At 48.6% G+C, this 55,946-nt stretch carries 60 protein-coding genes, 2 tRNA genes, 1 pseudogene and 1 other annotated feature (1 of these 64 cut by a window edge); of the genes and pseudogenes, 31 read left to right on the top strand and 32 right to left on the bottom strand.

What is annotated here, in order from left to right:
• Positions 1-2 precede the first annotated feature (2 nt).
• From FQ015_RS11380 to FQ015_RS11365, 4 genes are all read right to left on the bottom strand, one after another.
• Positions 3-87, bottom strand: a tRNA-Tyr gene (locus FQ015_RS11380).
• A gap of 34 nt (positions 88-121) precedes the next feature.
• Positions 122-206: transfer RNA gene (locus tag FQ015_RS11375), tRNA-Tyr, on the bottom strand.
• 160 nt (positions 207-366) lie between these two features.
• Positions 367-1,209: a formyltetrahydrofolate deformylase gene (gene purU / locus FQ015_RS11370; RefSeq protein WP_000555849.1), complete on the bottom strand. Its 843-nt coding sequence runs from the start codon at positions 1,207-1,209 to the stop codon at positions 367-369.
• Between the two features lie 49 nt (positions 1,210-1,258).
• Positions 1,259-1,717, bottom strand: coding sequence for a YchJ family protein (locus tag FQ015_RS11365; protein WP_001602321.1), 459 nt, complete (start codon positions 1,715-1,717; stop codon positions 1,259-1,261).
• A gap of 112 nt (positions 1,718-1,829) precedes the next feature.
• On the opposite strand from FQ015_RS11365, the gene rssA reads away from it, so the two are divergent.
• The 3 genes from rssA (at position 1,830) to galU (ending at position 4,950) form a co-directional block, all read left to right on the top strand.
• A complete protein-coding gene (gene rssA / locus FQ015_RS11360) occupies positions 1,830-2,735 on the top strand; it encodes a patatin-like phospholipase RssA (RefSeq protein WP_001226476.1) in 906 nt (301 codons plus the stop codon).
• Between the two features lie 91 nt (positions 2,736-2,826).
• Positions 2,827-3,840 (top strand): two-component system response regulator RssB, encoded by a 1,014-nt coding sequence (gene rssB, locus FQ015_RS11355; protein ID WP_000193447.1) that lies wholly within the window; start codon positions 2,827-2,829, stop codon positions 3,838-3,840.
• A 201-nt stretch (positions 3,841-4,041) separates the two neighbouring features.
• Positions 4,042-4,950, top strand: a complete 909-nt coding sequence (galU, locus tag FQ015_RS11350; protein WP_000718995.1) for a UTP--glucose-1-phosphate uridylyltransferase GalU — start codon at positions 4,042-4,044, stop codon at positions 4,948-4,950.
• Between the two features lie 143 nt (positions 4,951-5,093).
• Here the strand turns inward: galU and hns are convergent, their stop codons facing one another.
• A complete protein-coding gene (hns, locus tag FQ015_RS11345; RefSeq protein ID WP_001287378.1) occupies positions 5,094-5,507 on the bottom strand; it encodes a histone-like nucleoid-structuring protein H-NS in 414 nt (137 codons plus the stop codon).
• Between the two features lie 603 nt (positions 5,508-6,110).
• On the opposite strand from hns, the gene tdk reads away from it, so the two are divergent.
• Positions 6,111-6,728 (top strand): thymidine kinase, encoded by a 618-nt coding sequence (gene tdk / locus FQ015_RS11340; RefSeq protein ID WP_000068076.1) that lies wholly within the window; start codon positions 6,111-6,113, stop codon positions 6,726-6,728.
• A 302-nt stretch (positions 6,729-7,030) separates the two neighbouring features.
• Here tdk and adhE read toward each other — a convergent pair whose 3' ends face one another.
• On the bottom strand, positions 7,031-9,706 hold the full coding sequence (gene adhE / locus FQ015_RS11335; protein WP_000301634.1) for a bifunctional acetaldehyde-CoA/alcohol dehydrogenase: 2,676 nt from the start codon (positions 9,704-9,706) through the stop codon (positions 7,031-7,033).
• A gap of 476 nt (positions 9,707-10,182) precedes the next feature.
• Here adhE and ychE point away from each other — a divergent pair, with 476 nt between their 5' ends.
• The gene (gene ychE / locus FQ015_RS11330) at positions 10,183-10,830 is read left to right on the top strand and encodes an NAAT family transporter YchE (protein ID WP_000616773.1); all 648 of its coding nucleotides are present in this window, start codon (positions 10,183-10,185) and stop codon (positions 10,828-10,830) included.
• A 156-nt stretch (positions 10,831-10,986) separates the two neighbouring features.
• Here ychE and FQ015_RS11325 read toward each other — a convergent pair whose 3' ends face one another.
• Positions 10,987-11,148 carry a hypothetical protein gene (locus tag FQ015_RS11325; protein ID WP_000021855.1) on the bottom strand — a complete coding sequence of 54 codons (162 nt, stop codon included), beginning with the start codon at positions 11,146-11,148 and terminating at the stop codon, positions 10,987-10,989.
• Positions 11,149-11,565: 417 nt separating this feature from the next.
• On the opposite strand from FQ015_RS11325, the gene oppA reads away from it, so the two are divergent.
• From oppA to oppF, 5 genes are all read left to right on the top strand, one after another.
• Positions 11,566-13,197, top strand: coding sequence for an oligopeptide ABC transporter substrate-binding protein OppA (gene oppA / locus FQ015_RS11320; protein ID WP_001317786.1), 1,632 nt, complete (start codon positions 11,566-11,568; stop codon positions 13,195-13,197).
• Between the two features lie 85 nt (positions 13,198-13,282).
• Positions 13,283-14,203 carry an oligopeptide ABC transporter permease OppB gene (oppB, locus tag FQ015_RS11315; RefSeq protein ID WP_000911114.1) on the top strand — a complete coding sequence of 307 codons (921 nt, stop codon included), beginning with the start codon at positions 13,283-13,285 and terminating at the stop codon, positions 14,201-14,203.
• A 14-nt stretch (positions 14,204-14,217) separates the two neighbouring features.
• On the top strand, positions 14,218-15,126 hold the full coding sequence (gene oppC, locus FQ015_RS11310; protein ID WP_000979659.1) for an oligopeptide ABC transporter permease OppC: 909 nt from the start codon (positions 14,218-14,220) through the stop codon (positions 15,124-15,126).
• Positions 15,127-15,137: 11 nt separating this feature from the next.
• The gene (oppD, locus tag FQ015_RS11305) at positions 15,138-16,151 is read left to right on the top strand and encodes a murein tripeptide/oligopeptide ABC transporter ATP-binding protein OppD (RefSeq protein WP_039020803.1); all 1,014 of its coding nucleotides are present in this window, start codon (positions 15,138-15,140) and stop codon (positions 16,149-16,151) included.
• Positions 16,148-17,152, top strand: coding sequence for a murein tripeptide/oligopeptide ABC transporter ATP-binding protein OppF (gene oppF, locus FQ015_RS11300; protein WP_000994905.1), 1,005 nt, complete (start codon positions 16,148-16,150; stop codon positions 17,150-17,152). Before oppD ends, oppF begins: the two co-directional genes overlap by 4 nt.
• A gap of 52 nt (positions 17,153-17,204) precedes the next feature.
• On the opposite strand, the gene FQ015_RS11295 is transcribed toward oppF, so the two are convergent.
• Positions 17,205-17,534, bottom strand: coding sequence for an HI1450 family dsDNA-mimic protein (locus tag FQ015_RS11295; RefSeq protein WP_000366959.1), 330 nt, complete (start codon positions 17,532-17,534; stop codon positions 17,205-17,207).
• Positions 17,535-17,568: 34 nt separating this feature from the next.
• Entirely contained in the window at positions 17,569-19,029 is a 1,461-nt protein-coding gene (gene cls, locus FQ015_RS11290; protein ID WP_000214516.1) for a cardiolipin synthase, read from the bottom strand.
• A 142-nt stretch (positions 19,030-19,171) separates the two neighbouring features.
• Between cls and FQ015_RS11285 the strand changes: the two genes are divergently transcribed.
• Positions 19,172-19,345 (top strand): YciY family protein, encoded by a 174-nt coding sequence (locus tag FQ015_RS11285; RefSeq protein WP_001309467.1) that lies wholly within the window; start codon positions 19,172-19,174, stop codon positions 19,343-19,345.
• A 54-nt stretch (positions 19,346-19,399) separates the two neighbouring features.
• Here the strand turns inward: FQ015_RS11285 and kch are convergent, their stop codons facing one another.
• Both kch and FQ015_RS11275 read right to left on the bottom strand, forming a co-directional pair.
• Positions 19,400-20,653, bottom strand: coding sequence for a voltage-gated potassium channel protein (gene kch / locus FQ015_RS11280; protein WP_032302922.1), 1,254 nt, complete (start codon positions 20,651-20,653; stop codon positions 19,400-19,402).
• Between the two features lie 300 nt (positions 20,654-20,953).
• Entirely contained in the window at positions 20,954-21,250 is a 297-nt protein-coding gene (locus FQ015_RS11275) for a YciI family protein (RefSeq protein ID WP_000967595.1), read from the bottom strand.
• A gap of 223 nt (positions 21,251-21,473) precedes the next feature.
• Between FQ015_RS11275 and tonB the strand changes: the two genes are divergently transcribed.
• On the top strand, positions 21,474-22,193 hold the full coding sequence (gene tonB, locus FQ015_RS11270) for a TonB system transport protein TonB (protein ID WP_160524069.1): 720 nt from the start codon (positions 21,474-21,476) through the stop codon (positions 22,191-22,193).
• A 39-nt stretch (positions 22,194-22,232) separates the two neighbouring features.
• Here tonB and yciA read toward each other — a convergent pair whose 3' ends face one another.
• The 4 genes and pseudogenes from yciA to FQ015_RS11250 form a co-directional block, all read right to left on the bottom strand.
• The gene (gene yciA / locus FQ015_RS11265; protein ID WP_000108160.1) at positions 22,233-22,631 is read right to left on the bottom strand and encodes an acyl-CoA thioester hydrolase YciA; all 399 of its coding nucleotides are present in this window, start codon (positions 22,629-22,631) and stop codon (positions 22,233-22,235) included.
• Positions 22,632-22,735: 104 nt separating this feature from the next.
• On the bottom strand, positions 22,736-23,275 hold the full coding sequence (locus FQ015_RS11260) for a septation protein A (protein ID WP_000808667.1): 540 nt from the start codon (positions 23,273-23,275) through the stop codon (positions 22,736-22,738).
• A gap of 29 nt (positions 23,276-23,304) precedes the next feature.
• Positions 23,305-24,048, bottom strand: a complete 744-nt coding sequence (locus FQ015_RS11255) for a YciC family protein (protein WP_160524063.1) — start codon at positions 24,046-24,048, stop codon at positions 23,305-23,307.
• A gap of 27 nt (positions 24,049-24,075) precedes the next feature.
• A pseudogene (locus FQ015_RS11250) lies at positions 24,076-24,165 on the bottom strand (YkgJ family cysteine cluster protein); the annotation flags it as partial.
• A 239-nt stretch (positions 24,166-24,404) separates the two neighbouring features.
• On the opposite strand from FQ015_RS11250, the gene ompW reads away from it, so the two are divergent.
• Positions 24,405-25,043: an outer membrane protein OmpW gene (ompW, locus tag FQ015_RS11245; protein WP_134804491.1), complete on the top strand. Its 639-nt coding sequence runs from the start codon at positions 24,405-24,407 to the stop codon at positions 25,041-25,043.
• A gap of 59 nt (positions 25,044-25,102) precedes the next feature.
• Here the strand turns inward: ompW and FQ015_RS11240 are convergent, their stop codons facing one another.
• The 9 genes from FQ015_RS11240 to trpL form a co-directional block, all read right to left on the bottom strand.
• Positions 25,103-25,609 (bottom strand): ferritin-like domain-containing protein, encoded by a 507-nt coding sequence (locus tag FQ015_RS11240; RefSeq protein ID WP_115738307.1) that lies wholly within the window; start codon positions 25,607-25,609, stop codon positions 25,103-25,105.
• 45 nt (positions 25,610-25,654) lie between these two features.
• Entirely contained in the window at positions 25,655-26,155 is a 501-nt protein-coding gene (locus FQ015_RS11235; RefSeq protein WP_001056440.1) for a YciE/YciF ferroxidase family protein, read from the bottom strand.
• Between the two features lie 85 nt (positions 26,156-26,240).
• Positions 26,241-26,420, bottom strand: a complete 180-nt coding sequence (locus tag FQ015_RS11230; RefSeq protein WP_000807647.1) for a general stress protein — start codon at positions 26,418-26,420, stop codon at positions 26,241-26,243.
• A gap of 380 nt (positions 26,421-26,800) precedes the next feature.
• Positions 26,801-27,607, bottom strand: coding sequence for a tryptophan synthase subunit alpha (gene trpA, locus FQ015_RS11225; protein WP_160524062.1), 807 nt, complete (start codon positions 27,605-27,607; stop codon positions 26,801-26,803).
• Positions 27,607-28,800, bottom strand: a complete 1,194-nt coding sequence (gene trpB, locus FQ015_RS11220) for a tryptophan synthase subunit beta (protein WP_000209510.1) — start codon at positions 28,798-28,800, stop codon at positions 27,607-27,609. The genes trpA and trpB overlap by 1 nt, the downstream gene beginning before the upstream one ends.
• Positions 28,801-28,811: 11 nt before the next feature.
• A complete protein-coding gene (gene trpCF, locus FQ015_RS11215) occupies positions 28,812-30,173 on the bottom strand; it encodes a bifunctional indole-3-glycerol-phosphate synthase TrpC/phosphoribosylanthranilate isomerase TrpF (RefSeq protein ID WP_202385091.1) in 1,362 nt (453 codons plus the stop codon).
• Positions 30,174-31,769 (bottom strand): bifunctional anthranilate synthase glutamate amidotransferase component TrpG/anthranilate phosphoribosyltransferase TrpD, encoded by a 1,596-nt coding sequence (trpD, locus tag FQ015_RS11210; RefSeq protein ID WP_000763524.1) that lies wholly within the window; start codon positions 31,767-31,769, stop codon positions 30,174-30,176.
• Complete coding sequence (trpE, locus tag FQ015_RS11205) at positions 31,769-33,331, bottom strand: anthranilate synthase component I (protein ID WP_160524061.1); 1,563 nt, start codon at positions 33,329-33,331, stop codon at positions 31,769-31,771. The genes trpD and trpE overlap by 1 nt, the downstream gene beginning before the upstream one ends.
• 21 nt (positions 33,332-33,352) lie before the next feature.
• Positions 33,353-33,446 (bottom strand) — a sequence feature (Trp leader region).
• Positions 33,423-33,467: a trp operon leader peptide gene (trpL, locus tag FQ015_RS11200; RefSeq protein WP_001700591.1), complete on the bottom strand. Its 45-nt coding sequence runs from the start codon at positions 33,465-33,467 to the stop codon at positions 33,423-33,425. Its footprint overlaps the feature before it by 24 nt.
• 136 nt (positions 33,468-33,603) lie before the next feature.
• Here trpL and rnm point away from each other — a divergent pair, with 136 nt between their 5' ends.
• From rnm to FQ015_RS11175, 5 genes are all read left to right on the top strand, one after another.
• Entirely contained in the window at positions 33,604-34,485 is an 882-nt protein-coding gene (gene rnm / locus FQ015_RS11195) for an RNase RNM (RefSeq protein ID WP_002431520.1), read from the top strand.
• Entirely contained in the window at positions 34,482-35,102 is a 621-nt protein-coding gene (locus tag FQ015_RS11190; protein ID WP_001353240.1) for an L-threonylcarbamoyladenylate synthase, read from the top strand. Before rnm ends, FQ015_RS11190 begins: the two co-directional genes overlap by 4 nt.
• 100 nt (positions 35,103-35,202) lie before the next feature.
• Positions 35,203-36,078 carry a 23S rRNA pseudouridine(2605) synthase RluB gene (gene rluB / locus FQ015_RS11185; RefSeq protein ID WP_001291206.1) on the top strand — a complete coding sequence of 292 codons (876 nt, stop codon included), beginning with the start codon at positions 35,203-35,205 and terminating at the stop codon, positions 36,076-36,078.
• A 169-nt stretch (positions 36,079-36,247) separates the two neighbouring features.
• Positions 36,248-37,270 (top strand): hypothetical protein, encoded by a 1,023-nt coding sequence (locus tag FQ015_RS11180; RefSeq protein ID WP_202385090.1) that lies wholly within the window; start codon positions 36,248-36,250, stop codon positions 37,268-37,270.
• A 9-nt stretch (positions 37,271-37,279) separates the two neighbouring features.
• Positions 37,280-37,588, top strand: a complete 309-nt coding sequence (locus tag FQ015_RS11175) for a hypothetical protein (RefSeq protein ID WP_001000715.1) — start codon at positions 37,280-37,282, stop codon at positions 37,586-37,588.
• Between the two features lie 56 nt (positions 37,589-37,644).
• Here FQ015_RS11175 and cobO read toward each other — a convergent pair whose 3' ends face one another.
• The gene (gene cobO / locus FQ015_RS11170) at positions 37,645-38,235 is read right to left on the bottom strand and encodes a cob(I)yrinic acid a,c-diamide adenosyltransferase (RefSeq protein ID WP_039020810.1); all 591 of its coding nucleotides are present in this window, start codon (positions 38,233-38,235) and stop codon (positions 37,645-37,647) included.
• Complete coding sequence (locus FQ015_RS11165; protein ID WP_160524060.1) at positions 38,232-38,990, bottom strand: YciK family oxidoreductase; 759 nt, start codon at positions 38,988-38,990, stop codon at positions 38,232-38,234. The genes cobO and FQ015_RS11165 overlap by 4 nt, the downstream gene beginning before the upstream one ends.
• Positions 38,991-39,209: 219 nt before the next feature.
• Between FQ015_RS11165 and sohB the strand changes: the two genes are divergently transcribed.
• A complete protein-coding gene (sohB, locus tag FQ015_RS11160; RefSeq protein ID WP_160524059.1) occupies positions 39,210-40,259 on the top strand; it encodes a protease SohB in 1,050 nt (349 codons plus the stop codon).
• A gap of 35 nt (positions 40,260-40,294) precedes the next feature.
• Here sohB and FQ015_RS11155 read toward each other — a convergent pair whose 3' ends face one another.
• The gene (locus FQ015_RS11155) at positions 40,295-40,546 is read right to left on the bottom strand and encodes a YciN family protein (protein WP_001031530.1); all 252 of its coding nucleotides are present in this window, start codon (positions 40,544-40,546) and stop codon (positions 40,295-40,297) included.
• A gap of 379 nt (positions 40,547-40,925) precedes the next feature.
• Between FQ015_RS11155 and topA the strand changes: the two genes are divergently transcribed.
• From topA to acnA, 6 genes are all read left to right on the top strand, one after another.
• Complete coding sequence (gene topA, locus FQ015_RS11150; RefSeq protein WP_039020811.1) at positions 40,926-43,523, top strand: type I DNA topoisomerase; 2,598 nt, start codon at positions 40,926-40,928, stop codon at positions 43,521-43,523.
• A 209-nt stretch (positions 43,524-43,732) separates the two neighbouring features.
• Entirely contained in the window at positions 43,733-44,707 is a 975-nt protein-coding gene (gene cysB / locus FQ015_RS11145; protein WP_000776253.1) for an HTH-type transcriptional regulator CysB, read from the top strand.
• A gap of 318 nt (positions 44,708-45,025) precedes the next feature.
• A complete protein-coding gene (locus FQ015_RS11140; RefSeq protein ID WP_001300896.1) occupies positions 45,026-45,166 on the top strand; it encodes a YmiA family putative membrane protein in 141 nt (46 codons plus the stop codon).
• A 2-nt stretch (positions 45,167-45,168) separates the two neighbouring features.
• A complete protein-coding gene (gene yciX, locus FQ015_RS11135; RefSeq protein WP_032302929.1) occupies positions 45,169-45,336 on the top strand; it encodes a protein YciX in 168 nt (55 codons plus the stop codon).
• Positions 45,337-45,449: 113 nt separating this feature from the next.
• Positions 45,450-45,545, top strand: coding sequence for a small membrane protein YmiC (gene ymiC, locus FQ015_RS11130; protein ID WP_001310756.1), 96 nt, complete (start codon positions 45,450-45,452; stop codon positions 45,543-45,545).
• A 163-nt stretch (positions 45,546-45,708) separates the two neighbouring features.
• Positions 45,709-48,384, top strand: a complete 2,676-nt coding sequence (gene acnA / locus FQ015_RS11125; RefSeq protein WP_088542058.1) for an aconitate hydratase AcnA — start codon at positions 45,709-45,711, stop codon at positions 48,382-48,384.
• Between the two features lie 63 nt (positions 48,385-48,447).
• Here acnA and ribA read toward each other — a convergent pair whose 3' ends face one another.
• Entirely contained in the window at positions 48,448-49,038 is a 591-nt protein-coding gene (gene ribA, locus FQ015_RS11120; protein ID WP_001176295.1) for a GTP cyclohydrolase II, read from the bottom strand.
• Positions 49,039-49,207: 169 nt separating this feature from the next.
• On the opposite strand from ribA, the gene pgpB reads away from it, so the two are divergent.
• From pgpB to yciH, 5 genes are all read left to right on the top strand, one after another.
• Complete coding sequence (gene pgpB, locus FQ015_RS11115) at positions 49,208-49,972, top strand: phosphatidylglycerophosphatase B (protein WP_001256551.1); 765 nt, start codon at positions 49,208-49,210, stop codon at positions 49,970-49,972.
• A 148-nt stretch (positions 49,973-50,120) separates the two neighbouring features.
• A complete protein-coding gene (lapA, locus tag FQ015_RS11110) occupies positions 50,121-50,429 on the top strand; it encodes a lipopolysaccharide assembly protein LapA (protein WP_000876284.1) in 309 nt (102 codons plus the stop codon).
• Between the two features lie 6 nt (positions 50,430-50,435).
• Positions 50,436-51,605, top strand: coding sequence for a lipopolysaccharide assembly protein LapB (gene lapB / locus FQ015_RS11105; RefSeq protein ID WP_000891338.1), 1,170 nt, complete (start codon positions 50,436-50,438; stop codon positions 51,603-51,605).
• Positions 51,606-51,796: 191 nt separating this feature from the next.
• Positions 51,797-52,534 carry an orotidine-5'-phosphate decarboxylase gene (gene pyrF, locus FQ015_RS11100; RefSeq protein ID WP_000176265.1) on the top strand — a complete coding sequence of 246 codons (738 nt, stop codon included), beginning with the start codon at positions 51,797-51,799 and terminating at the stop codon, positions 52,532-52,534.
• Positions 52,534-52,860 carry a stress response translation initiation inhibitor YciH gene (gene yciH, locus FQ015_RS11095; RefSeq protein ID WP_001353236.1) on the top strand — a complete coding sequence of 109 codons (327 nt, stop codon included), beginning with the start codon at positions 52,534-52,536 and terminating at the stop codon, positions 52,858-52,860. Before pyrF ends, yciH begins: the two co-directional genes overlap by 1 nt.
• A 125-nt stretch (positions 52,861-52,985) precedes the next feature.
• Here yciH and osmB read toward each other — a convergent pair whose 3' ends face one another.
• The 3 genes from osmB to FQ015_RS11080 form a co-directional block, all read right to left on the bottom strand.
• Positions 52,986-53,204 (bottom strand): osmotically-inducible lipoprotein OsmB, encoded by a 219-nt coding sequence (gene osmB, locus FQ015_RS11090; RefSeq protein ID WP_000498253.1) that lies wholly within the window; start codon positions 53,202-53,204, stop codon positions 52,986-52,988.
• Between the two features lie 268 nt (positions 53,205-53,472).
• Complete coding sequence (gene yciT / locus FQ015_RS11085; protein ID WP_001088604.1) at positions 53,473-54,222, bottom strand: DNA-binding transcriptional regulator YciT; 750 nt, start codon at positions 54,220-54,222, stop codon at positions 53,473-53,475.
• Between the two features lie 89 nt (positions 54,223-54,311).
• Positions 54,312-54,485: a YciZ family protein gene (locus tag FQ015_RS11080; RefSeq protein WP_001288368.1), complete on the bottom strand. Its 174-nt coding sequence runs from the start codon at positions 54,483-54,485 to the stop codon at positions 54,312-54,314.
• Positions 54,486-54,522: 37 nt separating this feature from the next.
• Here FQ015_RS11080 and ymiD point away from each other — a divergent pair, with 37 nt between their 5' ends.
• A complete protein-coding gene (gene ymiD / locus FQ015_RS24190; RefSeq protein ID WP_213054491.1) occupies positions 54,523-54,651 on the top strand; it encodes a protein YmiD in 129 nt (42 codons plus the stop codon).
• Here ymiD and pdeR read toward each other — a convergent pair.
• Positions 54,633-55,946, bottom strand: partial view of a cyclic di-GMP phosphodiesterase gene (gene pdeR / locus FQ015_RS11075; protein WP_160524058.1) — the 3' portion only. It continues 672 nt past the right edge of the window; 1,314 of the gene's 1,986 nt are visible here — the last part of the coding sequence; its start codon lies off the right edge, out of view; the stop codon is at positions 54,633-54,635. The two genes, ymiD and pdeR, sit on opposite strands and share 19 nt — an antisense overlap.

Raw genomic sequence — 55,946 nt, 5'->3', positions numbered from 1 at the left:
GATGGTGGTGGGGGAAGGATTCGAACCTTCGAAGTCGATGACGGCAGATTTACAGTCTGCTCCCTTTGGCCGCTCGGGAACCCCACCAGGGATAATTCAAATTTTGATGTAATGCTTGAGATGGTGGTGGGGGAAGGATTCGAACCTTCGAAGTCGATGACGGCAGATTTACAGTCTGCTCCCTTTGGCCGCTCGGGAACCCCACCACGGGGTAATGCTTTTTACTGGCCTGCTCCCTTGTGGGGAAGCGGGGCGCATCATATCAAATGACACGCCGCTGTAAAGGGTTACGTTGAGAAAAATGAACTGGTTGCGTAATTTTCATCCGTAACGGATTAATGGCAACCAGTTCTATTTTGCTGGCGATTAAAGAATAATCGTCCGGTTACCGTAAACAAATACACGCTGCGCCAGCACTTTGTAAAGCGCGCGGCTTAAGACGTTTTTCTCGACATCACGACCTGCACGCATCATATCTTCAGCCGTGTATGTATGATCGACATGAATAACGTCCTGCATGATGATTGGGCCTTCATCCAGATTGTCATTCACATAGTGAGCGGTTGCACCAATAATCTTCACGCCACGCTCATAGGCCTGGTGATAGGGACGTGCACCGATAAACGCTGGCAGGAATGAATGGTGAATATTGATAATTTTATTCGGGAAGCGTGCTACGAACTCTGGCGTTAATACGCGCATATACTTCGCCAGCACCACGTAGTCAGGCTGATAAGCGTCAATGGCATCCGCCATTTTTTGATCGTGCTCGTTGCGACTTAATCCTTCATGACTTACCAGCTCAAACGGAATATCAAAACGCTCAACCAGAGAACGTAAAGTATCGTGGTTACCAATAACTGCCGCGATTTCGACATCCAGGCCGCCGTAATTGGCTTTCATCAACAAATCGCCAAGGCAATGCGCCTCTTTAGTGACCAGAATCACTATCCGGCGACGACCGGCAGGATTCAGCTCACGTACGGAGCCTTCTGGCAATGCGCTGTCGAGATCCGCCAGCAGGGTGGAATCATTAAAAATGCCTTCCAGTTCCGTGCGCATAAAAAAGCGCCCGGTACGGTGATCAACAAATTCATTGTTCTGCACGATATTTAACTCGTGCTTGTAGCAAATATTGGTAATACGGGCGATCAGACCTTTTTGGTCCGGACAAATAGTACGCAGAACTTTACGTTGGAGTGAATGCATTGCTGGAAAAACCTTGTTGAGAGTGTTTGCTAAACCGTACCGTCAACCATTATTGGCCGCAGCACTTTTTAAATTTTTTACCTGAACCACAAGGGCAGGGATCGTTGCGGCCAAACTGCGGACGTGTACCGTCAATATAGTACCATTGACCGTTTTCTTTCAAAAATCGCGAACGTTCAATTATTGCACCTGTTTTGCCACCTTCGGTAAATCGAGCAACAAAACTGACAAATCCGATATTGTCGCCGTCCTGCCAACAATGTTCAAATACGGTCAATCCCAACCATTCAGTATGCGCAAACCCGGCAATCAATTCGGCACGTAACGCCGCCGCACCACAAGACGGATGCCAGGTCTTTATTAAATAATCTGCGTCTTGCATCACAAAAGCGCAGTAACGCGAACGCATGAGATGTTCTGGATCAGGTGCAACCTTTTCACCAGACACATAAGGGTGGCAACATAGGCTATACTCGACAGCACTACCACAGGGACAAAGCTGAGACACAAATAATCTCCCTGGAAACAATAACGGCGTATTAACCGCCTGAGTAGCACTATGTTAACCGAGCAGTAGCGATGTTGCTACGATTGCATTCCAGGGGAATCTTGCGGGAATAATGAGAAAGATAAAAATAGGGCTGGCGCTGGGATCTGGCGCGGCGAGAGGTTGGTCGCATATTGGCGTTATTAATGCGCTAAAAAAAGTGGGTATTGAAATTGATATCGTTGCAGGATGCTCAATTGGTTCGCTGGTGGGCGCGGCCTATGCATGCGATCGATTATCTGCGCTGGAAGATTGGGTAACCTCTTTCAGTTATTGGGATGTTTTACGCCTGATGGATCTCTCCTGGCAGCGCGGTGGGTTACTGCGCGGCGAGCGTGTCTTCAATCAATATCGCGAAATAATGCCGGAAACAGAGATCGAAAATTGTTCCCGTCGCTTCGCGGCTGTTGCCACCAATTTAAGTACTGGGCGCGAATTATGGTTTACTGAAGGCGATCTCCATCTTGCTATTCGTGCATCATGCAGTATTCCAGGACTAATGGCACCCGTTGCGCATAACGGCTACTGGCTGGTTGATGGGGCAGTAGTTAACCCAATTCCTATTTCGCTCACGCGTGCATTGGGTGCTGATATTGTGATAGCGGTCGACCTGCAGCACGATGCTCATTTGATGCAACAAGATCTGCTCTCCTTTAATGTCAGTGAAGAAAATAGCGAGAATGGTGATTCTCTGCCGTGGCATGCGCGTCTGAAAGAAAGGTTGGGCAGCATAACGACACGTCGGGCGGTGACAGCGCCAACGGCAACAGAGATTATGACCACTTCTATCCAGGTGCTGGAGAACCGCCTTAAAAGAAACCGCATGGCAGGTGATCCGCCCGATATTCTGATTCAACCTGTTTGCCCGCAAATATCTACGCTTGATTTCCATCGCGCGCACGCTGCCATTGCGGCTGGGCAGCTGGCAGTGGAAAAGAAAATGGACGAACTTTTGCCGTTGGTACGCACCAACATTTGACCAGAATTTTTATCTACACTTAAGTTAATTCTGACAGGCGCAGGTGGCAATAGCATGCCACTATTGAGTAAAGCCAGTCAGGGGAGAGAACATGACGCAGCCATTGGTCGGAAAACAGATTCTCATTGTTGAAGATGAGCAGGTATTTCGCTCGCTTCTGGATTCGTGGTTTTCCTCATTGGGAGCGACAACGGTACTGGCGGCTGATGGGGTGGATGCCCTTGAGTTGCTGGGAGGTTTCACTCCAGACCTGATGATATGTGATATCGCGATGCCACGAATGAACGGGCTTAAACTGCTGGAACATATACGCAACAGAGGTGACCAGACACCGGTTCTGGTGATATCTGCCACTGAAAATATGGCAGATATTGCCAAAGCGTTACGTCTGGGCGTTGAAGATGTTTTGCTGAAACCAGTTAAAGATCTGAATCGCTTGCGCGAGATGGTTTTTGCCTGTCTCTATCCCAGCATGTTTAATTCCCGCGTTGAGGAAGAGGAGAGGCTTTTTCGCGACTGGGATGCAATGGTTGATAACCCTGCCGCAGCGGCGAAATTATTACAGGAATTGCAACCGCCGGTTCAGCAGGTGATTTCCCATTGCCGGGTTAATTATCGTCAATTGGTTGCCGCGGACAAACCCGGCCTGGTGCTTGATATTGCCGCACTTTCGGAAAACGATCTGGCATTTTATTGCCTTGATGTCACCAGAGCTGGACATAATGGCGTACTTGCTGCCTTGTTATTACGCGCATTGTTTAACGGATTATTACAGGAACAGCTTGCACATCAAAATCAACGGTTGCCAGAGTTGGGCGCGTTATTGAAGCAGGTAAACCATTTACTCCGTCAGGCCAATCTGCCGGGGCAGTTTCCGCTATTAGTTGGCTATTATCATCGCGAACTGAAAAATCTCATTCTGGTTTCTGCGGGTCTGAATGCGACGTTAAATACTGGCGAACACCAGGTGCAAATCAGTAATGGTGTTCCGTTAGGCACTTTAGGTAACGCTTATTTGAATCAATTGAGCCAGCGATGCGATGCCTGGCAATGCCAAATATGGGGAACCGGTGGTCGGCTTCGCTTGATGTTGTCTGCAGAATGAGCAAACGATAACGCGGGCTAAATTTGCATTACCTGCTAATGTCGGCTGGTGGTACTATCGTCGCCATTCGTATAAGTAATTGTCTTAATTATGCTAACTCGCCTCCTTTTCAGAACTTAGCCCCTTCGGGGTGCTGATATACTGGGATGCGATACAGAAATATGAACACGTTCAAAACACGAACAGTCCAGGAGAATTTAAATGGCTGCCATTAATACGAAAGTCAAAAAAGCCGTTATCCCCGTTGCGGGATTAGGAACCAGGATGTTGCCGGCGACGAAAGCCATCCCGAAAGAGATGCTGCCACTTGTCGATAAGCCATTAATTCAATACGTCGTGAATGAATGTATTGCGGCTGGCATTACTGAAATTGTGCTGGTTACTCACTCATCTAAAAACTCTATTGAAAACCACTTTGATACCAGTTTTGAACTGGAAGCAATGCTGGAAAAACGTGTAAAACGTCAACTGCTTGATGAAGTGCAGTCTATTTGTCCGCCGCACGTGACTATTATGCAAGTTCGTCAGGGGCTGGCGAAAGGCCTGGGACACGCGGTATTGTGTGCTCACCCGGTAGTGGGTGATGAACCTGTGGCTGTTATTTTGCCTGACGTTATTCTGGATGAATATGAATCCGATTTGTCACAGGATAACCTGGCAGAGATGATCCGCCGCTTTGATGAAACGGGTCATAGCCAGATCATGGTTGAACCGGTTGCTGACGTGACCGCATATGGCGTTGTTGATTGCAAAGGCGTTGAATTAGCGCCGGGTGAAAGCGTACCGATGGTTGGCGTGGTTGAAAAACCAAAAGCGGATGTTGCGCCGTCTAATCTCGCTATTGTGGGTCGTTACGTTCTTAGCGCGGATATTTGGCCGTTGCTGGCAAAAACCCCTCCGGGTGCTGGTGATGAAATTCAGCTCACCGACGCAATTGATATGCTGATCGAAAAAGAAACGGTGGAAGCCTATCATATGAAAGGGAAGAGCCATGACTGCGGTAATAAATTAGGTTACATGCAGGCCTTCGTTGAATACGGTATTCGTCATAACACCCTTGGCACGGAATTTAAAGCCTGGCTTGAAGAAGAGATGGGCATTAAGAAGTAACTTCCGTATCGGTGTTATCCACGAAACGGCGTTGAGCAATCGACGCCGTTTTTTTATAGCTTATTCTTATTAAATTGTCTTAAACCGGACAATAAAAAATCCCGCCAATGGCGGGATTTTAAGCAAGTGTCATCTACAAAAGATTATTGCTTGATCAGGAAATCGTCGAGGGATTTACCTTGCTCATCCATTGCTTTTTTGATTACAGCTGGAGTACGACCCTGGCCAGTCCAGGTTTTAGTTTCGCCGTTTTCGTCAACGTAGCTGTATTTTGCCGGACGCTGAGCGCGTTTAGCTTTGGTGCCAGATTTAACGGCAGCAAGGCTATTCAGCAGTTCGTTCGGGTCAATACCGTCAGCGATCAGCATTTCGCGATATTGTTGCAGTTTACGAGTGCGCTCTTCAACTTCAGCAGCAGCCGCGCTTTCTTCTTCGCGACGTTCGTTAACAACAACTTCTAATTTTTCCAGCATTTCTTCCAGCGTTTCAAGTGTACATTCTCTTGCCTGCGCACGAAGAGTACGGATGTTGTTCAGAATTTTAAGTGCTTCGCTCATTGTAGTAATCTCAAACTTATATTGGGGTGGTTTGTTGAGGTAATAATAGAGCCTTAAATTCAGTTGTGCAATAGCCAGGAATGTAAGGAATTCAAAATTGTTCTTTATTTTGTGCCGCCAATAAATATCTTTTCATAAAATTAGCCAGAAAAGACGCGGCATATAGCCCTATTTGCGCCGATGATTTCGCAGCACGTGAGGTTAAAACTTCCTGATTCATGTCACATTTTATGGGGAGATTATCGTAGGCTGACGACCTTTCAGTCTTCTGTATTAGTCGTGTTTACGAGAATTCCCTATTAAGCGAATGATGAAAAGTAGAACAGTCGCAATAAGAGCAGGGACTTAGTATTGCACTATCTCCAGGAGGTCAACAGAGGGCTATTACTTGCGCAACAGGTTAAAGATTGTGAATAGTTACCAGCAGTCATTTACCCGCTTATAACAAGCGAGGCAGTTGTAATGATAGCTCAGAAGGATTATGCAAGGCTTCGTAAGGGAGAACGCATATACCACTTCTATGCATACTGTTGAGCTGAAAAACTGACGAATTATGATAAACTCCAGCCAACTTTATTTCATATCATTGAGGGCCTGTGGCTGATGGCACAGCTATATTTCTACTATTCCGCAATGAATGCGGGTAAGTCTACAGCATTGTTGCAATCTTCATACAATTACCAGGAACGCGGCATGCGCACTGTCGTATATACGGCAGAAATTGATGATCGCTTTGGTGCCGGGAAAGTCAGCTCGCGTATAGGTTTGTCATCGCCTGCAAAATTATTTAACCAAAATTCATCATTATTTGATGAGATTCGTGCGGAACATGAACAGCAGGCAATTCATTGCGTACTGGTTGATGAATGCCAGTTTTTAACCAGACAACAAGTATATGAATTATCGGAGGTTGTAGATCAACTCGATATACCCGTACTTTGTTATGGTTTACGTACCGATTTTCGAGGTGAATTATTTATTGGCAGCCAATACTTACTGGCATGGTCCGACAAACTGGTTGAATTAAAAACCATCTGTTTTTGTGGCCGTAAAGCAAGCATGGTGCTGCGTCTTGATCAAGCAGGCAGACCTTATAACGAAGGTGAGCAGGTGGTTATTGGTGGTAATGAACGCTACGTTTCTGTATGCCGCAAACACTATAAAGAGGCGTTAGAAGTCGGCTCATTAACGGCTATTCAGGAAAGGCATCGCCACGATTAATAAGAATTTCTTTACTGACAGGGTGAGCAGGGCGCTTTTATCCTGTCAGTTCATTTTACGCACTTCATCCGGTGTATATACCCTTCTCGACAGTTCTTTAACGCCACTATACCCCTCACAGATCGCTTTTACAGTGACGTTGACTTGTGACCTGTAAAGTACAATATCGCTGTGTGTAGGCGTTATACATCGCCGTAAATATGATGAAGGCAAATGCTGTCGGTTTATGGGAAAATTGCTTTGGGTAAAACAAAAAAACGGCCCCAGAAGGGACCGTTTATGTTGCCAGACAGCGCTACTTATTAAGCGGATTTCTTCGCTTTTTTCTCAGCTTTAGCCGGAGCGGCTTCTTTTTTCGCTGCAGTTTCACCTTCTACATAATCACGACCGTAGTAGGTATCCAGCAGAATCTGTTTCAGCTCGGAGATCAGTGGGTAACGCGGGTTAGCGCCGGTGCACTGGTCATCGAATGCATCTTCAGACAGTTTATCCACATTCGCCAGGAAGTCTGCTTCCTGAACGCCAGCTTCACGGATAGATTTCGGAATACCCAGTTCAGCTTTCAGCGTTTCCAGCCATGCCAGCAGTTTCTCGATCTTAGCAGCAGTACGGTCGCCCGGTGCGCTCAGACCCAGGTGGTCAGCAATTTCAGCATAACGACGGCGAGCCTGCGGACGGTCATACTGGCTGAATGCAGTCTGCTTGGTCGGGTTGTCATTCGCGTTGTAGCGAATAACGTTACAAATCAGCAGGGCGTTTGCCAGACCGTGCGGAATATGGAACTGGGAACCCAGTTTGTGCGCCATTGAGTGACATACACCCAGGAAGGCGTTCGCAAACGCGATACCCGCGATAGTTGCTGCACTGTGAACACGTTCACGCGCTACCGGATTTTTAGATCCTTCGTGGTAGGACGCTGGCAGATATTCTTTCAGCAGTTTCAGTGCCTGCAGTGCCTGACCATCAGAGAACTCAGATGCCAGTACAGAAACATAAGCTTCCATGGCGTGAGTTACTGCGTCCAGACCACCGAAAGCACACAGGGACTTCGGCATGTCCATAACCAGGTTGGCATCGACAATCGCCATATCCGGGGTCAGCGCATAGTCTGCCAGCGGATATTTCTGACCAGTAGCGTCGTCAGTTACAACCGCAAACGGAGTGACTTCAGAACCTGTACCAGAAGTGGTGGTGACAGCGATCATTTTCGCTTTCACGCCCATTTTCGGGAACTTGTAGATACGTTTACGGATATCCATAAAGCGCAGCGCCAGTTCTTCGAAGTGAGTTTCTGGATGCTCGTACATGACCCACATGATCTTCGCGGCATCCATCGGGGAACCACCACCCAGCGCGATAATCACGTCTGGTTTGAAGGAGTTTGCCAGTTCTGCACCTTTACGAACGATGCTCAGGGTCGGGTCAGCTTCTACTTCGAAGAAGACTTCAGTTTCAACGCCTGCTGCTTTCAGTACGGAAGTGATCTGATCAGCATAACCATTGTTGAACAGGAAGCGGTCAGTCACGATGAGCGCACGTTTGTGGCCATCAGTAATCACTTCATCCAGCGCGATTGGCAGAGAGCCACGGCGGAAGTAGATAGATTTCGGAAGTTTGTGCCACAACATGTTTTCAGCTCGCTTAGCAACGGTTTTCTTGTTGATCAGGTGTTTCGGACCAACGTTTTCAGAGATGGAGTTACCACCCCAGGAACCACAACCCAGAGTCAGGGAAGGTGCGAGTTTGAAGTTATACAGGTCACCGATACCACCCTGAGACGCCGGGGTGTTGATCAGAATACGGGCCGTTTTCATTTTCTGACCGAAGTAGGCAACGCGAGCCGGTTGGTTATCCTGGTCAGTGTACAGGCAAGAGGTATGACCGATGCCGCCCATAGCAACCAGTTTCTCTGCTTTTTCTACCGCGTCTTCGAAATCTTTAGCACGGTACATTGCCAGAGTCGGGGACAGTTTTTCATGTGCGAACGGTTCGCTTTCATCAACAACGGTCACTTCACCGATCAGAATCTTGGTATTTTCTGGTACAGAAAAGCCTGCCAGTTCAGCAATTTTATAGGCTGGCTGACCAACGATAGCTGCGTTCAGTGCGCCGTTTTTCAGGATAACGTCCTGAACTGCTTTCAGCTCTTTGCCCTGCAGTATGTAACCGCCGTGGGTAGCGAAACGCTCACGTACCGCGTCATAAACAGAGTCAACTACAACAACAGATTGTTCAGAAGCACAGATTACGCCGTTGTCGAAGGTTTTAGACATCAGTACAGATGCAACTGCACGTTTGATATCAGCAGTTTCATCGATAACGACTGGAGTGTTACCCGCGCCTACGCCGATAGCTGGTTTACCGGAGCTGTATGCGGCTTTAACCATACCCGGACCACCGGTCGCGAGGATCAGGTTGATGTCTGGGTGGTGCATCAGCGCGTTAGACAGTTCAACAGAAGGTTGATCGATCCAGCCAATCAGGTCTTTCGGCGCACCAGCAGCGATAGCAGCCTGCAGAACAATATCTGCAGCTTTGTTGGTTGCATCTTTAGCACGCGGGTGCGGGGAGAAGATAATGGCGTTACGGGTCTTCAAGCTGATCAGCGATTTGAAGATAGCCGTTGAAGTCGGGTTAGTAGTCGGAACGATACCGCAAATAATACCGATTGGTTCAGCGATAGTGATGGTACCAAAAGTGTCGTCTTCAGACAGAACACCACAGGTTTTTTCATCTTTATAGGCGTTGTAGATATATTCAGAAGCAAAGTGGTTTTTGATTACTTTATCTTCGACGATACCCATGCCGGATTCGGCAACGGCCATTTTCGCGAGTGGGATTCGAGCATCTGCAGCTGCCAGGGCGGCGGCGCGGAAGATTTTGTCTACTTGCTCTTGAGTGAAACTGGCATATTCACGCTGGGCTTTTTTTACACGCTCTACGAGTGCGTTAAGTTCAGCGACATTAGTAACAGCCATAATGCTCTCCTGATAATGTTAAACTTTTTTAGTAAATCATCTGCTCGAATACGAGAGTATAGTCAGTGCGGTGATGATTTGCTTAACCGATGAAAATCAAAAGCTTACTCGCGCTCACACTCACTGTGATTTACTAAAAGAGTTTAAACATTAGAGCTATTTATCTCTAATGCGTCACTTCCAGGTGGCGTAAGCAAGATTACTCACTTCTGGGTACTGATTACGTGATCCAAATCAAATTTTTGCGAAGCTGACACCTTTCAGCATCGCTTTTCGCCATTATAGCTAACAGTTAATAAATTGTAGTATGGTTTGTTGGTTACATTAGCATGTTTTGTACAACTAGATAACAATAACGAATGATAGCAATTTTAAGTAGTTAGGAGGTGAAAAATGCGGTTAAAAGGCGTATTGTCAGCGCGTCTTTTTAACCTTTTTATGGCTAACATTATCCGGCTTTTGCTTCGGAGCTAACCGTGATTCAGACCCTTTTTGATTTTCCCGTTTACTTCAAATTTTTCATCGGGTTATTTGCGCTGGTCAACCCGGTTGGGATTATTCCCGTCTTTATCAGCATGACCAGTTATCAGACAGCGGCAGCGCGAAACAAAACGAACCTTACAGCCAACTTGTCTGTGGCCATTATCTTGTGGATCTCGCTTTTTCTCGGCGACACGATTCTACAGCTTTTTGGTATATCAATTGATTCGTTCCGTATCGCCGGTGGCATCCTGGTGGTGACGATTGCGATGTCGATGATCAGCGGCAAGCTCGGCGAGGATAAACAGAACAAGCAAGAAAAATCAGAAACCGCGGTACGTGAAAGCATTGGTGTAGTGCCATTGGCGTTGCCGTTGATGGCGGGGCCAGGGGCGATTAGTTCCACCATCGTCTGGGGTACGCGTTATCACAGTATTAGCTATCTATTTGGTTTCTTTGTGGCTATTGCATTGTTTGCTTTATGCTGCTGGGGATTGTTCCGCATGGCACCGTGGCTGGTACGGGTTTTACGCCAGACCGGCATCAACGTGATTACGCGTATTATGGGGCTATTGCTGATGGCGTTGGGGATTGAATTTATCGTTACTGGTATTAAGGGGATTTTCCCCGGCCTGCTTAATTAATTCCTTTCAAATGAAACGGAGCTGACATGCTCCGTTTTTTCGTCATTATTTTTACTTTGTTCCCGCGCAGTTATCAAAAGCAAAAGGAATAGGTAAGAATATTCCTCTGAAATTACAGTTATTTATAAGGATTTCCTTAACTGCTTCGCCTCACCATCATGTTATTTTCGCCACATCATAATCCTGGGCTTGCTGAAGAATAATTGAAATGATATTAGTAATTCCACTGCCTTTGGTAGAGGAAAGTGCTAAATAATAATCATTTGTTAAATTATTGTGTATTTCACGACTTAATCTATAGCCAGAAAAGATAGACATGCTTAACAGTTCTCTATTTGATTGAATTGAAAGATGTTTGTTAAATCATGGACGCGCGCTGTAGATTCTGACATTGTCAATAAAAGAGAATTGCTTAACAATTTTGCAAAATGTATTGGCGAGTAAGAAGCGCATTTGGTACTTTCCGACCAACCGCCAGGCGATTTTTATTGGTAATGAGAATAATTAACAATTAAAGAGCGTCGCAAAAGAATAATGTGTCTCGACAGGGGAGACACAGTACGAATCGACATAAGGTGATCGTCTGAATCACCAGAATAAATAAAGTCGGTGATAGCAATCCGTAACGATAAAGTAACCTGACAGCAGAAAGTCTCCGAGCCTGTGCAGGGTCCCAATCCGGGATTACACATGCTGGTTAATACCAGTAATTATAATGAGGGAGTCCAAAAAACAATGACCAACATCACCAAGAGAAGTTTAGTAGCAGCTGGCGTTCTGGCTGCGCTTATGGCAGGGAATGTCGCGCTGGCAGCTGATGTACCCGCAGGCGTCACACTGGCGGAAAAACAAACGCTGGTACGTAACAATGGTTCAGAAGTTCAGTCATTAGATCCGCATAAAATTGAAGGTGTTCCGGAGTCTAATATCAGCCGAGACCTGTTTGAAGGCTTACTGGTCAGCGATCTTGACGGTCATCCGGCACCTGGCGTCGCTGAATCCTGGGATAATAAAGACGCGAAAGTCTGGACCTTCCATTTGCGTAAAGATGCGAAATGGTCTGATGGCACACCAGTCACAGCACAAGACTTTGTGTATAGCTGGCAACGTTCTGTTGATCCAAACACCGCTTCTCCGTATGCCAGTTATCTGCAATATGGGCATATCGCCGGTATTGATGAAATTCTTGAAGGGAAAAAACCGATTACCGATCTCGGCGTGAAAGCTATTGATGATCACACATTAGAAGTCACCTTAAGTGAACCTGTTCCGTACTTCTATAAATTACTTGTTCACCCATCAACTTCACCGGTGCCAAAAGCCGCTATCGAGAAATTCGGCGAAAAATGGACCCAGCCTGGTAATATCATCACCAACGGTGCCTATACCTTAAAAGATTGGGTCGTAAACGAACGAATCGTTCTTGAACGCAGCCCAACCTACTGGAACAACGCGAAAACCGTTATTAACCAGGTAACCTATTTGCCTATTGCTTCTGAAGTTACCGATGTCAACCGCTACCGTAGTGGTGAAATCGACATGACTTATAACAACATGCCGATCGAATTGTTCCAGAAGCTGAAAAAAGAGATCCCGGACGAAGTTCACGTTGATCCATACCTGTGCACTTATTATTACGAAATTAACAACCAGAAACCGCCATTCAACGATGTACGTGTGCGTACCGCACTGAAACTGGGTATGGACCGCGATATCATTGTTAATAAAGTGAAAGCGCAGGGCGACATGCCCGCCTATGGTTACACTCCACCGTATACTGATGGCGCAAAATTGACTCAGCCGGAATGGTTTGGCTGGAGCCAGGAAAAACGTAACGAAGAAGCAAAAAAACTGCTGGCTGAAGCGGGTTATACCGCAGACAAACCGTTGACCATCAACCTGTTGTATAACACCTCCGATCTGCATAAAAAGCTGGCGATTGCTGCCTCTTCATTGTGGAAGAAAAACATTGGTGTAAACGTCAAACTGGTTAACCAGGAGTGGAAAACGTTCCTCGACACCCGTCACCAGGGCACTTTTGATGTGGCCCGTGCAGGCTGGTGTGCAGACTACAACGAACCAACTTCCTTCCTGAACACCATGCTGTCGAACAGCTCGATGAATACCGCGCATTATAAGAGCCCGGCCTTTGACAGCATTATGGCGGAAACGCTGAAAGCGACTGACGAGGCGCAGCGCACAGCTCTGTACACTAAAGCAGAACAACAGCTGGATAAGGATTCGGCCATTGTTCCTGTTTATTACTACGTGAATGCGCGTCTGGTGAAACCGTGGGTTGGTGGCTATACCGGCAAAGATCCGCTGGATAATACCTACACGCGGAATATGTACATTGTGAAGCACTAATGGCAATACGTGGGGCAGGAGTGTCCTGCTCCACGGTGTCTGATTTTTATCGCATTACAGAAGGCACAGGCCAGAAGGTAGGGCAATGTTAAAATTTATTCTACGTCGCTGTCTGGAAGCGATTCCGACGCTATTTATTCTTATTACTATTTCGTTCTTCATGATGCGCCTCGCGCCAGGAAGCCCTTTTACCGGCGAACGTACTTTACCGCCAGAAGTGATGGCCAATATCGAAGCGAAATATCATCTTAATGATCCGATCATGACACAGTATTTCAGCTACCTGAAACAACTGGCGCATGGCGATTTCGGTCCGTCTTTTAAATATAAAGATTATTCGGTCAATGACCTGGTAGCCTCCAGCTTTCCGGTTTCAGCAAAACTGGGAGCCGCTGCATTTTTCCTTGCGGTAGTACTGGGTGTTAGTGCTGGCGTTATTGCTGCATTAAAACAAAACACCAAATGGGACTATACAGTGATGGGGCTGGCAATGACCGGGGTTGTTATCCCCAGTTTTGTGGTTGCGCCATTATTAGTCATGATATTTGCGATCATTTTGCATTGGCTGCCGGGCGGTGGCTGGAATGGTGGTGCGCTTAAATTCATGATACTGCCAATGGTGGCGTTGTCACTCGCCTATATCGCCAGTATCGCGCGTATTACCCGTGGCTCTATGATTGAGGTTTTACACTCCAATTTTATTCGTACCGCCAGGGCGAAAGGGTTACCTATGCGGCGGATCATTTTACGCCACGCACTAAAACCTGCTCTGTTACCCGTGCTCTCCTATATGGGCCCTGCATTTGTCGGCATTATTACCGGTTCTATGGTCATCGAAACCATTTATGGTTTACCGGGGATTGGGCAATTGTTCGTTAATGGCGCATTGAATCGTGACTATTCCTTAGTGTTAAGTCTGACCATTCTGGTTGGCGCGTTAACCATTTTGTTTAATGCCATTGTCGATGTGCTATATGCGGTTATCGACCCGAAAATCCGTTACTGATACTGGAGCTCGCGATGATGTTAAGTAAGAAAAACAGCGAGACGCTGGAAAATTTCAGTGAAAAGCTGGAGGTCGAAGGGCGCAGCTTGTGGCAGGACGCACGTCGACGTTTTATGCATAACCGTGCGGCGGTTGCCAGTCTGATAGTGCTGGTGCTAATCGCGTTATTTGTAATCCTGGCACCGATGCTTTCGCAGTTTGCCTATGACGATACTGACTGGGCGATGATGTCCAGCGCCCCAGATATGGAGTCCGGTCACTACTTTGGTACTGACTCATCCGGTCGCGACCTGCTTGTGCGTGTTGCGATTGGCGGGCGTATCTCACTCATGGTCGGTGTTGCTGCGGCACTGGTGGCAGTGGTCGTGGGGACACTTTATGGTTCGCTTTCCGGTTATCTGGGCGGTAAAGTGGATTCGGTAATGATGCGTCTGCTGGAAATCCTCAACTCCTTCCCATTCATGTTCTTCGTCATTTTGCTGGTGACCTTTTTCGGTCAAAACATCCTGCTGATTTTCGTGGCGATTGGCATGGTTTCCTGGCTGGATATGGCTCGTATTGTGCGTGGGCAAACCCTGAGTCTGAAGCGTAAAGAGTTTATTGAGGCGGCACAAGTTGGCGGTGTATCGACGCCGGGCATTGTTATTCGCCACATTGTACCGAACGTACTCGGTGTGGTGGTGGTCTACGCATCGCTACTGGTGCCCAGCATGATCCTCTTTGAATCTTTCCTTAGCTTCCTGGGGTTGGGGACGCAAGAGCCGTTAAGCAGCTGGGGCGCATTGCTGAGTGATGGCGCGAACTCGATGGAAGTCTCTCCATGGTTACTGTTGTTCCCAGCGGGATTCCTCGTGGTGACGCTATTTTGTTTCAACTTTATCGGCGATGGCTTGCGTGATGCCCTCGACCCGAAAGATCGTTAAGGAGTGCAGCCATGAGCGTAATTGAAACTGCAACTGTGCCGCTCGCACAACAACAGGCTGACGCACTGCTGAACGTGAAAGATTTGCGTGTCACCTTTAGTACCCCGGATGGCGACGTCACGGCGGTCAATGATTTGAATTTTTCTCTACGTGCCGGGGAAACGCTGGGCATTGTCGGTGAGTCTGGTTCGGGTAAATCGCAAACTGCATTTGCGTTGATGGGCCTGCTGGCTGCCAATGGGCGTATTGGCGGATCGGCAACCTTCAATGGGCGTGAAATCCTCAATTTGCCAGAGCGTGAACTCAATAAACTGCGTGCTGAACAAATCTCAATGATTTTTCAGGATCCGATGACTTCGTTGAATCCCTATATGCGCGTCGGTGAGCAGTTGATGGAAGTGCTGATGCTGCATAAAGGCATGGGCAAGGCCGAAGCGTTTGAAGAGTCGGTGCGGATGCTCGATGCGGTAAAAATGCCGGAAGCACGTAAACGCATGAAAATGTACCCGCATGAATTTTCTGGTGGCATGCGTCAGCGAGTCATGATTGCGATGGCATTGCTATGTCGACCTAAGCTACTGATTGCTGATGAACCCACTACTGCGCTGGACGTCACCGTACAGGCGCAGATCATGACGCTATTGAATGAACTGAAGCGGGAATTTAATACCGCCATCATTATGATCACCCACGATCTTGGCGTGGTGGCAGGGATCTGCGACAAAGTGCTGGTAATGTACGCCGGGCGCACGATGGAATATGGCAACGCGCGCGATGTCTTTTATCAACCCGTTCATCCTTATTCTATCGGTTTACTCAACGCGGTGCCGCGTCTCGATGCGGAAGGTGAAACAATGTTGACCATCCCGGGTAATCCGCCAAACCTGTTGCGATTACCGAAAGGTTGCCCGTTCCAGCCACGTTGTCCGCATGCGATGGAAATTTGTAGTAGCGCACCGCCGCTGGAAGAGTTTACGCCTGGCCGTCTGCGTGCTTGCTTTAAACCGGTGGAGGAACTGTTATGAATGCTGTAACCGAAGGAAGAAAAGTCCTCCTCGAAATCGCCGATCTGAAAGTGCACTTTGAAATCAAAGATGGCAAACAGTGGTTCTGGCAACCGCCGAAAACGCTCAAAGCCGTAGATGGTGTAACTCTTCGCCTGTATGAAGGGGAAACATTAGGTGTGGTAGGGGAGTCGGGATGCGGTAAGTCCACCTTTGCTCGCGCCATCATTGGCCTGGTTAAAGCGACCGACGGTCATGTTGCCTGGTTAGGTAAAGAGTTGCTGGGCATGAAGCCCGATGAATGGCGTGCCGTTCGCAGTGATATTCAGATGATTTTCCAGGATCCATTGGCATCGCTTAACCCGCGTATGACCATCGGCGAGATCATCGCTGAACCACTGCGTACTTATCATCCGAAAATGTCACGCCAGGAAGTTCGCGAGCGCGTGAAGGCGATGATGCTGAAAGTCGGGTTATTGCCTAACCTGATTAACCGCTATCCGCATGAGTTCTCTGGTGGGCAGTGCCAGCGTATCGGGATTGCTCGTGCTCTTATTCTTGAACCGAAGCTGATTATCTGTGATGAGCCGGTGTCGGCGCTGGACGTGTCAATTCAGGCGCAGGTGGTCAACCTGCTCCAGCAGCTGCAACGCGAGATGGGATTGTCATTAATTTTTATCGCTCACGACCTGGCCGTGGTAAAACACATTTCCGATCGTGTGCTGGTGATGTATCTCGGCCATGCGGTAGAACTGGGGACCTATGATGAGGTCTACCACAATCCGCTACATCCTTACACCAGGGCATTGATGTCGGCAGTCCCCATACCTGATCCGGATCTGGAGAAGAACAAAACTATCCAGTTACTGGAAGGGGAATTACCGTCGCCGATCAACCCACCTTCCGGTTGTGTTTTCCGTACCCGTTGCCCGATTGCCGGTCCAGAGTGTGCCAAAACACGTCCTGTGCTGGAGGGGAGTTTCAGACACGCCGTGTCTTGCCTGAAAGTCGATCCGCTTTAAACAAAATAAGGGCTGACAGTTGTCAGCCCTTTTTCACGCCGAAAGCGATTATTTATTCCCGCCAGATGATATGGCACAGTTTGTGATCTTTTTCGCGGCATAACAGAATGCGGGCGAAAACATCGTTGATTTCACCATCTTCACTGTCTGCCAGACCAATCACCACTTCGGCAAAAAAGTCTGGGTTCAAATCGAAATCAACATGTTCCTGCCAGTCTTCTGCCGGATCGAATAACTCCGCGCCGCCGCGCTCTTCAAACTGAAGATTGAACAGCAGAACATCAGCTGGATCGAGATTGTCGGCAGCCAGTTCGAGAAAAATATCGTAGGCCTGCTCAAGCGTTTCATCTTCAGTCAGGCGATTGTTTAGATCCATATCCATAGTCACTACCTATTTAACCTCTGTTGGCGACGTTTTACAGCAACGGGCTGAAGAAGTAAAACAGTCGCTCGGCGACACGTTGCCATAATGGGCGTTTTAACCATAAACGGGCATCGAGCAGACGAGAACGCGAAATATAATCGTCCTGAACGGCGGCGAGGTCAGCACCAAACCCTTTATCGTCGATTGCCAGGGTAATCTCGAAATTCAGCCACAGACTACGCATATCAAGGTTAACGGTACCAACCAGACTTAATTCGCCATCGACCAGCACGCTCTTGGTATGCAATAACCCGCCTTCAAACTGATAAATTTTAACCCCAGCAGCCAGCAGTTCCGTAAAGAACGCGCGACTGGCCCAGCCAACCAGCATTGAATCATTTTTTCGCGGAAGGATAATACTGACATCCACCCCGCGCTGCGCCGCCGTGCAAATCGCATGAAGTAAATCATCGCTGGGCACAAAGTAGGGCGTCGTCATGATCAAATATTCACGTGCCGAATAAGCCGCAGTCAGTAATGCCTGGTGAATGAGATCTTCCGGAAAGCCGGGGCCAGAAGCAATTGTGTGAATGGTGTGACCGCTGGCCTGCTCAAACGGCATAATATTGACATCTGGTGGTGGCGGCAGAATACGTTTCCCGGTTTCAATCTCCCAGTCGCAGGAATATATAATCCCCATCGCGGTGGCGATCGGACCTTCCATACGCGCCATCAGATCAATCCATTGCCCTACACCCGCATCCTGTTTGAAGTAGCGAGGGTCGACCATATTCATGCTGCCGGTGTACGCGATGTAATTATCGATCATGATCATCTTGCGATGTTGGCGCAGATCCATACGGCGTAAAAACACACGCATCAGATTGACCTTTAATGCTTCGACCACTTCAATGCCGGCATTACGCATTAGCTCTGGCCACGGGCTGCGGAAAAAAGCCACACTTCCGGCGGAGTCGAGCATTAGTCGGCAATGAATACCACGACGTGCAGCGGCCATTAATGATTCTGCCACCTGGTCCGCCATGCCGCCGGGTTGCCAGATATAAAACACCATCTCAATATTATGGCGAGCGAGTTGGATATCGCGGATTAACGCCTGCATCACATCATCTGACTCGGTCATCAGTTGTAGCTGATTCCCTTTAACCCCAGCGATACCCTGACGACGTTCACAGAGCTTGAATAATGGCGCTGCGACACTGCTGTTTTCTTCGGCGAAGATATGCTTACAGGCTTTAAGGTCGTTAAGCCATTTTGCGGTGGAAGGCCACATCGCTCTGGCGCGCTCAGCGCGGCGTTTGCCTAAATGGAGCTCGCCAACGGCAAGATAGGCAATAATTCCGACTAAGGGCAGAATGTAAATGATCAACAGCCAGGCCATCGCGGAGGGAACTGCGCGTCGTTTCATTAGAATGCGTAAAGTTACGCCTGCAATGAGCAACCAGTATCCCAGAATGGCCAACCAACTCACCAACGTATAAACGGTTGTCATAGATTAGAAATCCTTTTGAAAGCGCATTGTTATGAGTTTACGCATATGGATTCATCTGGCAAATAAAAACGCGGGAAAAGCACTGGTCAGCGTCGGGGTCGGGGGTATAATGACCATTCTGTTATTGCATAGAGTAGTTAACATGAAGCGGAGTAGAACGGAAGTGGGGCGCTGGCGCATGCAGCGTCAGGCTAGCCGACGTAAATCGCGTTGGCTTGAGGGGCAGTCGCGCCGAAATATGCGTATCCACAGCATCAGGAAGTGCATTCTAAACAAACAGCGTAACTCGTTATTGTTTGCGATCTACAATATCTAAATGTACTGGGCACCATTGCGGTGCCCAATAAGTTTACTCTTCCGTCTTTAAACTCTATTTTTGCGCCGATTCTTTATTGTCAGCTTTCGTTTCTTGTTCATCGTTATCGCTGAAAATACCATGACCGGAGTTCAACAACATTGAAACGAGCATATCATTATTAATCTCTTCACCATTTAAAACTCGTGCCAGAATTTCGCTGCCAAACAGTTGCGGCGAGAGAATGATATCCGGATGTACCATCTTAATCTTATTCAGGTTTTTGCTATCACTGACGGCGAGAACTGTTTTGACATCACTGCTCATATCTTTTGCCGATAGTACAACAAACGCGTTATCAGCATCGTTATCACTCAGCGCCAGAATGGCCCGGCATCGATCGATTCCTGCTTTCTTTAATACTGAACTGTCATTACTGTCACCGGGGATAACATCAGCGTTATCACCTAAGCGTTGCTCAAGTTGCTTGATATCATCTTCAGGCAAGTTGCTGATAACCGTTACATTTTGTCCGCGTTGATTCAATTGCAGAATCGTATTGATGGCGAGAATCGAATGCCCGCAAACAATAAAATGATCTTTACGATGCATTGTATGATTTTTTCCTTTTACAAGTTTGTTGAATCCCCCGCGGATAAGCGGACCAAAAATTGAAGTCATGGAGGTGGCAAAAACGGTAATGCCGGAAATAATGACCGAAATAGTGAACAATCGTGCTGATTCAGAAACAGGGACAATATCGCCATAGCCGACGGTTGACATGGTTTCTATCGAAAAATAGAACGCGGTCATCAAACTTTCTATTCGCGGATTAAAACCTTCGCTTAAATAAAGCGCACCGTAGGTGGAGTAAAACAGTAACGTCGTGAAACTAATAAATGCGAAAATTGTCCCGGCTGCGGCGCTACTGTGGGAGAAATCTTTGCGCAGTATCAGCAAAAACACCAGCGTAAAAATGCAAAATCCAATACTAAATTTCAGCCAGGGATAAAAATGCAGGGTGTAAATTAGCGCTATCAACAACAAAATGATACTGATTGCCCATGCGAGCTTTGCCCGGAACAGTAAGCCAATGGAGTTCAGGACAAGAAAGACGCCGAGCATAAAGAGTGGGGCATTTGCCAGCAAGGAGAGATCTAACTCTGAAAAGGCTTTGATATGGAAAATATCAAGCAAATTGACCGACATACCATAGATTGTTTTAAAAATAAGCAATCCATTTAAAAAGACGGCCAGCGCGAGAATGTCGTGCCGTAGGGTCACCCATAAATTTGTTGCTGTTTGTTTGAATGTAGTCCAGTGACTCACTGATACCTCTGTAACCACAATTTTGTTTAATTATCTCAACGTGCACATTTTCTGAACATACATGCAGCACGTGAATGTGTTAAACAATAGTAGATGACTTTATCTGAAGTAATCAAAGGTTTTGAGTGAGCAACTCTGCGTCAGGAAAGGGCATTTTTCCTGAATATGCTCACATCATATAAAGAAATACAGATAAAGTTATTATCTGCTTGTGGGGGTGAATGCACTGACAGACCTATAAGGAAAGGCCAAACTAGAACACGGTTGCTAAAACCGTGCCCTTAAATATTGAATCTCTATTCAGAACACTTTCTTAAATGGTTTCACTGAAACGTGTTCATAGACTCCTGCCGCTACGTACGGGTCAGCATCGGCCCAGGCCTGAGCTGCTTCCAGCGATTCAAATTCAGCAATAACGGTTGAGCCAGTAAATCCCGCAGCCCCTGGATCGTTACTGTCTACTGCTGGCATTGGACCGGCGGTCAACAATCGACCTTCATCATGCAGTAACTGTAAACGTGCTAAATGTGCCGGACGAACGGAAAGGCGTTTTTCGAGGCTATCAGCTTTGTCTTGAGCGTAAATAACATACAACACGGGCACAACTCCTTGTTCGGGAAAGTTGTAAAGTACGTTATTTGAAAGGGCGAAGATCTGCAACGGAAAGATGATGTCTTTGTTAAGACCATGCATAAAGTAAGGTCAATTACGCCAAAAATGACATTTTCACTGATCCTGATCGTCTTGCCTTATTGAATATGATTGCTATTTGCATTTAAAATCGAGGCCTGGTTTTTCTACTGAAATGATTATGACTTCAATGACCCTTGATTTACCTCGCCGCTTCCCCTGGCCGACGTTACTTTCGGTCTGCATTCATGGTGCTGTTGTGGCGGGTCTGCTCTATACCTCGGTACATCAGGTTATTGAACTACCTGCGCCTGCGCAGCCAATTTCTGTCACGATGGTTGCGCCTGCGGATCTCGAACCGCCACAAGCCGTTCAGCAGCCACCGGAGCCGGTGGTAGAGCCAGAACCGGAACCTGAGCCGATCCCTGAACCGCCAAAAGAAGCACCGGTGGTCATTGAAAAGCCTAAGCCGAAACCTAAGCCAAAACCGAAGCCGGTGAAAAAGGTACAGGAGCAGCCAAAACGCGATGTCAAACCCGTAGAGTCGCGTCCGGCATCACCGTTTGAAAATACGGCACCCGCGCGCCCGACATCAAGTACGGCGACGGCTGCAACCAGCAAGCCGGTTACAAGTGTGGCTTCAGGACCACGCGCATTAAGTCGCAATCAGCCGCAGTATCCGGCACGAGCACAGGCATTGCGCATTGAAGGGCAGGTTAAAGTTAAATTTGATGTCACGCCGGATGGTCGCGTGGATAACGTGCAAATCCTCTCAGCCAAGCCTGCGAACATGTTTGAGCGCGAGGTGAAAAATGCGATGCGCAGATGGCGTTATGAGCCGGGTAAGCCAGGCAGTGGGATTGTGGTGAATATCCTGTTTAAAATTAACGGCACCACCGAAATTCAGTAAGCAGAAAGTCAAAAGCCTCCGACCGGAGGCTTTTGACTATTACTCAACAGGTAAGGCGCGAGGTTTTCCTTCAGGATCAACCGCGACATACTTAAATAATGCTTCTGTCGCTTTATAGCGTTGCCCGATGGGTTCAGACGCGACTTTTTTCACCCACACTTCAATATTAATGCTGACCGATGTCGTCCCTTTCTGGACACAGCGTGCATAGCAGCACACCACATCGCCGACCGCAACCGGTCGTAAGAAAGTCATTCCTTCAACCCGCACGGTCACTACGCGACCGTGCGCAATTTCTTTCGCCAGAATAGCGCCGCCAATATCCATTTGTGACATTAACCAACCACCAAAGATGTCACCATTGGCATTGGTATCGGCGGGCATGGCTAAAGTACGTAAAACAAGATCGCCCTGAGGGACGTTATGTGTTGTAGACATGGTAAAACCGACTTAAAAGGAAAATCACAGGCGCGATGCTACTATGATTTTCCTGAGGAGAACAGAGGAGATACAGTGCCAGCCCCGAAGGACTGGCAGTCTGGTTAGGATTTATCTTCCTGCGGCATGTGGCGGTAGATATAGATACCGCTTAACAATGTGAAGATTAAGGTAAGAGCGGTCAGGCCAAACACTTTAAAGTTGACCCAAATATTTTGCGGCAGCCAGAATGCGATGTAGATGTTTGCCAGACCGCAAAGGATAAAGAAAACAGCCCAGGCCAGATTCAGCTTCGACCATACCGGTTGCGGCAGCGTGAGTTCTTTACCCAGCATCCGCTGAATTAGCGGCTTTTTCATCACCCATTGGCTGACTAACAGGGCACCTGCAAACAGGGCATAAATGACAGTAACCTTCCATTTAATAAACTCATCATTGTGGAAGAACAGCGTCAAGCCACCGAAGACGACCACCAGAACAAAAGTGATCAGGGCCATCTTCTCAACCTTACGAAAGCGAACCCAGCTATATATAAGCACAATCGCCGTGGCGACGATCAGCGCCGCAGTAGCCGCATAGATGTCATAAATCTTGTAAAACGCGAAAAAGACAACCAGCGGTAAAAAATCAAGAAACTGCTTCATTTTACGATTCCGTAATCAAATGCTTAAGGTTATTGGCGAATCAACATATACAGGCGGAACAGATAGATGAGCAGTACGGCTGAAATCATGTTGCTCAAAGTGTTCGCCAGTACGGCACCAATTTCCGGGGTTAATGCGGCAAAGGAAGAGGCAAAAAGCAGCAACAGTGTTTTTGCCAGCAACCAGCTCAGTACTGCGGGTGCCACCAGACGCATTTTCGCCCATGTCAGCCGCATACTGCTACGCATCGAGGCAAAAATGCCCATTTTGTCCTGTACCAACATCACCGGCGCCAGAGCCAGTAAAATGGCCATGATAATTCCCGGAACGACCACCAGCATGATGCCAATCTGTACTAAAAGGGTAGTCAGAAAAATCAGAATAAATAACTTTGGCAATATCGGCGCACTGGCACCAATAGCTCGAAGCGCACTGACTCTCTGACCCGCAGACACCAGCTGGATAATTAATATTACGCCTCCGGCGAGAATGGCGTTACCGATTAATCCTGAAAAAGTGGACGCCGCTGAAGCCTGCAGCAAAATTTGTTGCTGTTCAGGTGACATATTCTGAACCAGGTCGAACAACCCACTACTGCCGCTAACGGGCACGCCGTCATTGAGCTGAGCAAGCTGTGCATCACTGGGTGAGAAAACATGCCCTAACACCACTGTGATAAACGCACATAGCAACGATACCAACAGAATGGTCATAAATTGATTACGGAAGAAATTTCCGGTGTCACGGTATACGGACTGCGCCGTGATAGACATGCACTCTCCTTGAGTTTTATGCAGGTGTTAATTAGCGGGCAATTGTACCCTGGTTAAGCCTCGGGTGGCAGCATCAGGTCTTGTATGGAAAAGCATATCTTTGTAAAGCGGAGGTAATTGCTGGCCTTCAGGCGTGGGCAAACCGCTGCAAGTGGCGAGCGAGTTAATATTTGCGTAGCGAAAATATTTAAAAATTGATTTAAATCACATTAACCAGGATTTCCAGTGCAACTTCTAAATTAATCCAGATCAATAAATGGTGAATTATCATATGTAATGTGATCTATGTAGGATCATTTGTTACTCCAATGTGGGTATATTCGTCACGTTTTTATAACCATAACGACGGAGCGGATATGAAAAAGTTAACAGTGGCGGCTTTGGCAGTAACAATTCTTCTCTCTGGCAGTGCCTTTGCGCATGAAGCAGGCGAATTTTTTATGCGTGCAGGTTCTGCAACCGTACGTCCAACAGAAGGTGCTGGTGGTACGTTAGGAAGTCTGGGTGGATTCAGCGTGACCAATAACACGCAACTGGGCCTGACGTTTACTTATATGGCGACCGACAACATTGGTGTGGAATTACTGGCAGCGACGCCGTTCCGCCATAAAATCGGCACCCGGGCGACCGGCGATATTGCAACCGTTCATCATCTGCCGCCAACACTGATGGCGCAGTGGTATTTTGGTGATGCCAGTAGCAAATTCCGTCCTTACGTTGGGGCAGGTATTAACTACACCACCTTCTTTGATAATGGATTTAACGATCATGGCAAAGAGGCGGGGCTTTCCGATCTCAGTCTGAAAGATTCCTGGGGAGCTGCCGGGCAGGTGGGGGTTGATTATCTGATTAACCGTGACTGGTTGGTTAACATGTCAGTGTGGTACATGGATATCGATACCACCGCCAATTATAAACTGGGCGGTGCACAGCAACACGATAGCGTACGCCTCGATCCGTGGGTGTTTATGTTCTCAGCAGGATATCGTTTTTAATTCCGCATAAAAACGACCCCGTAATGTACGGGGTCAATAAGGACATGGTATAAAGGGTATTATTTCTTCGCTTCTACGCCATCAGTTTCAGAGCGTATTAAAAATTTCTCAGTTGTTTGCGGAATATGCTGAATCAGCCACTCGGCCATTTCTTTTTCCTCATTTAAAATCGCTTCAATGGTTGGAATTGAGGCTGTATCACCGGCATTTTTTGCTGCTGCTAATAGTGAGGTGTAACAGGCGATTTCAAATTGCTCGAAGACATATCCGCTAATAGAGCCTTTGACTATTTCATCAGAAGGGAATATACCACCGATTGACTGCCCAAGCGCAGCCATTTTACTCATGGAATCTTTAATGACTGAACGTGAAATGTCATTACGGTCAAGAATAGTTTCCAGTTGAACAATCTGGTTTTTGGTTTCACTAAGATGTTGTTCAATACGAGCGCGTAGTTCAGGATAATTATCTATACGACTGGCCATGGATTCAAGCATAGATTCGGCTTGCTTTTCCATTGCGTGGGCGTCACGTAACCAGTCATGATAATGTTCAATACGATTCATGAAAATGTCCTCTTTATAAAATGACTAAAAGTTAAAGTTCATATTTCAGGCTTTATTTTCTGCTTTCTTATTTACGTTATTAAGGGCCAGATCAGTTAGTTTCATGTCGGTGGCCTTTTCTTCTTCCAGAGTTTCTTTCAGAAGCTTCGCTGCTTTACGATAACCTAATTGCTCAGCCAGTGTCGCTAATGTCCCATAACTGGCGATCTCATAGTGCTCAACTTTCTGTGCAGCGGCAATTAGTGCGGCATCACGTACTTCGTTTTTCTCGGTACTTTCGATGACCTCATTAGCTTCTTCAATGAGACCTTCCATTGCCACACATTTCATGCGCTTAATTTTCAGATTCGGTTCAGATTCCACAACTTGATCAATACGTTCAATCTGTCCATGAGTTTCCTCGAGGTGTGCATGAAAAGCCTGACTTAATTTTTCGTTTGATGTTGCTCTGGCGAGTTTTGCTAGTGCCCGTGTTAATTGTTTTTCTGCACTGTAGGTGTCTGAAAGCAGGTGAATAAATACATCTTCAATGGACTTCATATTCATATTTTTCTCCAGTGAAATCACTGCGAGCCATACGGCCCGCAGATGCAATTATCTTTCTCAGCTGATATTAATAATTAACGGTGAATCAGGATTTTCCTGATTTATTTCCACCGCTGTGCTGACCGCCTTTTTTACCCGCTTCGGATGCACGTTGCGGATCATTTTTAAAATTACCGCCGCTGTGTTGACCGCCTTTACGGCCTGCGTCGGATGCCTTCTCACGATCTTCGGCGAAATTTCCTGAACCACCACGATGTTCGGCCATGTTATTTCTCCCGTTACGTTGTATTGTTTCATAAATATGAGTGTTGTGTGTCGACACTCATTAAAATTAGTCGGTAATGAGAATTAGTCAAATTGAGCAAAGTGAGAAGGAATGTGAAAAATATATTTTGAAAAAGGCTTTCGATATATTCATAAATACCCAAGAAATAAGTGGGTTAGAGAAAATTATTGATTTTAGTAGTGTTTTGTTGCGGGATTAATTCGTTTGATTATATTACTTTTGGGCGGAAAAATGACGTAAGTTGACGTACCTCTGTTGTAAGCGGAACGGTAAAAGGATAAATAATAAATGAATTTAGGATTTTTCTGGCTTAGTTAAAGAAAGATAAAATGCCGCCAGCTGAACTGGCGGCTGTGGGATTAAATGCGCGTTGCCGCTTTCATCGGTTGTACAAAAGCTTTCAGTGCCGCCAGCATTTTCTCTGGCTCATTAATATGTTGCTCGATGATTTTAACAATTGCCGAACCAGAAATCGCGCCCGCAGCTCCTGCATCAATCGCTGCTTTTACCTGATCCGGGGCGGAAATACCAAATCCTTGCAGTGGAGGCGCCGCGTTGTACTCCTTCAGCTTCGCAACCAGATGATTGAGAGGTAACGCGGCGCGGTTTTCAGCTCCGGTCACGCCCGCACGCGACAATAAATAGGTGTAACCACGACCGTAAGAGGCTATCTGGCGCAGCAGGTCGTCATCGGCATTTGGCGGGCAGATGAAGATAGGTGCGACATTATGACGCAACGCGGCCTGACGGAAAGGCGCGGATTCTTCTACTGGCACATCGGCAACCAGCACCGAATCGACGCCGACTTTCTCGCACTCGGCATAAAACTCATCAATGCCTTTGTTAAACACCAGGTTGGCATACATCAAAAGGCCGATGGGAATGGTCGGGTGCTTCTGGCGAATGAGTGCCAGCATCTCAAAGCACTGCGCCGGGGTTACTCCCGCCGCAAAGGCACGCAGTGTGGCGTTTTGAATCGTCGGGCCATCTGCCAGTGGGTCGGAGAAGGGGATGCCTAACTCCAGCGCGTCAGCACCGGCTTCAATTAGCGTATCGATAATTTTCAGCGACTGCTCAATGCCCGGATCACCGAGGGTGACGAAAGGAACGAATGCGCCTTCTTTGCGCTCCTTCAGTTGGGCAAACAGAGATTCATAGCGTTCCATCAGATTTCCCCTCGTGCTTTCAAAATATCGTGAACGGTGAAGATGTCTTTATCGCCGCGACCGGAAAGGTTAACCACCAGTAGCTGCTCTTTTTCCGGGTTTTCGCGCATCATTTTCAGTGCGTGGGCCAGCGCGTGGGAGGATTCCAGCGCCGGAATAATCCCTTCGTGCAGGCACAGCGTTTTAAAGGCTTCCAGTGCTTCATCATCGGTAATCGACACGTAATTAGCACGACCTATGCTGTTGAGATACGCATGCTGTGGGCCAACGGACGGGAAATCCAGCCCGGCAGAAATCGAGTAAGACTCTTCAATCTGCCCGTCTTCGGTTTGCATCATTGGCGCTTTCATACCGAAATAGATGCCCACGCGACCATGTTTTAACGGTGCGCCGTGCTCGCCAGTTTCGATACCATGACCACCAGGCTCTACGCCGATCAGCCCGACGTCGGTTTCGTTGATGAAATCTGCAAACATGCCGATGGCATTCGAACCGCCGCCAACACAAGCGATGACGGCATCCGGCAGACGACCTTCTCTTTCCAGTATCTGAGCTTTCGTTTCTTCGCCAATCATCCGCTGAAACTCACGCACAATGGTCGGGTAAGGATGCGGGCCAGCTGCAGTGCCCAGCATATAGTGCGCGGTTTCATAACTGCCGGACCAGTCGCGTAGCGCCTCATTACAGGCATCTTTCAGCGTCGCGGAACCGCTATGCACCGGGATCACTTCCGCACCCATCAAGCGCATACGAAAAACGTTAGGCGACTGGCGTTCAACGTCTTTGGCACCCATATAAATACGGCATTTCAGGCCGAGCAGGGCGCTGGCAAGCGCAGAAGCCACGCCATGCTGACCTGCACCGGTTTCGGCGATGATTTCGGTTTTACCCATCCGCTTCGCCAGCAAAGCCTGGCCCAGAACCTGGTTAGTTTTATGCGCGCCGCCGTGCAGCAAATCTTCACGCTTCAGATACAGCGTGGTGTTCGTCCCGGCTGTAATGTTCTGACATTTGGTCAGCGCGGTTGGGCGCCCGGCATAGTTTTTCAGCAGGTCGTTGAACTGGGCCTGAAATTCAGGATCTTTTTGCGCGCTGACAAAAGCTTCTTCCAGCTGGCGCAGAGCAGGCATCAGGATTTGTGGCACGTACATGCCGCCAAACTCACCAAAATACGGGTTAAGTAATGTTGTCATTGTTCCTTTCCTTAATATGCGCGCAGCGTCTGGAAAACCGAGGCCAAAAGACGTGCGTCTTTGATGCCCGGTTGCGACTCTACAGCAGAATTAAAATCAAGCCCGGCGCAGCCGGTTTGTGCCGCTTCCACGCAGTTATCTGCGCCTAAGCCGCCCGCCAGCAGAACGTTGCCAAGCGATTGACCGTTTAACAGTGACCAGTCGAAACGTTGTCCGCTCCCGCCCTGACCGTTGTCGAATACATATTTATCGATGTGCTGAAAATCGCGCGCGGGAAGAGTTTCACCGACACTTAAAGCCTTCCAGATGGCGACGTTTGCTGGCAGAGCCTCACGCAGAGTGTCGATATACAGCTGATCTTCATTACCATGCAGTTGCACTGCCGCCAGCGATAACACCTTAGCTTTGTCCACCACATCGGCAATATCGTGATTGCGGAACACGCCAACATACTGCAACGGTGCTGCAGCCATCACTTCCTGCGCCTCTTCAATGCTGACGCAACGCGGTGACGTTGTAACAAATATCAATCCACCGTAAATCGCACCCGCGTCATAAGCTGCTTTAGCATCTTCCCCACGCGTCAGACCACATACTTTATTCTCACCCAGCAACACCCGGCGCACGGCGGCGTTCAAATCCTCATGGGCCATCAACGCCGAACCAATTAAAAAGCCGTTAGCGAAGTGGCTTAACTCACGCACCTGGCCGTAAGTATTAATGCCAGATTCGCTGATCACCGTCACGTTGTGCCCCAGTTTCGGCGCAAGCTCGCGGGTACGGTTAAGATCAATCGACAAATCACGCAGATCGCGGTTGTTAATGCCAACGACTTTTGCTCCCAATGCAATGGCGCGCTCCAGCTCCTCTTCATTACTGACTTCGGTCAGCACGCCCATCTCCAGACTGTGGGCTACAGCAGCGAGCTGGCGATACTGATCGTCGTCCAGCACCGACAGCATTAATAAACAGGCATCGGCCTGGTAATAGCGCGCCAGATAGATCTGGTAAGGGTCGATAATAAAGTCTTTACACAAAATCGGCTGCGGGGCGATTTGGCTGACGATGGGGAGGAAATCAAAGCTCCCCTGAAAATATTTCTCATCAGTCAGCACCGAAATTGCCGAAGCGTAATGTTTATAAATGGCGGCAATGCGTGCCGGATCGAAATCATCACGGATCACGCCTTTTGACGGCGACGCTTTTTTGCATTCCAGAATAAACGCCGTGCGTGCGCCCTGTAGCGCATCATAAAAATGTCGCGTGCTCGGCTGAACCTCATTCTGAAAACTGGCCAGCGGTTGCTGCTGTTTGCGGGCTTCTACCCAAATCGCCTTGTCTGCGACGATTTTCGCTAAAACGGTTTGCATCATTTACCCTCGTGCCGCCAGTGCGGTGACTCTGTCGTAAGCGGAACCACTGCGCAGTACCTCAAGAACGGTTTGCGCATTGGCTTGCAGATCTTCATGGCCATGCAGGCGCATTAACATGGCGACATTCGCCGCGACGGCTGCTTCATGGGCGGCGTCGCCTTTACCTTGTAACAAGCGTGTTAAAATGTCACGGTTTTCTTCCGGTGTTCCGCCTGCCAGTTGCTCCTGATGGTAGGGTGTCAAGCCAAAATCTTCAGCGGTCAACTGATAGCTCTTAATTTCGCCGTCATGCAGTTCGGCAACGATTGTCGGCGCGTGTAATGAAACTTCATCCATCCCCCCGCTGTGCACCACCGCTGCGCGTTGATACCCCAGCACGCGCAAGGTTTCGGCAATTGGCAGCACCAGTTCCGGGCTGTAGACACCAATTAGCGCCAGCGGCGGATGCGCCGGGTTAATCAGTGGCCCCAGCACGTTGAACAGGGTGCGGGTTTTCAGTTGCTGGCGAACCGGCATCGCATGGCGAAATCCGGTGTGATATTTCGGCGCAAAGAGGAAACAGACGCCTAACTCATCCAGCGCCTGGCGCGATTTATCGGCGTTCATATCAAGATTAATACCGAATGCCGCCAGCAGATCCGACGAGCCGGATTTACTGGAGACGCTGCGGTTACCGTGTTTCGCCACTTTCAGTCCACAGGCCGCAGCGACAAAAGCACTGGCAGTAGAAATGTTGATGCTGTTGCTGCCGTCACCACCTGTGCCGACGATATCAGCAAACAGATAATCCGGGCGCGGGAACGGCGCGGCGTTTTCCAGAAGGGCAGTTGCTGCCCCGGCGATTTCGTTCGGGTGCTCGCCGCGAATTTTCATGCTGACCAATGCAGCCGCCAGTTGTTCCGGTTTCAGTTCGCCACGTACCACCGCTGAAAATAGCTGATGACTTTCCTGCTGGCTAAGGGTCTGCGCCTGATACAGTTTTTCCAGAATCGGTTGCAGCGTGTTGGTTGGCTCAAGTTTCTGCTGCGCCCAGGCCAGCGTTTGTTCCAGCAGGCGAGCGCCCTGGGTAGTAAGAATGGATTCCGGATGGAACTGGAATCCACAAACGCGATCCGCATCGTGACGCACCGCCATCACCATGCCATTAAAATGGGCGTTGATGGTTAAACCTGCCGGAATGTTACTGCCAACCAACGAGTGATAACGCGCTACCGGCAATGGATTTGTTAATCCGGCAAACATCGCCTGACCGTCGTGTTCAATGCTGGATGCTTTACCGTGAAGAATTTCGCCCGCCTGACCGACATAGCCCCCGTAAGCTTCGACAATCGCCTGATGTCCGAGGCAAATGCCAATAATTGGCAGCTTGCCACGCAAACGGGTGAGGAGTTCCGGCATACAACCCGCTTCACTCGGCACTCCGGGGCCAGGAGAAAGCATCAGCACCGGATTGCTCATGGTCGCAAGACGTTCAATTAAGGTTTGCGCCGGAATATGGTTGCGGTAAATCACCACGTTATGCCCATTGCTGCGCAACTGATCTGCCAGGTTATAAGTAAAAGAGTCGATATTATCGAGCAGCAGAATGTCAGCCATCAGAAAGTCTCCTGTGCATGATGCGCGGTGGCGATAGCGCGCAGTACAGCGCGGGCTTTATTACGGGTTTCGTCGGCTTCCGACTGCGGAACAGAATCAAGGACCACGCCAGCACCGGCCTGCACGGTGGCGACGCCGTTTTCCACCAGCGCAGAGCGGATCACAATGCAGGTGTCGAGATCGCCATGTGCGGTGAAATAACCTACCGCACCGCCGTAGCTGCCGCGTCGACGACCTTCCGCTTCGGCAATTAACTGCATGGCGCGCACTTTTGGGGCACCGCTTAACGTACCCATGTTCATACAGGCGCGGTAAGCGTGCAGGGCGTCAAGATCGTGGCGCAGCTCACCGACCACGCGGGAGACGAGATGCATCACGTAAGAGTAACGGTCAACTTTGGTGAGATCGGCTACGTAGCGGCTGCCAGGAGTGCAAATGCGTGCCAGATCATTACGGGCGAGATCCACCAGCATCAGATGTTCTGAAAGTTCTTTATGGTCGGTACGCATTTCCAGTTCGATGCGGCTGTCGAGGTCTTTGTCCAGTGAACCATCGGCACGACGACCGCGTGGACGTGTTCCGGCAATCGGGTAGATCTCAATCTGGCGGCTGGAGGCGTCAAACTTGAGCGAACTTTCTGGCGACGCACCGAACAGGGTGAAATCATTATCCTGCATAAAAAACATGTACGGGCTGGGATTACTCTTTTTCAGCACGTAATAGGCCGCCAGCGGTGACGGGCAGGGCAGCGAGAAACGGCGAGATGGCACGACCTGGAAAATTTCTCCGGCGCGAATCGCTTTTTGCAACGAACGCACTACGCCACCGAACTCTTCATCGCTCTGATTACATTCACAACGCATATGCGGCACGGAAACTACCGGCAGCGGTGGCGCGGTTTCGGTCAGTTGCTGGCGAAGTTCGTTCAGGCGAGCAGTGAGACGTTGTTTTTCTTCTTCATTTGGAGTAAACAGGCTGGCCTGAATGCGGGTGCTTTTTTTCTGATGATCGATAACCATCAGCGTTTCAGCGAGATAAAAACAGAAATCAGGGCAGTTATTTTCCGCTGCCAGTTGCGGTAAATCTTCAAACCCCGCCACAAGGTCATAAGAGAACAGGCCGCCAAAGAACATCGCTTCCCGTTCTTCCTTCGGTACATTCAACAGATTCTGTAATAAGCGGAAAGCGTCAAAAACCGAAAGGGAGCATAAGCGGGCGTCTTCATCCAACAGTGGACTGACCGGGGGGAAGCGCAGTACGCGGCATTGTGGCGATTGCTCATTATCGACCCCAGCGGGCAGGGCGTTATCCAGTAGTGTCAGCAGGGCTTCGCCATTGCCGGAGAGCGCCTTAATTGTGACAGTGTCACCTAATGCTGTAATGCGCAGCGCACTGTCCACCAGCAGCAGGCTTTTTAAATCATCTTTGCTGTCGATATCTGCGGATTCCAGCAGCAGCGTTGCCGGACGATCCCCACACAACTGATGAAAAAGCGCGGTCGGATTATCGCGATAAGCACCTTCGCAGGTTAACAGTTCGAGAGTCGGTTTTTGTGTTTGCATTGTTATTCTCTAATTTTGTTCAAAAAAAAGCCCGCTCATTAGGCGGGCTGGGTATCTGATTGCTTTACGCATGGTGAATACACTGCCCGTTTCAGGAAGTGCGCCACCAACCTTTCAGTACGAAAATCGCTTTCATTGTCGATACCCTTTTTACGTGAACTTGCGTACTAGTTAACTAGTTCGATGATTAATTGTCAACAGCTCATTTCAGAATATTTGCCAGAACCGTTATGATGTCGGCGCAAAAACATTATCCAAAATGGGAGTGCGCCTTGAGCGACACGAATTACGCAGTGATTTATGACCTGCACAGCCATACCACAGCTTCCGATGGCTGCCTGACGCCAGAAGCATTGGTGCACCGTGCAGTCGAGATGCGCGTCGGCACCCTGGCGATCACCGACCATGACACCACAGCGGCAATCGCGCCAGCAAGAGAAGAAATTTCACGTTCAGGACTGGCACTGAATCTTATTCCTGGCGTGGAAATATCCACCGTCTGGGAAAATCATGAAATTCATATTGTCGGGCTGAATATTGATATTACTCATCCGCTAATGTGTGAGTTCCTCGCGCAGCAGACAGAACGGCGCAATCAGCGGGCGAAGTTAATTGCTGAAAGACTGGAAAAAGCGCAAATACCTGGGGCGCTGGAAGGCGCGCAACGACTGGCGCAGGGCGGTGCGGTGACGCGCGGTCATTTTGCTCGTTTCTTGGTTGAATGTGGCAAAGCCAGTTCAATAGCGGATGTCTTTAAAAAATATCTGGCACGCGGGAAAACCGGATACGTTCCGCCACAGTGGTGTACAATAGAACAAGCTATTGATGTCATTCATCATTCTGGCGGTAAGGCGGTGCTAGCTCATCCTGGGCGGTACAATCTTAGTGCTAAATGGCTGAAAAGATTGGTTGCGCATTTTGCCGAACACCACGGCGACGCGATGGAAGTCGCGCAGTGCCAGCAATCGCCCAATGAACGCACCCAACTGGCGACGCTTGCTCGCCAGCATCATTTATGGGCATCACAAGGATCTGATTTTCATCAGCCATGCCCGTGGATCGAACTGGGTCGTAAACTCTGGCTGCCCGCAGGCGTTGAAGGCGTCTGGCAGCTATGGGAACAGCCGCAGAACACCACAGAGAGGGAATTATGAGCCAGTTTTTTTATATTCATCCTGATAACCCGCAGCAACGTCTGATCAACCAGGCGGTGGAGATCGTGCGTAAAGGGGGGGTGATTGTTTATCCAACTGATTCCGGCTATGCGCTCGGCTGTAAAATTGAAGATAAAAACGCCATGGAGCGTATTTGTCGTATTCGCCAGCTGCCGGACGGTCACAACTTTACCCTGATGTGTCGCGATCTTTCTGAACTCTCGACCTATTCATTTGTCGATAACGTTGCGTTTCGTTTGATGAAAAACAACACGCCGGGTAACTACACTTTCATCCTGAAGGGGACGAAGGAAGTGCCACGCCGTCTGTTGCAGGAAAAACGCAAAACCATCGGTATGCGTGTGCCTTCTAACCCGATTGCGCAGGCGTTGCTTGAAGCATTGGGCGAACCGATGCTTTCCACTTCGTTGATGCTACCAGGCAGCGAATTTACCGAGTCTGATCCGGAAGAAATTAAAGACCGTCTGGAAAAACAGGTGGATTTGATTATTCACGGCGGCTATCTCGGGCAGAAACCAACAACGGTTATTGATCTCACCGATGATACGCCAGTCGTATTGCGTGAAGGCGTAGGTGATGTGAAGCCTTTTTTATAAGTGCTTAACTCTGTATACTACGCGGCCTTAAAATGGCGCTCTACTGCGCCATTGATTCTCCTGTTCGACGCCTGGGAAGGCGACACCAAAAGGAAGCTCTATGAGCGAAAAGCTACAGAAAGTGCTGGCGCGTGCCGGCCACGGTTCTCGCCGTGAAATCGAATCTATTATTGAAGCCGGTCGTGTGAGTGTTGATGGCAAAATTGCTAAACTCGGCGATCGCGTTGAAATTACCCCTGGACTGAAAATCCGTATCGATGGTCACCTGATTTCGGTACGTGAGTCCGCTGAACAAATTTGTCGCGTTCTGGCCTATTACAAACCGGAAGGTGAGTTGTGTACCCGTAACGATCCGGAAGGGCGTCCAACGGTATTTGACCGTCTGCCAAAGCTGCGTGGCGCACGCTGGATTGCCGTAGGTCGTCTGGACGTTAACACCTGTGGTCTGCTGCTGTTCACCACCGACGGTGAACTGGCAAACCGTTTAATGCATCCAAGCCGTGAAGTTGAACGTGAATATGCCGTGCGTGTATTTGGTCAGGTTGACGACGCGAAACTGCGTGATTTGAGTCGTGGCGTGCAGCTGGAAGATGGTCCGGCAGCCTTTAAAACCATTAAGTTCAGCGGCGGCGAAGGGATCAACCAGTGGTACAACGTTACTTTGACCGAAGGCCGTAACCGTGAAGTACGTCGTCTTTGGGAAGCGGTTGGTGTGCAGGTGAGCCGTCTGATCCGCGTTCGTTACGGTGATATCCCACTGCCGAAAGGTCTGCCACGCGGTGGCTGGACTGAGTTGGATCTTGCCCAGACTAACTATCTGCGTGAGCTGGTGGAACTACCGCCAGAAACCAGCTCTAAAGTTGCTGTAGAAAAAGACCGTCGTCGTATGAAGGCGAATCAAATTCGTCGTGCGGTGAAACGTCACAGCCAGGTCAGCGGCGGTCGTCGTTCTGGTGGACGTAATAATAACGGTTAATTTAAGTTAAGTATTAAATAAAGGCCCTGCGGGGCCTTTTCTTCATTTGAAGCATGATAAATAGTCGCAGTATTTTAATTTAATTTCATACTTGCTTATGAATAATGCCAGGGAATAGCCACATTACTATTTAATTATCTGAGATAAACTCAACGTCAAGAGGTGGGTTATGATTAGATATAGTGGATTATTTCTATCGCTGTTAATGCTTTCAGGTTGTGCAACTGAAGCATTGAAAAATGAACAAGCTGAAACTGTTATTACTGCGGGTAACAAGGCGGTTGCGGCGAATGCAAGTTTCTTTAAACAATACTATGCTTCTCGTGAAAACTTTCTTGTTAATTTTTATGCGACTAATCCGGATTGTGCATTGCGACCTGATTATGAAACGATTATGGAAAATAATACTAATAAAGAGTCCTTATGTATGCAATCAGAGAAAGGGGACAAAACATCGTATAAAGACGTTACTAAAGTTCAATTGGCAACCACAGAAAAACAAAAGCTACTGGCTTCACTTGAGGTCGTTAACAGTATGAGCTCCTATGTGGAGTTGTTGACGGTGGATATGGATGTTGACGATAGTAAACAAATTATATTACTTAATCAGGCGCTCGATCATGCAAACAACGCCCAAAAACTACTTGGCCTTTCAGAAGGTGAAGAACTGACTAAGTCAGCTATAGCTGTTAAAGATTTAGTTCAATATTTCAATGGATTATATAAAGAGAAGGTTAAATCAGAAAATGTTGGTAAAACGGTAGGTAGTGACTGGCCACGACTTCAAAGAAATTTACAAGATTTACTCGATGATATAGCAACGAAACAGCAGCAAATGGATTGGAATAATTTTGCGAACATCAGCAATAATTTTTATTACTATAATAAGGCCCGAGCAAATACTAAAAACATAGAATTTAAAACATTAAAGAGTAGACAGGAATTTTTGAGTGCAGTAATTAATCTTAATGAAAGCAGATTGCGTTCATCTGATCCGGCGGCTCCAGCAATACAAGCTATTAATGCCTTCATGGATAAAGGAAATCATCTACAAGATTTATACTCTAATAAATCTCTTTCTAAAGCGGATTTAGAGCGTAGGAATGAGATCCTGCGTTCTCAAGTTATTAGTGGTCTACAGGCGTCAGAGGAGCTGGCAAAACTTCTTATTGCCAGCGGAGTTATGTTATAGGAGGTCATTATGAACGATGTGCAAAATCGACGAATACTGGCATTGCTCAATATGCTGTACTATGCCTTAGGAAACCGAACAACTTGCGATATATGTCACAAATATTTTATTCTGGTTTTGTCGGTAATGAATAATCTGACAATTAATTATGGCTCGCAAACGTCACCAGAACTGACTGGTATTAGTTATGAAGATGCTAATGATTTGATCACTGAATTAATACTGTTTATTGAAGACGTCAATGCGGATAATGACATGGAATATCCCGCACACTTGAATAAAATTCAAGCTCTTCTTAATTTTGCCGTGGCTAATTAAGCCATTCAGTATCTAAAATTAGCACCTCAAGAGGCGATCTTTTGAGGTGCTTTCCCTTAATAATCAATCCCGATTTGCGCCTTAACACCAGCATCAAACGCATGTTTGACGGGGCGTAATTCACTTACCGTATCCGCCAGTTCAAGAATATCCCGATGACAACCACGCCCCGTGATAATCACCGTCTGTTGATGTGGACGTTCATTTAACGCCTGCACCACTTCTTCCAGTGGCAAATAGTCATACGCCACCATATAAGTCAGCTCATCGAGCAAAACCATATCCAGTGAAGCATCTGCCAGCATTCGTTTGGCATGTTGCCAGACTTCACGGCAGGCCGCGGTATCAGATTCGCGGTTTTGCGTATCCCAGGTAAAGCCCGTTGCCATCACCTGAAATTCAACGCCGTGTGGTTCCAGCAGATTTCGTTCGCCATTAGGCCAGGTGCCTTTAATAAACTGCACGACGCCCACTTTTTTTCCGTGACCAACTGCGCGTGTTGCCGTACCAAATGCTGCGGTGGTTTTGCCTTTTCCATTGCCGGTAAAGACGATGATAATACCGCGTTCATCCTGGGCCTGGGCCACACGGGCATCCACTTTATCTTTTACACGCTGCTGACGCTGTTGGTAGCGTTCATCACTCATTGGGATATTCCTGGTTTACGGCCCGGTTGGGCGTCAAAGGTCATGCCGGTTTTACGGCGGCTGTCATCGCCCATCAGCCAGAGGTAGAGCGGCATGATATCAGCGGGTGTTTTAAGTTTCTGTGGATCTTCGGTCGGGAAGGCGCTTGCGCGCATTGCGGTGCGCGTACCACCTGGGTTAATGCAGTTGACGCGCAGGCGCTGCTGATATTCATCGGCCAGTACCTGCATCATCCCTTCGGTGGCAAATTTCGACGCTGCATAAGCGCCCCAGTTTGCACGCCCCTGACGTCCAACGCTTGATGAAGTAAAGACCAGTGAACCGGCGTCCGATTTGAGTAATAAAGGAAGCAGTGCCTGGGTGAGCATAAAGGTGGCATTAACGTTGACCTGCATGACGTCCTGCCAGACCTGCGGGTTTTGCTCGCTCATTGGGCAAACATCGCCGAGCAATCCGGCATTATGCAAAACACCATCCAGACGCGGATAATTAACGGCAATGCGCTGTGCCAGTTGTTGGCAATCTTCGGACGTGCAGGTCAGCAAATCGAGAATAAACCACTGTGGCTGACGCCCAGTTTCTTCGTTTATGTGGCTGACTACCTGACGTAATTTTTCTTCATTACGGCCCAACAGAATCACTGTCGCACCATAGCGTGCATACGTCATCGCGGCTTCACGACCAATACCATTGCTGGCTCCCGTCACCAGGATAATGCGATCATTGAGTAAATCTTGTTGTGGCTGGTAATGCATGGCTACTCCTCAACGACGTTGTCTGTCGCGCTGCCAGTGTACTTTAAGACTTTGGGGCTTTATGCCTGAAACAGAAGGGCATTTCAATCAGCCTGGGGCGATAACACCGCAAAATGGATACTTTGTCATACTTTCGCTGCAATAACATCTCTGCGAGACGACTTAACATGGCTGTTGTAAACTGTGAGCCAAAGCGTTGTGTAACCAAGGTGGGGACTCGTGGAATTGTTGTCTGAATATGGTTTGTTTTTGGCGAAAATCGTTACCGTTGTGCTAGCGATTGCGGCGATTGCCGCCATTATTGTCAATGTTGCTCAACGTAATAAACGCCAGCGTGGCGAGTTACGGGTCAACAATCTCAGCGAACAGTATAAGGAGATGAAAGAAGAACTGGCCGCGGCGCTGATGGACACTCATCAGCAAAAACAGTGGCATAAAGCGCAGAAGAAAAAGCACAAGCAAGAAGCGAAAGCCGCAAAAGCGAAAGCCAAACTGGGCGAGGTGGCAACTGACAGTAAACCTCGCGTCTGGGTGCTGGATTTTAAAGGCAGCATGGACGCCCATGAAGTGAACTCGCTACGTGAAGAGATAACGGCGGTACTCGCAGCATTTAAACCGCAGGATCAGGTTGTGCTACGTCTGGAAAGCCCTGGTGGCATGGTGCATGGTTACGGGCTGGCGGCTTCGCAGCTGCAGCGTCTGCGTGATAAAAACATTCCTTTAACTGTTACGGTAGACAAAGTTGCTGCCAGCGGCGGTTACATGATGGCCTGTGTGGCGGACAAAATTGTTTCCGCACCGTTTGCTATTGTGGGTTCCATTGGGGTGGTGGCGCAAATACCCAACTTTAACCGCTTCCTGAAAAGCAAAGATATTGATATCGAACTGCACACCGCCGGGCAGTATAAGCGCACGCTGACCTTGCTGGGTGAAAACACCGAAGAAGGGCGGGAGAAATTCCGCGAAGAGCTGAACGAAACGCATCAGTTATTTAAAGATTTTGTGAAGCGTATGCGTCCGTCTCTGGATATTGAACAGGTGGCAACGGGTGAACACTGGTACGGACAACAGGCGGTAGAGAAAGGCCTGGTTGATGAAATTAACACCAGTGATGAAGTTATTCTTAGCCTGATGGAAGGCCGTGAAGTGGTCAATGTACGCTATATGCAGCGTAAACGACTCATTGACCGATTCACCGGCAGCGCGACAGAGAGCGCCGATCGATTGTTGCTACGCTGGTGGCAGCGGGGGCAAAAGCCATTGATGTAAAAGACAAACGCGAGGGTAAGACCTCGCGTTTTGCTTTAATCAACCAGGTGATATTTTTCTGAAAGCACATGGGCCAGGTGTTTGAACATATTAAACACCGCGGTGCTTTTGGCTGTTGGCAATCCTTGTTCATCTAAAAAGTAGTCGCCGGTAAATACCAGCACGCCATTACGCTGCGTGACGCCGGTGGCTTCAATCCCTGCGAGCGTATCCTCATGCTCACGAATGATTTTATTGGCCTCTTTCAACAGCGTTTCGCGGTCGATGGGTTGTGTCTCTTTGTTCATTATTTACTCCTTAAACAAGGACATTAGTCTACGCCAGGCATGGCTTGCAGACAAATATACCACGCTGGTGGCAAGAGCGCCTTACTGGCAACTTTGGATTTTGCATGCTAATAAAGTTGCGTATCGGATTTTATCAGGTACAGTGTGACGCTTTCGTCAATCTGGCAATAGATTTGCTTGACATTCGACCAAAATTCCGTCGTGCTATAGCGCCTGTAGGCCAAGACCTGTTAACTCAGTCACCTGAATTTTCGTGAACAGAGTCACGACAAGGGGTTGATATCCGCAGAGAACGAGTCCATATCGGTAACTCGTTGCCAGTGGAAGGTTTATCAACGTGCGACGCATTCCTGGAAGAATCAAATTAGGTAAGGTGAATATGGGTAAAGCTCTTGTCATCGTTGAGTCCCCGGCAAAAGCCAAAACGATCAACAAGTATCTGGGTAGTGACTACGTGGTGAAATCCAGCGTCGGTCACATCCGCGATTTGCCGACCAGTGGCTCAGCTGCCAAAAAGAGTGCCGACTCTACCTCCACCAAGACGGCTAAAAAGCCTAAAAAGGATGAACGTGGCGCTCTCGTCAACCGTATGGGGGTTGACCCGTGGCACAATTGGGAGGCGCACTATGAAGTGCTGCCTGGTAAAGAGAAGGTCGTCTCTGAACTGAAACAACTGGCTGAAAAAGCAGACCACATCTATCTCGCAACCGACCTTGACCGCGAAGGGGAAGCCATTGCATGGCACCTGCGGGAAGTGATTGGTGGTGATGATGCGCGCTATAGCCGAGTGGTGTTTAACGAAATTACTAAAAACGCGATCCGCCAGGCATTTAACAAACCGGGTGAGCTGAATATTGATCGTGTTAATGCCCAGCAGGCGCGTCGCTTTATGGACCGCGTGGTGGGATATATGGTTTCGCCGCTGCTGTGGAAAAAGATCGCTCGTGGTCTGTCTGCAGGTCGTGTGCAGTCGGTGGCGGTCCGCCTGGTGGTCGAGCGTGAGCGTGAAATTAAAGCGTTCGTACCGGAAGAGTTCTGGGAAGTCGATGCCAGCACGACCACGCCATCTGGTGATGCGTTGGCGTTGCAGGTGACTCATCAGAACGACAAACCGTTCCGCCCGGTCAACAAAGAACAAACTCAGGCTGCGGTAAGTCTGCTGGAAAAAGCGCGCTACAGCGTGCTGGAACGTGAAGACAAACCGACAACCAGTAAACCTGGCGCTCCTTTTATTACCTCTACGCTGCAACAAGCTGCCAGCACCCGTCTTGGTTTTGGCGTGAAAAAAACCATGATGATGGCGCAGCGTTTGTATGAAGCAGGCTATATCACTTACATGCGTACCGACTCCACCAACCTGAGTCAGGACGCAGTAAATATGGTTCGCGGTTATATCAGCGATAATTTTGGTAAGAAATATCTGCCGGAAAGTCCGAATCAGTACGCCAGCAAAGAAAACTCACAGGAAGCGCACGAAGCGATTCGTCCTTCTGACGTCAATGTGATGGCGGAATCGCTGAAGGATATGGAAGCAGATGCGCAGAAACTGTACCAGTTAATCTGGCGTCAGTTCGTTGCCTGCCAGATGACCCCAGCGAAATATGACTCCACGACGCTGACCGTTGGTGCGGGCGATTTCCGCCTGAAAGCACGCGGTCGTATTTTGCGCTTTGATGGCTGGACGAAAGTGATGCCTGCACTGCGTAAAGGCGATGAAGATCGTATCTTACCGGCAGTCGATAAAGGCGATGCTCTGACGCTCGTTGAACTGACACCAGCCCAGCACTTTACCAAGCCGCCAGCCCGTTTCAGTGAAGCATCGCTGGTTAAAGAGCTGGAAAAACGCGGTATCGGTCGTCCGTCTACCTACGCGTCGATCATTTCGACCATTCAGGATCGTGGCTATGTGCGAGTAGAAAATCGTCGTTTCTATGCGGAAAAAATGGGCGAAATCGTCACCGATCGCCTGGAAGAGAATTTCCGTGAGTTAATGAACTACGACTTCACCGCACAGATGGAAAACAGCCTCGACCAGGTGGCAAATCACGAAGCAGAGTGGAAAGCTGTACTGGATCACTTCTTCTCGGATTTCACCCAGCAGTTAGATAAAGCTGAAAAAGATCCCGAAGAGGGGGGTATGCGCCCGAACCAGATGGTTCTGACCAGCATCGACTGCCCGACCTGTGGTCGCAAAATGGGTATTCGCACAGCGAGCACCGGGGTATTCCTTGGCTGTTCCGGCTACGCTCTGCCACCGAAAGAGCGTTGCAAAACCACCATCAACCTGGTGCCGGAAAACGAAGTGCTGAACGTGCTGGAAGGTGAAGACGCTGAAACCAACGCGCTGCGCGCAAAACGTCGTTGCCCGAAATGCGGCACGGCGATGGACAGCTATCTCATCGATCCGAAACGTAAGTTGCATGTCTGTGGTAATAACCCAACCTGCGACGGTTACGAGATCGAAGAGGGCGAATTCCGCATTAAAGGTTATGACGGCCCGATAGTTGAGTGTGAAAAATGTGGATCTGAAATGCACCTGAAAATGGGGCGTTTCGGTAAATACATGGCCTGCACTAACGAAGAGTGTAAAAACACACGTAAGATTTTACGTAACGGCGAAGTGGCACCACCGAAGGAAGATCCGGTGCCATTACCGGAGCTGCCGTGCGAAAAATCAGATGCTCATTTCGTGCTGCGTGACGGTGCTGCCGGTGTGTTCCTGGCGGCCAATACCTTCCCGAAATCGCGTGAAACACGTGCGCCACTGGTGGAAGAGCTTTATCGCTTCCGCGACCGTCTGCCGGAAAAACTGCGTTATCTGGCCGATGCGCCACAGCAGGATCCGGAAGGTAATAAGACCATGGTTCGCTTTAGCCGTAAAACCAAACAGCAATATGTCTCTTCGGAAAAAGACGGAAAGGCGACTGGCTGGTCAGCATTTTATGTTGATGGCAAATGGGTTGAAGGGAAAAAATAACCTTTAATTCTGTCAGGTTATTATAAACAAAGGGTCGCGAAAGCGGCCCTTTTTTATTGCATATTATTTTTTCTTCACACCTATACACTAAGGCTATAAATGATATAGTGGTTATAGTTAGCACCTTTTTTATTATTAAATCGTATTAGTCACCCGCCAGGTGTGACGAAAAAACGATGTTCTGATGGCGTCTAAGTGGATGGTTTAACATGAAATTACAACAACTTCGCTATATTGTTGAGGTGGTCAATCATAACCTGAATGTCTCATCAACGGCGGAAGGACTTTACACATCACAACCCGGGATCAGTAAACAAGTCAGAATGCTGGAAGACGAGCTAGGCATTCAAATTTTTTCCCGAAGCGGCAAGCACCTGACGCAGGTAACGCCAGCAGGACAAGAAATAATTCGTATCGCTCGTGAAGTCCTGTCGAAAGTCGATGCCATAAAATCGGTCGCCGGAGAGCACACCTGGCCGGATAAAGGCTCGCTGTATATCGCCACCACGCATACCCAGGCACGCTATGCGTTACCAAACGTCATCAAAGGCTTTATTGAGCGTTATCCTCGCGTTTCTTTGCATATGCACCAGGGCTCGCCGACACAAATTGCTGATGCTGTCTCTAAAGGCAATGCCGATTTCGCTATCGCCACAGAAGCGCTGCATCTGTATGAAGATTTAGTGATGTTACCGTGCTACCACTGGAACCGGGCTATTGTGGTAACCCCGGATCATCCTCTGGCAGGCAAAAAAGCCATTACCATTGAAGAACTGGCGCAATATCCGTTGGTGACATATACCTTCGGCTTTACCGGACGCTCAGAACTGGATACTGCCTTTAACCGCGCAGGGTTAACGCCGCGTATCGTCTTCACGGCAACGGATGCTGACGTCATTAAAACTTACGTCCGGTTAGGGTTGGGGGTAGGGGTTATTGCCAGCATGGCGGTGGATCCGGTCGCCGATCCCGACCTGGTGCGCGTTGATGCTCACGATATCTTCAGCCACAGTACAACCAAAATTGGTTTTCGCCGTAGTACTTTTTTGCGCAGTTATATGTATGATTTCATTCAGCGTTTTGCACCGCATTTAACGCGTGATGTCGTTGATGCGGCTGTCGCATTGCGCTCTAATGAAGAAATTGAGGTCATGTTTAAAGATATAAAACTGCCGGAAAAATAATTTCTTGCGTTATTTTCGGCACCTTTTATGTAGCGAAGGTGCCGGAATATATTCTCTTTTGTTGCTTATTTGTATACCGTGCACAATATTTTTATCCCTCATATTTATAGGGTAAATTACCTGTAAAGTAGTGTCTAATTACCCGCCTCGCAAACTCCAGTTTTCAAATATCTATTTCAGGTCAAAAGATTGAATTATTCACTGGAGACGATTCGTAAATTCGCTGGATTTTTGACTAAAGTTTCTTTAGGATTTGTCTCATCGTATGATTAATTACACCAATCGTTCAACGTCTTGCTGATAAGTGATGGCGATTATATGAGGTTAGCAATGCCTTCTGGAAATCAGGAACCCCGCCGGGACCCTGAATTAAAACGCAAAGCCTGGCTGGCGGTATTTCTTGGTTCTGCACTTTTCTGGGTGGTTGTCGCCCTGCTGATTTGGAAAGTGTGGGGATAACTATGGTCGGTCAGGAGCAACTGGAGTCGTCACCATTATGTCAGCATAGTGACAATGAACCAGTAACGAAACGGGAATGTTCCGTCGTTATTCCAGACGACTGGCAACTAACAACGCAGCAGCAAGCCTTTATAGAACTGTTTGCTGTAGATGATCAGCCGAAACAATAATTATCATCATTCTTATTACCCATTTTTAATGAATTAAAGGGCTTTTAATACACCGCAGCAATAACAGGTTGAGTTATCTCAACACAAAGTAATAACCGTTAAGGGTGTAGCCTATGATCAACACAAATATGAAATATTGGTCCTGGATGGGCGCATTTTCTCTGTCGATGCTCTTCTGGGCCGAACTCCTCTGGATCATTACTCACTGATTCCTGACCCCGCTGCGGCGGGGTTTTCATTTGCTTTGCCACAAGGTTTCTCCTCTTTTATCAATTTGGGTTGTTATCAAATCGTTACGCAATGTTTGTGTTATCTTTAATATTCACCCTGAAGAGAATCAGGGCTTCGCAACCCTGTCATTAAGGAGGAGCTATGTCGTCAACCCTACGAGAAGCCAGTAAGGACACGTTGCAGGCCAAAGATAAAACTTACCACTACTACAGCCTGCCGCTTGCTGCCAAATCACTGGGCGATATCACCCGTCTGCCTAAGTCACTCAAAGTTTTGCTCGAAAACCTGCTGCGCTGGCAGGATGGTAACTCGGTTACCGAAGAGGATATCTACGCGCTGGTGGGATGGCTGAAAAATGCCCATGCTGACCGTGAAATTGCCTACCGCCCGGCAAGGGTGCTGATGCAGGACTTTACCGGCGTACCTGCCGTTGTTGATCTGGCGGCAATGCGCGAAGCGGTTAAACGCCTTGGCGGCGATACTGCAAAGGTTAACCCGCTCTCACCGGTCGACCTGGTCATTGACCACTCGGTGACCGTCGATCGTTTTGGTGATGATGAGGCATTTGAAGAAAACGTGCGCCTGGAAATGGAGCGCAACCACGAACGTTATGTGTTCCTGAAATGGGGAAAGCAGGCGTTCAGTCGTTTTAGCGTCGTGCCGCCAGGCACAGGCATTTGCCATCAGGTTAACCTCGAATATCTCGGCAAAGCAGTGTGGAGCGAATTGCAGGACGGTGAATGGATTGCTTATCCGGATACACTCGTTGGTACTGACTCGCACACCACCATGATCAACGGCCTTGGCGTGCTGGGGTGGGGCGTTGGTGGGATCGAAGCCGAAGCCGCAATGTTAGGCCAGCCGGTTTCCATGCTTATCCCGGACGTAGTGGGCTTTAAACTCACCGGAAAATTACGTGAAGGTATTACCGCCACAGACCTGGTTCTCACCGTTACCCAAATGCTGCGCAAACATGGCGTGGTGGGGAAATTCGTCGAATTTTATGGTGATGGGCTGGATTCACTACCGCTGGCGGATCGCGCCACCATTGCCAATATGTCGCCAGAATATGGTGCCACCTGTGGCTTCTTCCCAATCGATGCTGTCACCCTCGATTACATGCGTTTAAGCGGGCGCAGCGAAGATCAGGTCGAGTTGGTCGAAAAATATGCCAAAGCGCAGGGCATGTGGCGAAACCCGGGCGATGAACCGATTTTTACCAGTACGTTAGAACTGGATATGAATGACGTTGAAGCGAGCCTGGCAGGGCCAAAACGCCCACAGGATCGCGTTGCACTGCCCGATGTACCAAAAGCATTTGCCGCCAGTAACGAACTGGAAGTAAATGCCACGCATAAAGATCGCCAGCCGGTCGATTATGTTATGAACGGACATCAGTATCAGTTACCTGATGGCGCGGTGGTCATTGCTGCGATAACGTCGTGCACCAACACCTCTAACCCAAGTGTGCTGATGGCCGCTGGTTTGCTGGCGAAAAAAGCTGTAACTCTGGGCCTCAAGCGGCAACCGTGGGTCAAAGCGTCGCTGGCACCAGGCTCGAAAGTCGTTTCTGATTATCTGGCAAAAGCGAAACTGACACCGTATCTGGATGAACTGGGATTTAACCTTGTGGGATACGGTTGTACCACCTGTATTGGTAACTCTGGTCCATTGCCCGATCCTATCGAAACGGCAATCAAAAAAGGCGATTTAACCGTCGGTGCGGTGCTGTCCGGCAACCGTAACTTTGAAGGCCGTATCCATCCGCTGGTTAAAACTAACTGGCTGGCCTCGCCGCCGCTGGTGGTTGCCTATGCGCTGGCGGGAAATATGAATATTAACCTCGCTTCTGAGCCTATTGGTCACGATCGTAAAGGCGATCCGGTATATCTGAAAGATATCTGGCCATCGGCACAAGAAATTGCCCGTGCGGTAGAACAAGTCTCCACAGAAATGTTCCGCAAAGAGTACGCAGAAGTTTTTGAAGGCACGGCGGAATGGAAAGAGATTAACGTTGCGCGATCCGATACCTACGGTTGGCAGGAGGATTCAACCTATATTCGCTTATCGCCTTTCTTTGATGAAATGCAGGCAACACCAGCACCTGTGGAAGATATTCACGGTGCGCGGATCCTCGCAATGCTGGGGGATTCGGTTACCACTGACCACATTTCTCCGGCGGGCAGCATTAAGCCCGATAGCCCGGCGGGGCGATATCTACAAGGTCGGGGTGTTGAGCGCAAAGACTTTAACTCCTACGGTTCGCGGCGTGGTAACCATGAAGTGATGATGCGCGGCACCTTCGCCAATATTCGCATCCGTAATGAAATGGTGCCTGGCGTTGAAGGGGGGATGACGCGGCATTTACCTGACAGCGAGGTCATCTCTATTTATGATGCCGCGATGCGCTATAAGCAGGAACAAACGCCGCTGGCGGTGATTGCCGGGAAAGAGTATGGATCAGGCTCCAGCCGTGACTGGGCAGCAAAAGGTCCGCGTCTGCTTGGCATTCGTGTTGTGATTGCCGAATCGTTTGAACGAATTCACCGCTCGAATTTAATTGGCATGGGCATCCTGCCGCTGGAATTTCCGCAAGGCGTGACGCGTAAAACGTTAGGGCTAATCGGGGAAGAGAAGATTGATATTGTCGATCTGCAAAGTCTACAACCCGGTGCGACGGTTCCGGTGACGTTTACGCGCGCGGATGGTAGCCAGGAAGTCGTACCCTGCCGTTGTCGTATCGACACCGCGACGGAGTTGACCTACTACCAGAACGACGGCATTTTGCATTATGTCATTCGTAATATGTTGAAGTAACGAGTATTTGCTTGCCGGTTATTTTGCTTCCGGCAAGCAAATGAATTACACAATGCAAGAGGGTTATTTGTTCAGCAAATGACCCATTTTCTCGGCTTTGGTATCGAGATAATGTTCGTTATTGGGGTTACGACCTACAATCAACGGTACGCGTTCAACAATATTAATCCCTGCTTCGGTCAGAATTTCGACTTTTTTCGGGTTGTTGGTTAACAAGCGGACTTCATTGACGCCAAGGAGTTTGAACATATCAGCGCAAAGAGTGAAGTCGCGCTCATCAGCGGCGAAGCCTAACTGGTGGTTAGCCTCTACAGTATCGTAACCTTGATCCTGCAGTGCATAAGCGCGGATTTTATTCAGCAGACCAATGTTACGACCTTCCTGACGGTGATACAGCAAAATACCACGGCCTTCTTCGGCAATTTGCGTCAGTGCCGCTTCGAGCTGGAAGCCACAATCGCAGCGCAAGCTGAACAGGGCGTCACCGGTCAGACATTCGGAATGGACGCGCGCAAGTACCGGGGTATGCCCGGAAATATCGCCATAGACTAGCGCGACATGATCGTGTCCGGTTGCCAGTTCTTCAAATCCCACCATCAGGAAATCGCCCCATGGGGTTGGCAGTTTGGCTTCTGCCACACGTTTAAGCTGCATGAAATTCTCCAGATAATGCTGGTTCTGTATTGGCTTATTTTGCCATAACGAGAAGGGGTTCACCTAATCACGACGCGTCGATCGTTCACGGAATGGCACAAATCTGTCAATTTTTCCCGGAACTGGCATTTTCAGTTATGATTGTGGGACTTATCAAAAAGGAGATGCCATGCGTTCGATTGCCAGACGTACCGCAGTGGGAGCTGCACTATTGCTTGTTATGCCGGTAGCCGTATGGATTTCTGGCTGGCGTTGGCAACCTGGAGAACAAAGTTGGCTACTAAAAGCGGCTTTTTGGGTTACTGAAACTGTCACTCAGCCCTGGGGCGTCATTACACATTTGATTTTATTCGGCTGGTTTCTCTGGTGTCTGCGTTTTCGCATTAAGGCTGCCATTATGTTATTTGCCATTCTGGCGGCGGCAATCCTTGTGGGACAAGGCGTTAAATCCTGGATCAAAGACAAAGTCCAGGAACCACGACCTTTTGTAATCTGGCTGGAAAAAACACATCATATTCCGGTTGATGAGTTCTACACTTTAAAGCGAGCAGAACGCGGAAATTTAGTGAAAGAACAGTTGGCTGAAGAGAATAATATCCCACAATATTTGCGTTCACACTGGCAGAAAGAGACGGGGTTTGCCTTTCCTTCCGGTCACACGATGTTTGCTGCCAGTTGGGCGCTGTTGGCCGTTGGGTTGCTGTGGCCGCGTCGGCGAACGTTAACCATTGCTATCTTGCTGGTCTGGGCAACAGGAGTCATGGGAAGCCGCCTGCTACTCGGGATGCATTGGCCGCGCGATCTGGTGGTAGCTACGTTGATTTCGTGGGCGCTGGTGGCGGTGGCAACGTGGCTTGCACAACGAATTTGTGGGCCATTAACACCACCTGCGGAAGAAAATCGCGAAATTGCGCAACGAGAACAAGAAAGTTAACGCTGGTTGATTTTCCGAATTTAGCCCTTAAATCATCAACAATGCGCGTGGTTGCCATTTCGCAGACGGCGCGAAAATGGTACTTTAAAGGGCTATTGCGGTAAGTTGACCATAATTTATTCGCTCTAACCACATAACGGGAAGTAATGTGAAATATTTACTCATTTTCTTACTGGTGTTAGCGATCTTCGTGATTTCGGTCACGTTGGGTGCGCAGAACGATCAACAGGTGACGTTTAATTATCTGTTAGCGCAAGGGGAGTACCGTATTTCCACATTGCTGGCGGTATTGTTTGCTGCGGGGTTTGCTATCGGTTGGCTGATTTGCGGCCTGTTCTGGCTGCGAGTTCGTGTTTCCCTGGCGCGCGCTGAACGTAAAATAAAGCGACTGGAAAACCAGCTTTCACCCGCGACTGACGTGGCTGTAGCGCCGCATTCGTCAGCGGCGAAGGAATAACTTTCTATGCTGGAGTTGTTGTTTCTGCTTTTGCCTGTAGCCGCTGCCTATGGCTGGTATATGGGCCGCAGAAGTGCGCAACAAAACAAGCAAGATGAAGCCAACCGCTTGTCGCGTGATTACGTAGCGGGGGTTAACTTTCTGCTTAGTAATCAACAGGATAAAGCGGTAGACCTGTTTCTCGATATGCTTAAAGAGGATACGGGTACCGTTGAAGCCCACCTTACGCTCGGAAACCTGTTCCGTTCGCGTGGCGAAGTTGATCGCGCTATTCGCATCCATCAGACCCTAATGGAAAGCGCCTCGCTGACCTATGAACAGCGTCTGTTGGCGATTCAACAACTGGGGCGTGATTACATGGCCGCCGGGTTATACGACCGCGCGGAAGACATGTTCAATCAACTGACCGATGAAACTGACTTCCGCATTGGCGCGCTGCAACAGTTGCTACAAATCTACCAGGCTACCAGCGAGTGGCAGAAAGCAATTGATGTTGCCGAACGCCTGGTGAAGCTGGGTAAAGATAAGCAGCGCGTCGAAATTGCTCATTTCTACTGCGAGTTAGCCCTACAGCATATGGCCAGCGACGATCTCGATCGTGCCATGGCCTTGTTAAAAAAAGGTGCGGCGGCAGATAAAAACAGCGCCCGCGTATCCATCATGATGGGACGCGTATTTATGGCGAAAGGAGAATACGCCAAAGCCGTCGAAAGTTTGCAACGCGTGATATCCCAGGACAGAGAACTGGTCAGCGAAACGCTGGAAATGCTGCAAACCTGCTACCAGCAGTTGGGTAAAACTGCCGAATGGGCAGAGTTCCTGCAGCGCGCGGTGGAAGAGAACACCGGTGCCGATGCTGAACTAATGCTTGCGGACATCATCGAAGCGCGCGACGGTAGTGAGGCCGCACAGGTCTATATTACGCGTCAGCTTCAGCGTCATCCGACCATGCGTGTGTTCCATAAGCTAATGGATTACCACTTAAATGAAGCGGAAGAAGGGCGTGCTAAAGAGAGTCTGATGGTGCTGCGTGACATGGTTGGCGAGAAGGTGCGTAGTAAGCCTCGTTATCGCTGCCAGAAATGTGGTTTTACCGCATACACCCTCTACTGGCATTGTCCATCTTGTCGGGCCTGGTCAACCATTAAACCGATTCGCGGTCTTGATGGCCTGTAATTTTTAAAAAAATCCGACTTTAGTTACAACATACTAATTATTGATGTTCCATTGTGCTCCGGTAACTCGGGCGCAGAAAAGCCTGCCAGGGGAGAAATCGCAACTGTTAATTTTTTATTTCCACGGGTAGAATGCTCGCCGTTTACCTGTTTCGCGCCACTTCCGGTGCCCATCATCAAGAAGGTCTGGTCATGACGTTAACTGCTTCATCTTCTTCCCGCGCTGTTACGAATTCTCCTGTGGTTGTTGCCCTTGATTATCATAATCGTGATGCCGCGCTGGCCTTTGTCGACAAGATCGACCCACGCGATTGTCGTCTGAAAGTCGGCAAAGAGATGTTTACGCTGTTTGGACCTCAATTTGTACGCGAACTTCAACAGCGTGGTTTTGATATCTTCCTCGACCTGAAATTTCACGATATTCCCAACACTGCAGCGCACGCTGTCGCTGCTGCAGCTGACTTAGGCGTGTGGATGGTGAATGTTCACGCCTCCGGTGGGGCGCGTATGATGACCGCAGCGCGTGAGGCACTCGTCCCGTTTGGCAAAGATGCACCGCTTTTGATTGCTGTGACGGTGTTGACCAGCATGGAAGCCAGCGACCTGGCCGATCTTGGCGTGACGCTGTCACCTGCAGATTATGCAGAACGTCTGGCGGCACTGACGCAAAAATGTGGCCTTGATGGTGTGGTGTGTTCTGCTCAGGAAGCTGTGCGCTTTAAACAGGTATTCGGTCAGGAGTTCAAACTGGTTACGCCGGGCATTCGTCCGCAGGGGAGTGAAGCTGGTGACCAGCGCCGCATTATGACGCCAGAACAGGCGTTGGCGGCTGGTGTTGATTATATGGTGATTGGTCGCCCGGTAACGCAATCGGTAGATCCAGCGCAAACGCTGAAAGCGATCAACGCCTCTTTACAGCGGAGTGCATGATGAGTGATTCCAACAGCCGTCTGGTCTACTCAACGGAAACCGGACGTATTGATGAGCCAAAAGCGGCCCCTGTACGCCCTAAAGGCGACGGTGTGGTGCGTATTCAGCGTCAGACCAGTGGACGTAAAGGTAAGGGCGTTTGCTTGATTACCGGTGTCGATCTCGATGATGCCGAACTGACAAAACTGGCAGCGGAACTGAAGAAAAAATGCGGCTGCGGCGGGGCAGTTAAAGATGGAATTATTGAAATCCAGGGTGATAAGCGCGATTTATTAAAATCACTGCTTGAAGCGAAAGGGATGAAGGTAAAACTCGCCGGCGGTTAACATAAAAAGCCACGGATATATCCGTGGCTTTAGAATATTTTACTGTGTGTATTATTCAGTTATTTCGTACTGAACAGAATCAAGCGTATTATAATTGCGAGTCGATAATCGACATTTATTTACGATTATTTACCGACCTGGTGACCAATAACACCACCGACGGCTGCACCACCTAATGTACCCAGCGTACTGCCATCGGTCAGTACTGCACCGCCTAATGCACCTGCGCCCGCGCCAATTGCGGTGTTACGGTCTCGTTTAGACCAGTTAGAACAGGCACTCAGAGACATTGCCAGGGTAATTGCCAGAACAGCCGCGGTCATTTTTTTGCTCGTTACAAACATAATACTCTCTCCTGAATTTATGATTCACGGAAGTAAGCTCTCTATAACTATAATAGCTAAGAATAAGCCTGGTGAAATTATTCCGTGAAATCCGCTCGCGCGCAGGGTTATATCACGCAGGTGATAATGACTTCCTGTTATATCGCTGATAATAATTTTATATCTTGAGAGTGTTAATAACAGGTAAATAGTCTTAATTATCAACCAGGAATCATCTTAGAGCGGATGATTTGCAAAACAGCAAATCATCCGTAGAGAAGGGAAATGGTTAAATGTCAACGACGTGAACGGTGAGTTTACTGTGCTCAAGATGCATCAGATCGCTGGCGCGTATTTTCGAATCGGTAATCACGCGATTGAATCGCTCAACGGGGCCGATGGAGTATGAATGTACAGCACCAAATTTCGAACTGTCAGTCAGGACTATCGCTTCGCACTCTTTTTCCAGCACGGCATTGACCACATCGGTACGCATCATATCGCGACCGGTAAACCCAGTTTCAGGCTGCCAGCCATCAATACCAATAAATGCCTTGCTGAAATGCACCTGTTGGATGCACTGGCGTGTCAAAGGACCAACCATACTTTCGCTTTTTTTCTGGTACACGCCACCGAGCAAAATGACTTCACAAGGCGCGTCTTTCAGCAAATGCGCGATGTAGCTGCTGACCGTGATGATCGTGACATTTTTCTTCTGCTCGCCCAGAGTCCGGGCGAGCAGGGCATTGCTGCTGCCATTTTCGATAAAGATGGTTTCGCCCGGTTGAACCAGTGACGCGGCAAACTCGGCGAGTTCACGCTTCAGCGTATAGTTGTTCATCATACGGGTTTCGACGTCATCACTATCAAGCGAAACTGCAAAACCATGTGCACGGCGGAGGTAACTCAGTTTTTCGAGGGTGTTGAGATCCTGGCGAATGGTAACTTCAGAAACTCCAGTGGCTTTTGCCAGATCGGTTACGCTAACCTGACCCTGGTCAATGACCATCTGTAGAATAGTTTGTTGTCGGGAATTCATCGCTGTAATTCTTATAACGTTATAATACTTAATAAAAAAATACTGACGCGCCGGGCATCCTCAAATAGGAAAACCTGAAGGCACGATTGTTAAATCTCCCACGGTGCCTTCGGGATGTCTGGCGTAGATTCAGCAACCTGGCGCAAGAGTTCTGCTTTAAGTATCTCGAGATTATGGATCGCAGAGTGGTAATCGCCTGCCACAAGGATATCTAACACAATATCAATACGTTCGGCAACGCGCTGGGCATCAAATTCAGACATCAAGGACATCCTTTTAGCAAAAGGGGGAAAATGAATAATGCAAAAATTGCCGCTAAAAGAGAAGTGTTTAACGGCAACGGCTAATTATCATCCGGGAATACGATATATAATGACGGAATATATCGCTAAGTATATATATTCATCTACTTATGAGCGCTTCAGATAGCGTTTATACCAGCGTTCGAAGGCGACGGCGGGCATCGGTTTGGCAAACAAAAATCCTTGCCGCTCATTGATCCCGTTCTTGGTTAAAAAAGCATCTTCCTTTTTACTCTCCACTCCTTCAGCGATCACCTGAAGATTCAATGCCTGGGCCACAGCGACGATCGCCCGGACCAGCGACTGCGATACAGGTTGTTTGTGAATATCTCGAACAAAAACCTGGTCAAGTTTAATCGCATCGATCGGAAAGCGCGCCAGTTGCGAAAGTGAAGAGTAGCCGGTACCAAAATCGTCCAGATGCACTTGCGCACCTAGTTGGCTAAATTGTTGAATAACAGACAGTGCCAGTTCATCATTCTCAATCAGGCAGCTCTCCGTCAGTTCAACATCAATAGGGCAGTATTCAAAATTGAGTTCCTGGAGAACCTGTTTCAGGGCGGTGAAAATGGTTTGATCGGCGAGCTGACGTGCAGAAATGTTTACCGCCACTCGCAGGTTAATGCCTTTATCCCGCCACTTCGCCACCTGGCGTACGACATCGAGAATCACCCAACGGCCTAAAGGCACAATTAGCCCTGACTCTTCGGCGTAGGAAATAAAGTCCAACGGTGGAATCAACCCACGTTCAGGTGACTGCCAACGTACTAAAGCTTCCAGACTGCGTACTTCGCCACGCCAGGTGATTTTCGGTTGATAGTGAATAACCAACTGATCGTTTTCCAGTGCTTTACGCAAGTTGGTATCCAGCCAGAGATATTCAAATACCCGCTGATTCATTTCTGGGGTAAAAACGCAAAATTGTCCTCGTCCGCCTTCCTTCGCTGTGTACATTGCTGTGTCGGCGTGACGAATAATAGCCGCGCTGTCCGAACCATGTTCGGGAGAGAGTGAAATACCCACTGAACAGCTGGTATAAACTTCAATTAAACCAATGCGGAAGGGGAGTCGTAAGTGGGTCAAAATTCGTGATGCCATTGCTTCCAGCGCGCTTTGTGAGGTATTGGATGCCAGTACCAGAAACTCATCGCCACCTGGACGCGCCAACACCTGATCATGTTCGAGACAGCTTAAAATGGCCAATGACACTTCGCGTAATAGCTGGTCGCCAAACAAATGCCCATAAGCGTCGTTGACCTTTTTAAAATTATCCAAATCAAGATACACAACCCCAACTTTATTGTTATCTGCCTGATTAATGGCGTGATCGATTAACTCCTGCATTGCGTTACGATTCGGCAGTCCGGTGATACTATCGGTATTTGCCAGAATACGCAGTCGCTCCTGAGCGCGGCGCTCTTC

Origin of the sequence: Escherichia sp. HH26CH (assembly GCF_009820205.1) — a bacterium.
GTDB lineage: Bacteria > Pseudomonadota > Gammaproteobacteria > Enterobacterales > Enterobacteriaceae > Escherichia > Escherichia coli_F.
Note: the sequence above shows the minus strand (reverse complement) of the source record. Positions and strands in the feature narration are given on the sequence as shown.

Excerpts from the sequence above, each read along its gene's own strand:
- rluB (WP_001291206.1), top strand. The coding sequence starts at position 35,203 with ATGAGCGAAAAGCTACAGAAAGTGCTGGCGCGTGCCGGCCACGGTTCT.
- cls (WP_000214516.1), bottom strand. The coding sequence starts at position 19,029 with ATGACAACCGTTTATACGTTGGTGAGTTGGTTGGCCATTCTGGGATAC.
- FQ015_RS11165 (WP_160524060.1), bottom strand. The coding sequence starts at position 38,990 with ATGCATTACCAGCCACAACAAGATTTACTCAATGATCGCATTATCCTG.
- oppC (WP_000979659.1), top strand. The coding sequence starts at position 14,218 with ATGATGTTAAGTAAGAAAAACAGCGAGACGCTGGAAAATTTCAGTGAA.
- FQ015_RS11230 (WP_000807647.1), bottom strand. The coding sequence starts at position 26,420 with ATGGCCGAACATCGTGGTGGTTCAGGAAATTTCGCCGAAGATCGTGAG.
- purU (WP_000555849.1), bottom strand. The coding sequence starts at position 1,209 with ATGCATTCACTCCAACGTAAAGTTCTGCGTACTATTTGTCCGGACCAA.
- trpA (WP_160524062.1), bottom strand. The coding sequence starts at position 27,607 with ATGGAACGCTATGAATCTCTGTTTGCCCAACTGAAGGAGCGCAAAGAA.
- FQ015_RS11140 (WP_001300896.1), top strand. The coding sequence starts at position 45,026 with ATGAGGTTAGCAATGCCTTCTGGAAATCAGGAACCCCGCCGGGACCCT.
- FQ015_RS11240 (WP_115738307.1), bottom strand. The coding sequence starts at position 25,609 with ATGAATCGTATTGAACATTATCATGACTGGTTACGTGACGCCCACGCA.
- FQ015_RS11175 (WP_001000715.1), top strand. The coding sequence starts at position 37,280 with ATGAACGATGTGCAAAATCGACGAATACTGGCATTGCTCAATATGCTG.
- trpB (WP_000209510.1), bottom strand. The coding sequence starts at position 28,800 with ATGACAACATTACTTAACCCGTATTTTGGTGAGTTTGGCGGCATGTAC.
- trpCF (WP_202385091.1), bottom strand. The coding sequence starts at position 30,173 with ATGATGCAAACCGTTTTAGCGAAAATCGTCGCAGACAAGGCGATTTGG.
- FQ015_RS11325 (WP_000021855.1), bottom strand. The coding sequence starts at position 11,148 with ATGTCTATCTTTTCTGGCTATAGATTAAGTCGTGAAATACACAATAAT.
- FQ015_RS11260 (WP_000808667.1), bottom strand. The coding sequence starts at position 23,275 with ATGAAGCAGTTTCTTGATTTTTTACCGCTGGTTGTCTTTTTCGCGTTT.
- adhE (WP_000301634.1), bottom strand. The coding sequence starts at position 9,706 with ATGGCTGTTACTAATGTCGCTGAACTTAACGCACTCGTAGAGCGTGTA.
- galU (WP_000718995.1), top strand. The coding sequence starts at position 4,042 with ATGGCTGCCATTAATACGAAAGTCAAAAAAGCCGTTATCCCCGTTGCG.
- FQ015_RS11080 (WP_001288368.1), bottom strand. The coding sequence starts at position 54,485 with ATGTCTGAATTTGATGCCCAGCGCGTTGCCGAACGTATTGATATTGTG.
- lapB (WP_000891338.1), top strand. The coding sequence starts at position 50,436 with ATGCTGGAGTTGTTGTTTCTGCTTTTGCCTGTAGCCGCTGCCTATGGC.
- oppA (WP_001317786.1), top strand. The coding sequence starts at position 11,566 with ATGACCAACATCACCAAGAGAAGTTTAGTAGCAGCTGGCGTTCTGGCT.
- ymiC (WP_001310756.1), top strand. The coding sequence starts at position 45,450 with ATGATCAACACAAATATGAAATATTGGTCCTGGATGGGCGCATTTTCT.
- oppF (WP_000994905.1), top strand. The coding sequence starts at position 16,148 with ATGAATGCTGTAACCGAAGGAAGAAAAGTCCTCCTCGAAATCGCCGAT.
- cobO (WP_039020810.1), bottom strand. The coding sequence starts at position 38,235 with ATGAGTGATGAACGCTACCAACAGCGTCAGCAGCGTGTAAAAGATAAA.
- FQ015_RS11155 (WP_001031530.1), bottom strand. The coding sequence starts at position 40,546 with ATGAACAAAGAGACACAACCCATCGACCGCGAAACGCTGTTGAAAGAG.
- pyrF (WP_000176265.1), top strand. The coding sequence starts at position 51,797 with ATGACGTTAACTGCTTCATCTTCTTCCCGCGCTGTTACGAATTCTCCT.
- topA (WP_039020811.1), top strand. The coding sequence starts at position 40,926 with ATGGGTAAAGCTCTTGTCATCGTTGAGTCCCCGGCAAAAGCCAAAACG.
- yciX (WP_032302929.1), top strand. The coding sequence starts at position 45,169 with ATGGTCGGTCAGGAGCAACTGGAGTCGTCACCATTATGTCAGCATAGT.
- oppD (WP_039020803.1), top strand. The coding sequence starts at position 15,138 with ATGAGCGTAATTGAAACTGCAACTGTGCCGCTCGCACAACAACAGGCT.
- cysB (WP_000776253.1), top strand. The coding sequence starts at position 43,733 with ATGAAATTACAACAACTTCGCTATATTGTTGAGGTGGTCAATCATAAC.
- tonB (WP_160524069.1), top strand. The coding sequence starts at position 21,474 with ATGACCCTTGATTTACCTCGCCGCTTCCCCTGGCCGACGTTACTTTCG.
- FQ015_RS11295 (WP_000366959.1), bottom strand. The coding sequence starts at position 17,534 with ATGGATATGGATCTAAACAATCGCCTGACTGAAGATGAAACGCTTGAG.
- FQ015_RS11180 (WP_202385090.1), top strand. The coding sequence starts at position 36,248 with ATGATTAGATATAGTGGATTATTTCTATCGCTGTTAATGCTTTCAGGT.
- rssB (WP_000193447.1), top strand. The coding sequence starts at position 2,827 with ATGACGCAGCCATTGGTCGGAAAACAGATTCTCATTGTTGAAGATGAG.
- FQ015_RS11235 (WP_001056440.1), bottom strand. The coding sequence starts at position 26,155 with ATGAATATGAAGTCCATTGAAGATGTATTTATTCACCTGCTTTCAGAC.
- tdk (WP_000068076.1), top strand. The coding sequence starts at position 6,111 with ATGGCACAGCTATATTTCTACTATTCCGCAATGAATGCGGGTAAGTCT.
- FQ015_RS11190 (WP_001353240.1), top strand. The coding sequence starts at position 34,482 with ATGAGCCAGTTTTTTTATATTCATCCTGATAACCCGCAGCAACGTCTG.
- hns (WP_001287378.1), bottom strand. The coding sequence starts at position 5,507 with ATGAGCGAAGCACTTAAAATTCTGAACAACATCCGTACTCTTCGTGCG.
- yciA (WP_000108160.1), bottom strand. The coding sequence starts at position 22,631 with ATGTCTACAACACATAACGTCCCTCAGGGCGATCTTGTTTTACGTACT.
- ribA (WP_001176295.1), bottom strand. The coding sequence starts at position 49,038 with ATGCAGCTTAAACGTGTGGCAGAAGCCAAACTGCCAACCCCATGGGGC.
- ompW (WP_134804491.1), top strand. The coding sequence starts at position 24,405 with ATGAAAAAGTTAACAGTGGCGGCTTTGGCAGTAACAATTCTTCTCTCT.
- trpD (WP_000763524.1), bottom strand. The coding sequence starts at position 31,769 with ATGGCTGACATTCTGCTGCTCGATAATATCGACTCTTTTACTTATAAC.
- yciH (WP_001353236.1), top strand. The coding sequence starts at position 52,534 with ATGAGTGATTCCAACAGCCGTCTGGTCTACTCAACGGAAACCGGACGT.
- rssA (WP_001226476.1), top strand. The coding sequence starts at position 1,830 with ATGAGAAAGATAAAAATAGGGCTGGCGCTGGGATCTGGCGCGGCGAGA.
- oppB (WP_000911114.1), top strand. The coding sequence starts at position 13,283 with ATGTTAAAATTTATTCTACGTCGCTGTCTGGAAGCGATTCCGACGCTA.
- ymiD (WP_213054491.1), top strand. The coding sequence starts at position 54,523 with ATGCAAAAATTGCCGCTAAAAGAGAAGTGTTTAACGGCAACGGCTAAT.
- pgpB (WP_001256551.1), top strand. The coding sequence starts at position 49,208 with ATGCGTTCGATTGCCAGACGTACCGCAGTGGGAGCTGCACTATTGCTT.
- trpE (WP_160524061.1), bottom strand. The coding sequence starts at position 33,331 with ATGCAAACACAAAAACCGACTCTCGAACTGTTAACCTGCGAAGGTGCT.
- FQ015_RS11285 (WP_001309467.1), top strand. The coding sequence starts at position 19,172 with ATGAAGCGGAGTAGAACGGAAGTGGGGCGCTGGCGCATGCAGCGTCAG.
- acnA (WP_088542058.1), top strand. The coding sequence starts at position 45,709 with ATGTCGTCAACCCTACGAGAAGCCAGTAAGGACACGTTGCAGGCCAAA.
- osmB (WP_000498253.1), bottom strand. The coding sequence starts at position 53,204 with ATGTTTGTAACGAGCAAAAAAATGACCGCGGCTGTTCTGGCAATTACC.
- yciT (WP_001088604.1), bottom strand. The coding sequence starts at position 54,222 with ATGAATTCCCGACAACAAACTATTCTACAGATGGTCATTGACCAGGGT.
- FQ015_RS11255 (WP_160524063.1), bottom strand. The coding sequence starts at position 24,048 with ATGTCTATCACGGCGCAGTCCGTATACCGTGACACCGGAAATTTCTTC.